At 70.6% G+C, this 55696-nt stretch carries 58 protein-coding genes and 1 tRNA gene (2 of these 59 only partly in view); 38 read left to right on the top strand and 21 right to left on the bottom strand.

Going from position 1 to position 55696, the window contains the following annotated elements; all coding sequences use genetic code 11:
• Both ACTJJP_RS10725 and ACTJJP_RS10720 read right to left on the bottom strand, forming a co-directional pair.
• On the bottom strand, positions 1-210 hold the 5' end (the start) of the coding sequence (locus ACTJJP_RS10725) for an FAD-dependent monooxygenase (protein ID WP_440775004.1). 954 nt of this gene lie to the left of the window's left edge; 210 of the gene's 1164 nt are visible here — the first part of the coding sequence; the start codon lies at positions 208-210; its stop codon lies off the left edge, out of view.
• Positions 211-408: 198 nt separating this feature from the next.
• The gene (locus ACTJJP_RS10720) at positions 409-1347 is read right to left on the bottom strand and encodes a LysR family transcriptional regulator (RefSeq protein WP_440775093.1); all 939 of its coding nucleotides are present in this window, start codon (positions 1345-1347) and stop codon (positions 409-411) included.
• Between the two features lie 225 nt (positions 1348-1572).
• Between ACTJJP_RS10720 and ACTJJP_RS10715 the strand changes: the two genes are divergently transcribed.
• From ACTJJP_RS10715 to ACTJJP_RS10650, 14 genes are all read left to right on the top strand, one after another.
• On the top strand, positions 1573-2862 hold the full coding sequence (locus ACTJJP_RS10715) for an ABC transporter substrate-binding protein (RefSeq protein WP_440775003.1): 1290 nt from the start codon (positions 1573-1575) through the stop codon (positions 2860-2862).
• Between the two features lie 68 nt (positions 2863-2930).
• Positions 2931-3905, top strand: coding sequence for a carbohydrate ABC transporter permease (locus tag ACTJJP_RS10710; RefSeq protein ID WP_440775002.1), 975 nt, complete (start codon positions 2931-2933; stop codon positions 3903-3905).
• A 1-nt stretch (position 3906) separates the two neighbouring features.
• Positions 3907-4743: a carbohydrate ABC transporter permease gene (locus ACTJJP_RS10705; RefSeq protein WP_440775001.1), complete on the top strand. Its 837-nt coding sequence runs from the start codon at positions 3907-3909 to the stop codon at positions 4741-4743.
• 114 nt (positions 4744-4857) lie between these two features.
• A complete protein-coding gene (locus ACTJJP_RS10700; protein ID WP_440775000.1) occupies positions 4858-5652 on the top strand; it encodes a TIM barrel protein in 795 nt (264 codons plus the stop codon).
• A complete protein-coding gene (locus tag ACTJJP_RS10695; protein WP_440774999.1) occupies positions 5649-7196 on the top strand; it encodes a GMC oxidoreductase in 1548 nt (515 codons plus the stop codon). Before ACTJJP_RS10700 ends, ACTJJP_RS10695 begins: the two co-directional genes overlap by 4 nt.
• Before the next feature lie 88 nt (positions 7197-7284).
• Positions 7285-7692 (top strand): C-glycoside deglycosidase beta subunit domain-containing protein, encoded by a 408-nt coding sequence (locus ACTJJP_RS10690; protein WP_440774998.1) that lies wholly within the window; start codon positions 7285-7287, stop codon positions 7690-7692.
• Positions 7689-8792, top strand: a complete 1104-nt coding sequence (locus tag ACTJJP_RS10685; RefSeq protein ID WP_440774997.1) for a sugar phosphate isomerase/epimerase family protein — start codon at positions 7689-7691, stop codon at positions 8790-8792. The genes ACTJJP_RS10690 and ACTJJP_RS10685 overlap by 4 nt, the downstream gene beginning before the upstream one ends.
• A 114-nt stretch (positions 8793-8906) precedes the next feature.
• Positions 8907-9950 carry a sugar phosphate isomerase/epimerase family protein gene (locus tag ACTJJP_RS10680; protein WP_440774996.1) on the top strand — a complete coding sequence of 348 codons (1044 nt, stop codon included), beginning with the start codon at positions 8907-8909 and terminating at the stop codon, positions 9948-9950.
• A 26-nt stretch (positions 9951-9976) separates the two neighbouring features.
• Positions 9977-10759: a nuclear transport factor 2 family protein gene (locus ACTJJP_RS10675; protein ID WP_440774995.1), complete on the top strand. Its 783-nt coding sequence runs from the start codon at positions 9977-9979 to the stop codon at positions 10757-10759.
• 8 nt (positions 10760-10767) lie between these two features.
• The gene (locus ACTJJP_RS10670; RefSeq protein WP_440774994.1) at positions 10768-11184 is read left to right on the top strand and encodes a C-glycoside deglycosidase beta subunit domain-containing protein; all 417 of its coding nucleotides are present in this window, start codon (positions 10768-10770) and stop codon (positions 11182-11184) included.
• 26 nt (positions 11185-11210) lie between these two features.
• Positions 11211-12377, top strand: coding sequence for a Gfo/Idh/MocA family protein (locus ACTJJP_RS10665; protein ID WP_440775092.1), 1167 nt, complete (start codon positions 11211-11213; stop codon positions 12375-12377).
• A gap of 14 nt (positions 12378-12391) precedes the next feature.
• Positions 12392-13396: a sugar phosphate isomerase/epimerase family protein gene (locus ACTJJP_RS10660; protein WP_440774993.1), complete on the top strand. Its 1005-nt coding sequence runs from the start codon at positions 12392-12394 to the stop codon at positions 13394-13396.
• 3 nt (positions 13397-13399) lie between these two features.
• Entirely contained in the window at positions 13400-14272 is an 873-nt protein-coding gene (locus ACTJJP_RS10655; RefSeq protein WP_440774992.1) for a ThuA domain-containing protein, read from the top strand.
• A 448-nt stretch (positions 14273-14720) separates the two neighbouring features.
• Entirely contained in the window at positions 14721-15707 is a 987-nt protein-coding gene (locus ACTJJP_RS10650) for a Gfo/Idh/MocA family protein (protein WP_440774991.1), read from the top strand.
• 167 nt (positions 15708-15874) lie between these two features.
• On the opposite strand, the gene ACTJJP_RS10645 is transcribed toward ACTJJP_RS10650, so the two are convergent.
• The 5 genes from ACTJJP_RS10645 to ACTJJP_RS10625 all read right to left on the bottom strand — a co-directional run bounded on the left by ACTJJP_RS10645 (position 15875) and on the right by ACTJJP_RS10625 (position 20659).
• Positions 15875-16864 (bottom strand): sugar phosphate isomerase/epimerase family protein, encoded by a 990-nt coding sequence (locus tag ACTJJP_RS10645; protein WP_440774990.1) that lies wholly within the window; start codon positions 16862-16864, stop codon positions 15875-15877.
• Positions 16861-17820: a sugar phosphate isomerase/epimerase family protein gene (locus ACTJJP_RS10640; RefSeq protein ID WP_440774989.1), complete on the bottom strand. Its 960-nt coding sequence runs from the start codon at positions 17818-17820 to the stop codon at positions 16861-16863. The genes ACTJJP_RS10645 and ACTJJP_RS10640 overlap by 4 nt, the downstream gene beginning before the upstream one ends.
• A gap of 86 nt (positions 17821-17906) precedes the next feature.
• On the bottom strand, positions 17907-18896 hold the full coding sequence (locus ACTJJP_RS10635) for a restriction endonuclease subunit R (RefSeq protein WP_440774988.1): 990 nt from the start codon (positions 18894-18896) through the stop codon (positions 17907-17909).
• Positions 18893-19306 carry a hypothetical protein gene (locus ACTJJP_RS10630; RefSeq protein ID WP_440774987.1) on the bottom strand — a complete coding sequence of 138 codons (414 nt, stop codon included), beginning with the start codon at positions 19304-19306 and terminating at the stop codon, positions 18893-18895. The genes ACTJJP_RS10635 and ACTJJP_RS10630 overlap by 4 nt, the downstream gene beginning before the upstream one ends.
• A gap of 84 nt (positions 19307-19390) precedes the next feature.
• Positions 19391-20659 (bottom strand): ROK family protein, encoded by a 1269-nt coding sequence (locus ACTJJP_RS10625; RefSeq protein ID WP_440774986.1) that lies wholly within the window; start codon positions 20657-20659, stop codon positions 19391-19393.
• Positions 20660-20769: 110 nt separating this feature from the next.
• Here ACTJJP_RS10625 and ACTJJP_RS10620 point away from each other — a divergent pair, with 110 nt between their 5' ends.
• From ACTJJP_RS10620 to ACTJJP_RS10570, 11 genes are all read left to right on the top strand, one after another.
• On the top strand, positions 20770-21816 hold the full coding sequence (locus tag ACTJJP_RS10620; protein ID WP_440774985.1) for a Gfo/Idh/MocA family protein: 1047 nt from the start codon (positions 20770-20772) through the stop codon (positions 21814-21816).
• On the top strand, positions 21813-22541 hold the full coding sequence (locus ACTJJP_RS10615; protein ID WP_440774984.1) for a hypothetical protein: 729 nt from the start codon (positions 21813-21815) through the stop codon (positions 22539-22541). Before ACTJJP_RS10620 ends, ACTJJP_RS10615 begins: the two co-directional genes overlap by 4 nt.
• 250 nt (positions 22542-22791) lie before the next feature.
• Positions 22792-23808, top strand: coding sequence for a VOC family protein (locus ACTJJP_RS10610; RefSeq protein WP_440774983.1), 1017 nt, complete (start codon positions 22792-22794; stop codon positions 23806-23808).
• A 34-nt stretch (positions 23809-23842) separates the two neighbouring features.
• Positions 23843-24790 carry a fumarylacetoacetate hydrolase family protein gene (locus ACTJJP_RS10605; protein WP_440774982.1) on the top strand — a complete coding sequence of 316 codons (948 nt, stop codon included), beginning with the start codon at positions 23843-23845 and terminating at the stop codon, positions 24788-24790.
• A 164-nt stretch (positions 24791-24954) separates the two neighbouring features.
• Positions 24955-25941 carry a cyclase family protein gene (locus tag ACTJJP_RS10600; protein ID WP_440775091.1) on the top strand — a complete coding sequence of 329 codons (987 nt, stop codon included), beginning with the start codon at positions 24955-24957 and terminating at the stop codon, positions 25939-25941.
• A gap of 33 nt (positions 25942-25974) precedes the next feature.
• The gene (locus tag ACTJJP_RS10595) at positions 25975-27108 is read left to right on the top strand and encodes an FAD-dependent monooxygenase (protein WP_440774981.1); all 1134 of its coding nucleotides are present in this window, start codon (positions 25975-25977) and stop codon (positions 27106-27108) included.
• Positions 27105-28130: an amidohydrolase family protein gene (locus ACTJJP_RS10590; RefSeq protein WP_440774980.1), complete on the top strand. Its 1026-nt coding sequence runs from the start codon at positions 27105-27107 to the stop codon at positions 28128-28130. Before ACTJJP_RS10595 ends, ACTJJP_RS10590 begins: the two co-directional genes overlap by 4 nt.
• Positions 28127-29092, top strand: coding sequence for a fumarylacetoacetate hydrolase family protein (locus tag ACTJJP_RS10585; protein ID WP_440774979.1), 966 nt, complete (start codon positions 28127-28129; stop codon positions 29090-29092). Before ACTJJP_RS10590 ends, ACTJJP_RS10585 begins: the two co-directional genes overlap by 4 nt.
• 516 nt (positions 29093-29608) lie before the next feature.
• Positions 29609-30973 carry a hypothetical protein gene (locus ACTJJP_RS10580; RefSeq protein WP_440774978.1) on the top strand — a complete coding sequence of 455 codons (1365 nt, stop codon included), beginning with the start codon at positions 29609-29611 and terminating at the stop codon, positions 30971-30973.
• 448 nt (positions 30974-31421) lie between these two features.
• Positions 31422-32075 (top strand): BON domain-containing protein, encoded by a 654-nt coding sequence (locus ACTJJP_RS10575; RefSeq protein WP_440774977.1) that lies wholly within the window; start codon positions 31422-31424, stop codon positions 32073-32075.
• Between the two features lie 26 nt (positions 32076-32101).
• The gene (locus tag ACTJJP_RS10570) at positions 32102-32935 is read left to right on the top strand and encodes a universal stress protein (RefSeq protein WP_440774976.1); all 834 of its coding nucleotides are present in this window, start codon (positions 32102-32104) and stop codon (positions 32933-32935) included.
• A 3-nt stretch (positions 32936-32938) separates the two neighbouring features.
• On the opposite strand, the gene ACTJJP_RS10565 is transcribed toward ACTJJP_RS10570, so the two are convergent.
• The 3 genes from ACTJJP_RS10565 to ACTJJP_RS10555 form a co-directional block, all read right to left on the bottom strand.
• The gene (locus ACTJJP_RS10565; protein ID WP_440774975.1) at positions 32939-33154 is read right to left on the bottom strand and encodes a universal stress protein; all 216 of its coding nucleotides are present in this window, start codon (positions 33152-33154) and stop codon (positions 32939-32941) included.
• Between the two features lie 10 nt (positions 33155-33164).
• On the bottom strand, positions 33165-33788 hold the full coding sequence (locus ACTJJP_RS10560; RefSeq protein ID WP_440774974.1) for a response regulator: 624 nt from the start codon (positions 33786-33788) through the stop codon (positions 33165-33167).
• 304 nt (positions 33789-34092) lie between these two features.
• Positions 34093-34632 (bottom strand): pyridoxamine 5'-phosphate oxidase family protein, encoded by a 540-nt coding sequence (locus ACTJJP_RS10555; protein ID WP_440774973.1) that lies wholly within the window; start codon positions 34630-34632, stop codon positions 34093-34095.
• A 415-nt stretch (positions 34633-35047) separates the two neighbouring features.
• On the opposite strand from ACTJJP_RS10555, the gene ACTJJP_RS10550 reads away from it, so the two are divergent.
• The 8 genes from ACTJJP_RS10550 to ACTJJP_RS10515 all read left to right on the top strand — a co-directional run bounded on the left by ACTJJP_RS10550 (position 35048) and on the right by ACTJJP_RS10515 (position 43106).
• Positions 35048-36781: a GAF domain-containing protein gene (locus ACTJJP_RS10550; protein WP_440774972.1), complete on the top strand. Its 1734-nt coding sequence runs from the start codon at positions 35048-35050 to the stop codon at positions 36779-36781.
• 282 nt (positions 36782-37063) lie between these two features.
• Positions 37064-38557 (top strand): MFS transporter, encoded by a 1494-nt coding sequence (locus ACTJJP_RS10545; RefSeq protein ID WP_440774971.1) that lies wholly within the window; start codon positions 37064-37066, stop codon positions 38555-38557.
• A gap of 20 nt (positions 38558-38577) precedes the next feature.
• Positions 38578-40173 carry a GMC oxidoreductase gene (locus ACTJJP_RS10540; protein WP_440774970.1) on the top strand — a complete coding sequence of 532 codons (1596 nt, stop codon included), beginning with the start codon at positions 38578-38580 and terminating at the stop codon, positions 40171-40173.
• 65 nt (positions 40174-40238) lie between these two features.
• Positions 40239-40628 (top strand): ester cyclase, encoded by a 390-nt coding sequence (locus ACTJJP_RS10535; protein WP_440774969.1) that lies wholly within the window; start codon positions 40239-40241, stop codon positions 40626-40628.
• A 201-nt stretch (positions 40629-40829) separates the two neighbouring features.
• The gene (locus ACTJJP_RS10530; protein WP_440774968.1) at positions 40830-41117 is read left to right on the top strand and encodes a hypothetical protein; all 288 of its coding nucleotides are present in this window, start codon (positions 40830-40832) and stop codon (positions 41115-41117) included.
• Positions 41114-41551 carry a BLUF domain-containing protein gene (locus ACTJJP_RS10525; protein WP_440774967.1) on the top strand — a complete coding sequence of 146 codons (438 nt, stop codon included), beginning with the start codon at positions 41114-41116 and terminating at the stop codon, positions 41549-41551. Before ACTJJP_RS10530 ends, ACTJJP_RS10525 begins: the two co-directional genes overlap by 4 nt.
• A gap of 23 nt (positions 41552-41574) precedes the next feature.
• The gene (locus ACTJJP_RS10520) at positions 41575-42276 is read left to right on the top strand and encodes an alpha/beta fold hydrolase (RefSeq protein WP_440774966.1); all 702 of its coding nucleotides are present in this window, start codon (positions 41575-41577) and stop codon (positions 42274-42276) included.
• 170 nt (positions 42277-42446) lie between these two features.
• On the top strand, positions 42447-43106 hold the full coding sequence (locus tag ACTJJP_RS10515; protein ID WP_440774965.1) for a Pr6Pr family membrane protein: 660 nt from the start codon (positions 42447-42449) through the stop codon (positions 43104-43106).
• A 103-nt stretch (positions 43107-43209) separates the two neighbouring features.
• Here the strand turns inward: ACTJJP_RS10515 and ACTJJP_RS10510 are convergent, their stop codons facing one another.
• Entirely contained in the window at positions 43210-43914 is a 705-nt protein-coding gene (locus ACTJJP_RS10510) for an SGNH/GDSL hydrolase family protein (protein WP_440774964.1), read from the bottom strand.
• Between the two features lie 191 nt (positions 43915-44105).
• Positions 44106-44684: a YdeI/OmpD-associated family protein gene (locus ACTJJP_RS10505; protein WP_440774963.1), complete on the bottom strand. Its 579-nt coding sequence runs from the start codon at positions 44682-44684 to the stop codon at positions 44106-44108.
• A 123-nt stretch (positions 44685-44807) separates the two neighbouring features.
• Between ACTJJP_RS10505 and ACTJJP_RS10500 the strand changes: the two genes are divergently transcribed.
• The 4 genes from ACTJJP_RS10500 to ACTJJP_RS10485 all read left to right on the top strand — a co-directional run bounded on the left by ACTJJP_RS10500 (position 44808) and on the right by ACTJJP_RS10485 (position 47485).
• Positions 44808-45170 carry a hypothetical protein gene (locus ACTJJP_RS10500; RefSeq protein ID WP_440774962.1) on the top strand — a complete coding sequence of 121 codons (363 nt, stop codon included), beginning with the start codon at positions 44808-44810 and terminating at the stop codon, positions 45168-45170.
• A 266-nt stretch (positions 45171-45436) separates the two neighbouring features.
• Positions 45437-46198 carry an SDR family NAD(P)-dependent oxidoreductase gene (locus ACTJJP_RS10495; protein ID WP_440774961.1) on the top strand — a complete coding sequence of 254 codons (762 nt, stop codon included), beginning with the start codon at positions 45437-45439 and terminating at the stop codon, positions 46196-46198.
• A gap of 56 nt (positions 46199-46254) precedes the next feature.
• Positions 46255-46803: a cysteine hydrolase family protein gene (locus tag ACTJJP_RS10490; RefSeq protein WP_440774960.1), complete on the top strand. Its 549-nt coding sequence runs from the start codon at positions 46255-46257 to the stop codon at positions 46801-46803.
• Positions 46804-47020: 217 nt separating this feature from the next.
• The gene (locus ACTJJP_RS10485) at positions 47021-47485 is read left to right on the top strand and encodes a hypothetical protein (protein WP_440774959.1); all 465 of its coding nucleotides are present in this window, start codon (positions 47021-47023) and stop codon (positions 47483-47485) included.
• 465 nt (positions 47486-47950) lie between these two features.
• Here ACTJJP_RS10485 and ACTJJP_RS10480 read toward each other — a convergent pair.
• Positions 47951-48021: transfer RNA gene (locus tag ACTJJP_RS10480), tRNA-Gly, on the bottom strand.
• 257 nt (positions 48022-48278) lie between these two features.
• Here ACTJJP_RS10480 and dcd point away from each other — a divergent pair.
• Positions 48279-48884 (top strand): dCTP deaminase, encoded by a 606-nt coding sequence (gene dcd / locus ACTJJP_RS10475; RefSeq protein WP_440774958.1) that lies wholly within the window; start codon positions 48279-48281, stop codon positions 48882-48884.
• Positions 48885-49056: 172 nt separating this feature from the next.
• Here dcd and ACTJJP_RS10470 read toward each other — a convergent pair whose 3' ends face one another.
• The 8 genes from ACTJJP_RS10470 to ACTJJP_RS10435 form a co-directional block, all read right to left on the bottom strand.
• Positions 49057-50169 carry an NAD(P)/FAD-dependent oxidoreductase gene (locus tag ACTJJP_RS10470; RefSeq protein ID WP_440774957.1) on the bottom strand — a complete coding sequence of 371 codons (1113 nt, stop codon included), beginning with the start codon at positions 50167-50169 and terminating at the stop codon, positions 49057-49059.
• Positions 50162-50485 (bottom strand): ferredoxin, encoded by a 324-nt coding sequence (gene fdxA / locus ACTJJP_RS10465; protein ID WP_440774956.1) that lies wholly within the window; start codon positions 50483-50485, stop codon positions 50162-50164. Before fdxA ends, ACTJJP_RS10470 begins: the two co-directional genes overlap by 8 nt.
• Entirely contained in the window at positions 50482-51858 is a 1377-nt protein-coding gene (locus tag ACTJJP_RS10460) for an FAD-dependent oxidoreductase (protein ID WP_440774955.1), read from the bottom strand. Before ACTJJP_RS10460 ends, fdxA begins: the two co-directional genes overlap by 4 nt.
• Positions 51855-52712 carry a uroporphyrinogen-III C-methyltransferase gene (cobA, locus tag ACTJJP_RS10455; protein WP_440774954.1) on the bottom strand — a complete coding sequence of 286 codons (858 nt, stop codon included), beginning with the start codon at positions 52710-52712 and terminating at the stop codon, positions 51855-51857. Before cobA ends, ACTJJP_RS10460 begins: the two co-directional genes overlap by 4 nt.
• Positions 52709-53599: an ABC transporter permease gene (locus ACTJJP_RS10450; RefSeq protein ID WP_440774953.1), complete on the bottom strand. Its 891-nt coding sequence runs from the start codon at positions 53597-53599 to the stop codon at positions 52709-52711. Before ACTJJP_RS10450 ends, cobA begins: the two co-directional genes overlap by 4 nt.
• On the bottom strand, positions 53589-54368 hold the full coding sequence (locus tag ACTJJP_RS10445; RefSeq protein WP_440774952.1) for an ABC transporter ATP-binding protein: 780 nt from the start codon (positions 54366-54368) through the stop codon (positions 53589-53591). The genes ACTJJP_RS10450 and ACTJJP_RS10445 overlap by 11 nt, the downstream gene beginning before the upstream one ends.
• Before the next feature lies 1 nt (position 54369).
• Positions 54370-55437 carry an ABC transporter substrate-binding protein gene (locus ACTJJP_RS10440; RefSeq protein WP_440774951.1) on the bottom strand — a complete coding sequence of 356 codons (1068 nt, stop codon included), beginning with the start codon at positions 55435-55437 and terminating at the stop codon, positions 54370-54372.
• 112 nt (positions 55438-55549) lie between these two features.
• Positions 55550-55696, bottom strand: partial view of a sulfate adenylyltransferase subunit 1 gene (locus tag ACTJJP_RS10435; protein WP_440774950.1) — the 3' end only. 1185 nt of this gene lie beyond the right edge of the window; only the last 147 of its 1332 coding nucleotides appear in the window; the start codon falls outside the window, past its right edge — the gene reads right to left on this strand; it ends in the stop codon at positions 55550-55552.

Raw genomic sequence — 55696 nt, 5'->3', positions numbered from 1 at the left:
GTGGCCGATCTCGAGGACGTCCTCCAGCATGCCGATATCGCGCACGGCCCGGAGGCCGTTGATGCGCAGCCCGAAGCCGACGCCCGCGACGCTGATCTCGGGCTTGTCGTCGATGACGTCGACCTTCGCGCCGATCCGGGCGAGTGCCGAGGCCGTGCTGAGACCCCCGATCCCGGCGCCGACGATCAGGATCCTCAACGGGTGTGCCATGGCGTGCTCCTCTCTGAGCAGACATCGGCGCGAGCGAGGCCGATTGCAGAATCAGTACGTTGGTTCTGATTTGGAATCTAGCCCTCGGGTGCCGATGCCGGCCATCGATGGGCGCGGCGGCATCCGGATGCCGTCCATCACGATCGCTGATGCCACGACCCCAGCCGGGGTCGACGTCTCGGATCCGCTCGGGCGGCGTCAGTGCGGCGCGTGCCCCGCGGCGATCCGGCGGCCGGCCTCGGCGAACAGGCCCCGCATCCATTCGTGTTCGGGATCGCGGTTGTGCGAGGGATGCCACCACAGCGCGCTCACGATCGGGGTCGCCGCGAAGGGCAGCGGCACGACGCGGATGCCGCCGATGCGCAGCAGGTGCGGCGCGAGGGCTGACTGCACGAGACCGACCCGCCGGGTGCCGCTGACGAAGTGCCCCACCGAGAGGAAGCTCTCGAGGACGACTTCGATGTGCGGCTCGACGCCCAGCTGCTGGATCTGGCGCGCCGCCGAGGTGAACGCGGAGCGGGACTGGAACGTCAGCACCCACGGCATGTCCGCCAGGTTGCGCATGGTCAGTTCCTCGCCGACCTCGTCGTTGTCGTCGGCGACGACGGCCAGCCAGTCGTCCTGCCAGAGGTCGATGTACGGCAACTCCGACACCGGGCCATGCGGGATGACCATCGCGTCGGCGGAGCGCAGGCGATTGGCGGCGTCCTCGACGATGCCGGGGTTGTGCAGCATGTACCGGAAGCGCACCCCCGGCGCCTGTTCGGCGGCGAGCTGCGAGACGACGGTGCCGACGGTGACGAAGCCGTAGTCCGAGCCGTAGATCGAGAACTCGCGCGTCGACTCGGCGGGCGACCACGATGCCTGGCTCTCGAACACGCGTCGGGCGGCCTCCAGCGCCGTGCTCGTGTGGTCGGTCAGGCGCACCGCGAACGGGGTGAGCTCGTAGGTGTTCCCGCGTCGAGCGAGGATCTGGTCGTTGAAGTGCGTGCGGAGCCGCGCGAGCGAGGCGCTGAGGGCCGGCTGGCTCAAATGCAGGCGCTCCGCGGCGCGCGTCACGCTCCGCTCGGTCAGGAGGGCGTCGAGCGCGACGAGGAGGTTGAGGTCGAGGCGTGACAGGGTCGCATGATCGGTCACCACGGCGTGATCCTTCGCTCGGATAGCTTTCCCGCACTGTATCAATGTCGTCTATTCGTCGGCTAGGGCGCATCGGCTGAGACGATGCCCAGAACGCCGAGCCGCCTTATGTGCCACATCGTGAAGACTTATGTGCTTTTTCGGCGCATCCCGCAGATACTGAATCACACAGCACTGGCGCTCCCACCGAAGGGTTCGCCGACAACGTCGTCAGAAAGGCTGGCCATGACTCAGCAACGCCGTGTCACGCGGATCGCAGGTCTTCTCGCTCTTCCCGTAACCGCCGCCCTCGTCCTCGCCGGTTGTTCCGGCTCCGGCGCGGGCGACGCGGGCGGTGACTCCAACTCGTTCACCTTCACGTTCGCCACCTCCAACAACCTCGAGAGCCCGTACGAGACGCTCGCGAAGGACTACATGGAGCAGCACTCCGGCGTCACGATCACGACGAACCCCACGCCGAACGACAAGTACGGCGAGACCATCCGCACGCAGCTGCAGGCCGGCAACGCCTCGGACGTCATCCAGACCACCCCCGGCTCCGGCGACGCGCGCGGCATCATCCCGCTCGCGGAGGCCGGCTTCCTCGAGCCGCTCGGCGACACCGCGACCGGGCTCATCATCCCCGGCAGCGAGTCGGTCTACACGATCGACGACAAGGTCTACGGTCAGCCGCTCGACTTCACGATCGGCTCGGTCGTCGCCAGCCTCGGCACCCTCAAGATGAAGGGGCTCACCGAGTTCCCCACGACCATGAGCGAGCTGAACACGGCCTGCTCGTCACTGCAGGGTCAGGGCGCGTCGCTCCTGGCGCTGGCCGGCGCCGCCGGTCCCAACGTCGGCCTGACGATCCAGGGCATCTCCGCCACCCGCGTCTACTCCGAGACGCCCGACTGGAACGAACAGCGCGCCGCGGGCGAGGTCACCTTCGCCGACAGCCAGGGATGGAAGGACGCGCTGCAGACCTTCGTCGATCTGAAGGACGCGGGCTGCTTCCAGCCCGGTGCCGAGGGCGGCGGCTTCGACGCCATCACGAACGGTCTCGCGCAGGGCACCTCGGTCGGCAGCTTCATCCCCTCGGGTGCCGCTGTCGAGATCGCCAAAGCCGCTCCGGCCGAGGCGGAGTTCGCCGTCGAGCCCTTCCCGGCGGCCACGAGCGGCCAGGAGATGATCCTGGGCAGCTCCAACTACACGCTCTCGATCAACGCGAAGGCCAAGAACAAGCAGGGCGCCGAGGACTTCCTCGCCTGGATGGCGGAGCCGGCCCAGCAGCAGCGCTACTACGAACTCTCCGGCGAACTCCCGGTCTCGGCCTTCGACTCGCTCGATCTGTCGGGCACCATCTACGAGCCGGTCGCCGACCTGCTCAAGGAGAAGAAGTACACGCCGCTGCCGAACAACGTCTGGCCCAACCCCTCGGTCTACGAGGCGCTGCAGACGGGCGGCCAGGGCCTGCTCACCGGTCAGACGAGCATCGACCAGGTGCTGCAGAGCATGGATGCGGCCTGGGGCAACTGAGTGAATCCGCCGCCCGGGCCCTGAACCGGGCGGCGGAGCCGCACCCCATCGAGGATGACGAGGACGTTATGAGCACCACATTCCGAGCCGGCGAGGTCGCCGGGACCGAGACCGAGCGCGTCGTCCTCCCCCGGCGTCGGGGCCGTCGTGCTTCGGCCCCCACTCCCCGGCGGAAGGGCCTGCTGAAGTTCGGCCACTGGTGGTGGGCCCTGCCCGGCATCGCCTTCGTCATCGGCATCCACTACGTCGCCACCGGCGTCGGCGGCTTCTTCGCCTTCACGAACTGGACCGGCATCGGTGCCTTCCAGCTCATCGGTCTCGACAACTTCGTGCGCATCTTCCAGGATCCGACGAAGCTCGGCGCCCTGTGGAACACCCTGTTCCTGGCCTTCGGTTCGGTGATCCTGAGCAACGTGCTGGGCCTCGGCATCGCCCTCGGGCTGAACCGCGGGCTCAAGTCGCGGTACATCCTGCGCACGCTCTTCTTCATGCCGGTCGTGCTCAGCCCGCTAGCCACGTCGTACATCTGGAAGTTCATCTTCGACTACAACGGTCCGCTCAATCTCATCCTGCGGGGCCTCGGGATGGACTCGGTGGCGCGAGCCTGGATCGCCGATCCCACCTGGGCCATCTGGACGATCCTCATCGTGCTCGTCTGGCAGAACATCGGCTTCGCGATGGTCATCTACATGGCGGGACTCGCGGCGGTGCCCGTGGAGATCGAGGAGGCCGCCGCCATCGACGGTGCGAACCTCTGGCAGCGCTTCTGGCACGTGACGCTCCCGTCGATCCGGCCGGCGGTGGCCATCGCCACGACGCTGGGTCTCGTGAACGGTCTTCGCGTGTTCGACCAGATCATGGCGCTCACCGGCGGCGGCCCGGCCGCCGCGACCGAGACGTTGGCGACACAGGTCTACAAGCAGTCCTTCGCCCTCGGGAACTTCGGCTACGGCGCCGCCCTCGCGCTGCTGCTGACCCTGATCATCCTGGCCTTCGCCGTCGTTCAGCAGCGCCTGACCGCCGGCCGTTCGGAGGAGAGCTGACATGTTCCGCTACACGAAACTGACAGGTCTTCGCGAGTTCCTCTTCTGGCTCGCCGCCCTGGTCTTCCTGCTGCCGTTCTACTTCCTCGTCACGACCGCCCTGAAGTCGGATCGCGAGGTCATCACGTCGTCGACCCTGGCGCCCCCGGCCGCACCGGACTTCGGCAACTTCCTCAAGGTGCTCACTGCGACGGGCAACTCCAACGTCGTGATGGGCCTGGTGAACAGTATCGTCATCACCGCCGGAAGCATCGTGCTGATGGTTCTTCTGGGCTCGTTGACGGGGTACGTGATCGCCCGCAGCACGCGCCGCTGGAGCCGAGCGGTGTACTACCTCTTCCTCGTCGCGATCGTGCTGCCGACGCAGCTCGGCACCGTGCCGCTTTACATCGGCGCCCGGTCGATCGGGCTCACCGGCTCGGCGTGGGGCATGATCATCCTCTACACCGGCATGCTGCTGCCACTCGCCATCTTCCTGTACGCCGGCTTCTTCCGCGGTCTCGGCACCGAGTACGAGGAAGCGGCAACGATCGACGGCGCCACCCGCACGCAGATCTTCTTCCGGATCGTGCTGCCGCTCATGTCGCCGGCGACGGGAACGGTGGCGATCCTGGCGGGACTCATCGTCTGGAACGACTTCTTCACCTCGCTGATCTTCCTCGGCGGCTCGGCCAATCAGACCCTGCCGGTCGCCATGTACTACTACATCGGCTCCCTGGTCTCGGCCTGGAACCAGATCTTCGCGATCGTCATCGTCTCGATGATCCCGATCCTCGCCTTCTACCTCTTCGCCCAGAAGCGCTTCATCCAGGGCTTCGCGGGCGGCTTGAAGGGGTAGGGCCTCCCCCCAGACGCCGGAACACCGGCCTCACGGGCTGAGCCTGCCCAGATGGATGCCGCGGAGCGCGGCATCCGTCGATCGTCGTGCCCCCGTCCCTCGAAAGGACCCCTCATGTACCAGCTCGCCCCCAACATCGAACTCCTCTTCACCGAGGCCGGGGACTACCACGACCGCGTGCGCGCGGCGGCGGCGGCGGGATTCGACGCCGTCGAGATGTGGGGTCCCACCGGCGTCGATGCCCCCGCCACGCCGAAGGACCTGCCCGCGCTCAAGGCGGCGCTCGAGGAGACCGGCGTGCAGCTCACGGCGCAGCTCGCCGAGCCGCGCACGCAGTTCATGATCCCGCCGTGGGACCACTCGGAGTTCTTCCGCAAGCTCGACGAGGGCGTCTCGATCGCTCACGACCTCGGCTGCCCCCGCATCGTCGTCGGCAGCGGTACGGGCTTCGGCGGCTGGAAGCGGCAGGTGCAGCTCGACAAGCTCGTCGAGATCTATCAGAAGGCGATCGCGCAGATCGACGGGTCGGGCGTCGGCCTGGTGCTCGAGCCGGTCAACGTCCGCGTCGACCACCCGGGCTCGCTCCTCGATCGCACCGCCGAGGCCGTGTACGTCGCTCGCGGCGTCGCGTCGGCGCAGTTCGGGGTGCTCTACGACATCTACCACTCGGCCGTCGAGGGCGAGGACATGGAAGCGGAGCTGGCGAACGCCGGCGATCTCATCCACTACGTGCAGCTCGCCGACGCGCCCGGCCGCGGCGAGCCCGGAACCGGGAACCTCGACTGGACCGAGCGCTTCCGGCTGCTGCGCGACGGCGGCTACGACGGGCCCGTGGGTCTGGAGTACTACCCGACCACCGCCTCGGCGGCATCGGTCGCCCATGTCGTCGAGATCGCGCGCGCCGCATGAACGCCCGGCGCTACCCCGCAGCGGTCGACGTCGTCATCGTCGGCAGCGGCCCGACCGGGTCGGCCTACGCGCGCATCCTCTCGGAGCGGGCGCCGGGCACCACGATCGCGATGTTCGAGGTGGGCCCGACCGTGTCGGACCCGCCCGGCGCGCACGTGAAGAACATCGCCGATCCGGCCGAACGCGCCCGCGCCCAGGTGGCGTCGGAGGGGCCGGGGGAGCGCGGCGAGAAGGTCGCCAGTCCGGGAGCTGCGAGGGCCGGAGTGCGCGGAGCGCGACCGGGGACCTTCCTGCTCGAGGAGGGGTACGCCTTCGACGGCGAGGACGGCATGCCCGTGGCGGCGATGTCGAGCAACGTGGGCGGGATGGCCGCACACTGGACGGGCGCCTGCCCGCGTCCCAACGACAGCGAGCGCATCGCGTTCGTCGACGACCTGGACGAGCTGCTCGACGAGGCCGATCGTCTGCTGGGCGTCACCACCGACGCGTTCGATGCGGCGCCGTTCGGTGCGATCGTGCGCGAGCGACTCTCGGCCGCGGTCGACGCCGGTCGCGTCGAACGGACCAAGGTGCAGCGGATGCCGCTCGCGGTGCACCGCCGCGAAGACGGACGCCTCGTGTGGTCGGGCTCGGACATCGTGCTCGGCGAGGTCACGCGGAGCAATCCGGCATTCTCGCTGTTCGACGAGTCGCTCGCCGTGCGGGTGATCCTCGAGGGCGGGCGTGCGGCCGGGGTCGTCGTGCGCGACCTGCGCTCGGGTGCGGAGCACGAGGTCCGCGCGCGGTACGTCGTGGTCGCCGCCGACGCCCTGCGAACTCCGCAGCTGCTGTGGGCGTCGGGCGTGCGGCCGGAGGCCCTCGGGCGCTACCTCAACGACCAGGCGCAGGTCGTCTACGCCGCGCGTCTGCGCGACACCCCGCCGCTCGTCGAGGACGCGCCGACCACGGGTCTCGCCGAGTACAGCGGGGTGAGCTGGGTGCCGTTCACCGACGACATGCCCTTCCACGGCCAGATCATGCAGCTGGACGCGTCTCCGATCCCGCTCGCCGAGGACGACCCGGTCGTTCCCGGGTCGATCGTCGGGCTCGGGCTGTTCTGCGCGAAGGATCTGCGGGCCGATGATCGCGTCGCCTTCGACGACGAGCACGTCGACGGGTACGGGATGCCGGCTCCTCGCATCCACTACCGCCTCACCGACCGCGATCAGGAGGTCGTGGAGCGCGCCCGCCGCGAGATCACGCGGCTTGCCGAGGCGGTCGGCGACCCGGTCGGCGACCGGCCCTTCACGCTGCCGCTCGGCTCGTCGCTGCACTATCAGGGCTCGACCCGGATGGGACTCATGGACGACGGCACGAGCGTGTGCGACGTCGACAGCGAGGTCTGGGGCGTGCCCGACCTGTTCGTCGCGGGCAACGGCGTCATCCCGACCGCGACCGCGTGCAACCCGACGGTGACCTCCGTCGCCTTGGCCGTGCGCGGGGCGCGCAAGATCGCGTCCCTGCTCGCGCGGGAGCGGTCCGCCGCCGTCTCGGCATCCGCCTGATCCTTGCTTATGCAGTAATCAGACATTAGAGTGTAGAAATCAAGACAAAGTGGTCTGCGGCCCCGGCCGCACCGACGAGGAGGTCCCGGTGATTCCGGATCGCATCATCGAACAGGGCACGCTGCGTGCCCGTGACGGGCGGGTCGCCGTCGAGGTCCGGCTGCCCTGGTACCGGGCCCTTCCGGCATCCTGCATCTCCGGCGCCACGCTGACCGTCGACGGCGCCGAGGCGCCCGCCGCGTCACTGCGGTGGGAGCTGAACGGCGTCGAGTCCACCTTCGACGAGATGAAGACGAACACGAGGTCGTGGTGGTTCCCCACCGACTCCGCCGTGCTCTCGGGAGACCTCGCGGTGGATGCCGGGGAGCACGAGGTGCGCGTCGACCTCGAGCTGTACATCCCGTACATCATCATCGCCGACGACCAGGTGCTGCACATCGAGGAGCACGACACCAAGACGATGACCGTCCGCCAGAACGAGGAGGTCGACGCATGACCGCGCAGAAGGGGACGCCTATCCAGGGCGTCACGCTCTACAGCTTCACCAGGGCCTTCCACGGCCGCGAGTACGACCTCGACCAGCTCATCCGCAAGACCGCAGCCGAGGGTTTCGGCCCGGGGCTGGAGATCATCGGGTTCTCGAGCTTCCGCGGCTTCCCCGAGATCGACGACCACTTCGCCGGCCGGTTCTCCGACCTCATCGACGAGGTGGGGCTCGTCCGCACCTCGCTCGCGGTGAACGCCGACATCGGCCTGCGCCCCGACGCGCTCATGAACCAGGACGAGCTCCTCGCCTACATGCGCAAGCAGATCGCGGCGGCGGCGAAGCTCGGCTTCCCCATCGCCCGCGTACAGATCTCGATCACGCCCGAGTCGATGGAGGCCCTCGCCCCCATCGCCGAGGAATACGGTGTCACGCTCGCCCTCGAGGTGCACGCCGACCAGTACGCCTCGCACCCGCGCATCCTGGCGCTGCGCGACCGCTACGAGAAGGTCGGCTCGCCTTTCCTCGCCTTCACGATGGACTGGGGCGCCACCGTCACCGGCTTCGCGCCATCGCTCATCGAGGCGTATCGCCGACGCGGCGCGTCGGAGGAGCTGCTCGCCGCGGTCGTCGCCCTGTGGGACGAGTACTACGAGCAGGGTCCGCCCGCCGACCAGGCCGACCACGGCCAGCGTTTCGGCCGGTTCATCGGCCTCGCGCACCAGCACGGTCGGCCCGACCTGGGCATCGACTTCGGCATCAACGGTACGGGGCTGTTCGGTCCGGCTCGGGTGGACGACTGGCTCGAGATCATGCCCTGGGTGCGCCACGTGCACGGGAAGTTCTTCGGCATCGACGAGAACGGGAACGAGCCCTCGGTGCCCGTCGCCGACCTGATCACCCTGCTGGTGGACAACGGCTACAGCGGCGCCGTGTCCAGCGAGTACGAGGGCTGGCACTGGAACCACTGGCAGAGCCCGTTCGAGATCATCCGCGGCGAGCAGGCGATCCAGCGCACCGCCGCCGAGGCCGCAGGGTCTCGCATGATCACGGATGTCGCCGAGGCCCGCCGCGTCCTCGACACCCACCTCGCGCACGCCGTGCGCGCCTGACCCTTCGACGAGCTCACGGACCACCCTTCGACAGGCTCAGGGACCGCCGTCCGAGGTGGCTGAGCCCGTCGAAGCCACCGGCACCACCCTCCTACACGACACCCGAGGACCGAAATGACGCACGACGCCAACGGCATCGCCGGAACCGGCATCCAGCTCGGCACGACGCTCTACTCGATGACGAGCGAGTTCGCCGCCGGCTTGTACACCCCCGAGACCCTCATCGAAGAGGTGCACGACCAGGGAATCGGCCCGGGGGTCGAGTTCAACTTCGCGCAACTGCTGCGCTCGTACCCCGACGTCGACGCCGACTTCGTGAAGCTGTGGTTCGACTCGCTCGAGAAATACGGGCTCGAGGCCAGTGCCGTGGGCACGAACCTCGACATGGGTCGGCGCAAGGACCGCGACATGACGCCCGACGAGGAGCACGACTTCTTCGCCCGTCAGCTGAAATCGGCGCACACGCTCGGCTTCAAGAGGGTCGTCATCCGCTCCGCCGGTAAAGAGCTGCTGCGGAGCCTGTTGCCCCTCGCCGAGAAGTACGACCAGAAGCTCGGCTACGAGATCCACGCCCCCTCGGGTCCCAACGACCCCAAGGTGCTCGAGATCCGCGAGGTCTACGAGGAGCTCGGCAGCGACCGTCTCGGGTTCACCGCCGACTTCTCCTCGACCATGCACGCGCTCTCGCCGACGCTGCTGCGCACGCTCGGGCAGATGGGCATGGACGAGAAGCACTTCCCCGTCATGGAGGAGATCTGGCACGAGCCCACCCCGATGCACGTGCGCAACCAGAAATTCGAGGACTACCTCTCGAGCGAAGGCGTCGATCCGCTCCGCTTCGGGCCGTTCACCCGGCTGGCGTTCAACATGCACGGCCTCGTCGCGCCGGAGGAGTGGCTCGACATCATGCCGCAGATCTTCCACGTGCACGCGAAGTTCTACGACATCGGCCCGGACGGCCAGGAACCCGCGATGGACATCCCGCGCATCGTGAAGCAGTTCGTCGAGGGCGGATACCGGGGCTACCTCTCCAGCGAGTGGGAGGGGCACGCCTTCAGCGACCTCGGCGAGAGCGACCCCATCGACCTCGTCAAGAAGCAGCACGCGCTCATGCGCACGGCCATCGAAGACACCGTCGCGGCGCGTCAGCCCGCGTGAATCCCAACCATCACGAAGGAGTGACAATGTCGAACGCCACCGCCGAAGCATCCGTCTCCGAGCTCGTCGCCGAGGTCGCGCGTCTGCGCGAGAAGGTCGAGGCCGCCCACGCCCTCGCGCAGCGCGCCGAGGACCGCGGGCAGGTCGAGAACCTCTTCAACCGCTACATGTATCTGCACAACGCCTTCGAGGACGAGCAGATCATCCCGATGTGGGTGAAGGAGGGCACCGAGGGCATCCGCGCGCGCTACACCAACGCCGGTCAGTACACGACCTGGCAGAGCGTGACCGACTACCACCGCGGCCGCCCGCACCCCGAGGGCAAACTCATCCTCCACGCCACGAACACCCCCGTGATCGAGGTCGCCGCCGACGGCGAGACCGCCAAGGGCGTGTGGATGATGGCGGGCACCGAGTCGGGCCTGACCGATCCGCAGGTCGCCGAGGCGTTCCCCGACATGTACTCACCCGAGGAAGTGCTCGGCAAGAAGGTCTGGGCGCACTGGGTGTGGTGCAAGTACGCCATCGACTTCCTCAAGCAGGACGGTGAGTGGAAGTTCTGGAAGTTCCGCTGCTACGAGCTCGCCCGCGCGCCCTTCGAGGAGAACTGGGTGGCGTTCGGCCTGAAGAACCAGGGCGCGTTCGATCTCGACCTCATGTACTTCGGCGACGACGGCAAGCCCGTCTTCATGCCCCCGGCCGACGAGCCGGTGCCCTCGAAGAACCACCCGTACAGCCCCGAGACCACGCAGAAGCTCGAGCCCGTGCCGCCGGTGGCGCACGACCGCTTCACCGACACGTTCGCCTAGGAGTCCCCATGGCCACCCACAACTCGCTGTTCGCCGAGAAGGACGTCCGCCGCACCGATGACGGCCTCGCCGTCTCGGTGCAGCTGCCCTGGTACCGCAGCCTCTGGCTGTCGGCCGTCGACGACGTCGCCGTGACGGTGAACGGCGTCGCCGTGCCGAAGGACGACCTGCGCTTCTCGCTCGATGGTCGCGCCTACCGCCTGGAGGAACTGCCCGAGCAGTCCGAGACGCTGTGGTTCGTGGCCGACCGCCCCGACGTGCTCATCCACCTCGACACCCCGCCCGCCGCGGGCGAGAAGGTCACGGTCGAGGTCGTGCTGACCATGCGCCTGCTCTACATGCAGATCATGCCGGGCGCCGACGGCGGCCCCGGGCGCTACGTCACCAACCGGGTTCCGGTCGACCGCGAGCTGGTGCTGTCGTGACCTCGGCTCGGCCCCTGCGCGTCGCCATGATCGGCTACGGCTTCATGGGCGCCGCGCACTCCGTGGGCTGGCGTCAGGCGCCGCGCATGTTCGACCTGCCGCGCGTTGTCGAGATGGCGGTCGTCGTCGGCCGGAACGCGGATGCCGTGGCATCCGCCGCCGCGAAATGGGGCTGGGCCGAGTCGGCCACCGACTGGCGCGAGGTCGTCGCGCGCGACGACATCGACATCGTCGACATCGTCACCCCCGGCGATTCGCACGCCGAGATCGCGATCGCGGCGCTCGAAGCCGGAAAGCACGTGCTGTGCGAGAAGCCGTTGGCCAACACCGTGGCGGAGGCCGAGGCGATGGCCGAGGCGGCCGGACGCGCCCGCGCGCGCGGCATCCGGTCGATGGTGGGGTTCACCTATCGCCGCGTGCCGGCCGTCACGCTGCTGCGCGACATGATCGCCGAGGGTGCCGTCGGCACCGTGCAGCAGGTGCGCGCAGCGTATCGACAGGACTGGCTCGTCGACCCCGAGATGCCGCTCATGTGGCGCCTGCAGAAGGAGCACGCCGGTTCCGGTGCGCTCGGCGACATCGGCGCGCACATCGTCGACATGACGCAGTTCGTCACCGGCCTCGGCGTCGAGCGGGTGTCGGGCACGCTCGGCACGATCGTCGCGGAGCGTCCGCTGCCCCGCGACGGGTCGATGGGCCTGGCCGCGACCGCCGGTGCCGTCGAGAGAGGTGCCGTCACGGTCGACGACGTCGCCATCTTCACCGGCCGCCTCGCGAACGGCGCTCTCGCGTCGTTCGAGGCGACGCGCTTCGCGACCGGACGCAAGAACGCCCTCACCATCGAAGTGTCGGGGGATCGCGGGGCCCTCGCGTTCGACCTCGAAGACCTCAACAGCCTGCGTTTCTACGACCGCACCGCCCCCGAGGGGCGCCAGGGCTTCACCCAGGTTCTCGTCACCGAGCCGCAGCATCCGTACGTCTCGGCGTGGTGGCCGGCCGGACACGTGCTCGGCTACGAGCACGGCTTCACCCACCAGGTCGTCGACCTCGTCGGCGCGATCGACGCCGGCATCGACCCGTACCCCTCGTTCGACGAGGGCCTTCGCGTCCAGCGGGTGCTGGACGCCGTCGAACGCAGCAGTGCCGCCGAGTCCGCGTGGACCCGCGTGGGCACCCCTGTTCCCGCACTCTGAAAAGGATTCCCTCCATGGCTCGTCCCGTCACCCTGTTCACCGGCCAGTGGGCCGATCTGCCGTTCGAGGAGGTCGCTCGCCTCGCCGGGGAGTGGGGCTACGACGGTCTCGAGATCGCCTGCTGGGGCGACCACATCGACGTCTCGCGCTGGGACGACGCCGACTACGTGCGCTCGCGCCTCGACATCCTGGAGAAGAACGGCCTGAAGGTCTGGACGATCTCCAACCACCTCGTCGGCCAGGCCGTGTGCGACGACCCCATCGACGAGCGGCATCACGACATCGTCCCCTCGCGGGTGTGGGGAGACGGGGACGCCGAGGGCGTCCGGCAGCGCGCGGCGGAGGAGCTGAAGAACACGGCGCGCTTCGCCGCGAAGCTCGGGGTGAAGACCGTCACGGGCTTCACCGGGTCGAGCATCTGGAAGTACGTGGCGATGTTCCCGCCCGCCTCCGACGCCATGATCGATCGCGGCTACGCGGACTTCGCCGAGCGGTGGCATCCGATCCTCGACGTGTTCGAGGAGGTCGGGGTGCGCTTCGCGCTCGAGGTGCACCCCTCCGAGATCGCCTACGACTACTGGACGGCGAAGAAGACGCTCGAAGCCATCGGGCACCGCGAGAGCTTCGGCTTCAACTTCGATCCCTCGCACTTCGTGTGGCAGCAGCTGGACTCGGTGGCCTTCGTGCTCGACTTCGCCGATCACATCTTCCACGTGCACTGCAAGGAGTCGACGACCAACCTCGACGGCCGCAACGGCGTGCTCGGGTCGCACCTGTCGTGGGACAACCCGCGCCGCGGGTGGACCTTCGTCTCGACCGGTCACGGCGACGTACCGTGGGAGCCGCTCTTTCGCGCACTGAACGCCATCGGCTACGACGGACCCACGAGCGTGGAGTGGGAGGACGCCGGCATGGACCGCCTCGTCGGCGGCCCCGAGGCCCTCGCCTTCGTGCGCACGCTCGGCGGGATCACGCCGCCGCACCAGCTGTTCGACGCCGCGTTCTCTCAGAAGGGCTGACCCATGAGCGACGTTCTGAACGTGCTGATCCTCTCAGGGCACATGACTATCGAGCACGACAACGCCCACCGCAGCTTCCGGCTGCACAACCAATGGATCACGACGCTGCTGGAGGACACCGGTCGATTCAAGGTGCGCGTCGTGGAAGACCCGCGGGGCCTGCCCGCGAGCGTGATCGACAAGTACGACGTGCTCATCGTCATCTTCGAGGGCCGCGACGGTTACCACGACATGGCGACCGGCTTCGGCGCGGAGACGGATGCCGCCATCCTGCGTTTCGTGCACGACGAGGGGAAGGGCATCGTCTGGTTCCACGGCTCCGCAGCGCAAGAGGACCGCTGGGGCTACCCCGAGGAATACAACGTCATGCGCGGAGCCAAGCTCAGCGCGTGGGAGACGGGGTTGCGCCCGCGTCCGTGGGGCGAGGCGCAGCTGCACACGGCCGAGCCGCGGCATCCGATCACCGAGGGCATCAACGCCGCCTGGACGGTGACCGGCGACGACATCCTCGTCGGCGTGCAGATGTACGAGGGCGCTCAGGTGCTGCTGACGACGTTCGACGACCTCGAGGCGTACGAGAACGCGCCGGTATGGCCGATGTCGCACTACCCCGTCGACATCCCCGAGGGCGGAATCGCGGCGTTGCCGGGGATCAACACCGAGCAGCCGCTGGCCTGGATCAACGAGTATGGGGCGGGGCGCTCGTTCACGATCACGATCGGCCACGACATCGACACGTTCCGGCGCATCGAGTTCATCCGCATGTTCCCGCGCGGGGTGGAGTGGGCGGCGACCGGCGGGGTCGCGCTCACGGGCCCCGACCGTCGCGGAGACCGCCGTATCAACCCCTGGCCGTACTACAACGGCGAGGGGTGATGGCGCGCGTGCGCTGCGGCGCTGCGGCGCGCCGGGGGCGCGAGAAACGCGATCCACGGCGAGAAACGCCGCAACGCGTTGTGTCTCGCCGCGGATGGCGTTTGTCGGTGAGGGGGCGGGGCGCGGCGTGCGACCGCGCGGTGCCCGACCGGGGGTGCGCAATGACGCGCAGAAACGCGATCGGCGGCGAGAAACGCCGCGCCGCGTTGTGTCTCGCTGCCGATGGCGTTTGTCGGTGAGGGGGCGGGCCGCCGCTTACGGCCGCGCGGTGCCCGACCGGGACGCGGCGTGCGGCCGCGCGGTGCCCGACCGGGGCCGCGGTGTACGGCCGCGGGGCGCCCGGCCGGGGGTGCGCAAATGACGGGCAGAAACGCGATCGGCGGCGAGAAACGCCGCGCCGCGCTGTTTCTCGCCGTCGATCGCGTTTGTCGATGAAGGGACAGCGAGCATGATCGGGATCGGGATCCTCGGGGCGGGCGGCATCGCGGAGCGCGCGATGGTGGAGCCCGCGCGGACGGTCGACGGCGTCGAGGTCGTCGCCATCGGCGCGCGCGACCCCGAGCGGGCGCGGGCGTTCGCCGACCGCCTCGACCTGCCGGTGTGGGGCGATTACGACGCGGTGCTCGCCGACCCGCGGGTCGATCTCGTGTACCTCGCGCTGCCGCCGATCGTCCACGCCGAGTGGGCGACCCGCGCGCTCGCGGCGGGCAAGCACGTGCTGTGCGAGAAGCCCCTCTCGGCGAACGGCGCGACAGCGCAGCAGATCGCGGATGCCGCGGATGCCGCGGCGCGGCGGGCCTTCGTCGGGTTCCACTTCCGCCTGCACGGCTTCATCCGCGACCTGCTCGACACGATCGCGTCGGGGGTGCTGGGCGAGGTGAAGCTGGTCGAGATCGACTTCAGCATCCCGCACTTCGTCGTGCAGCCGGGCAACATCCGTCTCGACGGTGACCTCGCGGGCGGCGCGGTGATGGACGTCGGCTGCTACGCCGTCGACCTGCTCCGTGCCGCCTTCGGCGAGCCCGAGGTCGTCTCGGCGAGGGCTCAGACGGACGACGCCGACCCCCGCATCGACCTGCAGACCGACGCCGCGCTGCGCCTGCCCGGTGGCATCCCGGCCCTGTTGCGGGCCTCGTTCCTCGGCGACGACACGGGCGCCATGTGGGTGCGGGTCGACGGCAGCGAGGCGTCGCTGCTCGCGACGAGCGTGATCGTGCCGCAGTGGGGCGCGACGCTGACGGTGACGTCGCCCGACGGTGAGGTGCTGCGCGAGGTCGCGGCCGACCCGACCGAGAACAGCTACGTCCGCCAGCTCGAGCACCTGCGCGACGTGCTCGCCGACGGATCGGAGAGCGTCCTCGACGCCCGCCGCGGCGTCGGCACGATGAGGGTGGTCGACGCGATCTACCGCGCGGCAGGGTTGCTGCCGCGCTGAGCCGGCGGCGTGCCCACCCCACGAGGACAGGGGATCACGCCGAAACAGGCCGCCTCGGCGCGGGGTCGTCCTGTTCTCGCGGAATCCCCTGTCAGGGAACGCGGTCGGGGTCGGATCCCGTCGCCGGCGGATTTCTGCAGCGACGGCATCCGACCCCTCGCGTCGAATCAGGCCGAGACCCGCGCCCCCTCGAGGAGCGGCTGCAGCACCTTCTGCACGTACCAGCCCGCGACCATCGTGCTCTCGGCCGGGTGCGGGCTCTGGTCCGACTCGACGACGATCCAGCCGCGGTAGCGGTGCTCCGCGAGGGCACCGACGAAGCCCTCGAAGTCGACGAGCGCGCGCTCGTCGCTCGGCTCGAAGAACCAGCGCAGGATCCTGCGCGCCCCGCCCTCGGTGCGGATGAACTGCTCGGCGTGCGGCGTCGATGCTTCCGCGTCGTCCACGGTCTCGCGCGCGTCCTTGAGCTGCACGTGGACCACCCGATCCGCGTACCGGCGATACAGCGCGACGGGGTCGATGCCCGCGATCGCGTACTCGGCGGTGTCGATCGCGAGACCGACCTTCGCCGGGTCCGTGGCGGCGAGCAGACGATGGATGCCATCGCCCAGGCGCAGCGCGGAGAGGAAGTCGACGTGCAGGCCCAGGGCGATGCCGTCGTTCGCGATGGCGGCGCCGACGGTGTTCCACAGGTCGGCGAGGACGCCGATCTGCTCGTCGGACAGGGCCCCCGTCTGCCATGCCGACGGCGCCGCGCGCACGACCAGGACGCTCCCGCCGAGGCGGCGGAGGGCGTCCGCGAACCAGCGGGCGGTGCGTACGATCTGCTCGACCGAGGAGGGATCGAGCGGGTCGGGCCCCCGGCCCATCTCGACCTCGAACCCGACGGAGGGGTCGTAGACGTAGCTGCTCACGGCGTCCAGCGCGCACGCCGACAGCACGTCGCGGAACCCCTCGAGCGAGCCGTACAGGTCGGCCAGCTGCTGCGGGGTGCCGAGCGGCTCCCACGCGCCGAAGCTCACGGCGGTGAGCTCCACTCCCGAGAACCCGCTGATGGATGCCGTCTTGAACGCCCGCTCGTGCTCGCGCTTGCGCACGAACGAGTCGATGTTGGTGTCCCACTGGTTGATGGCGTAGGCCCAGCGCACGTCGCTCATCGCGTCGCCTCCTCGGTGTAGATGCCGTCCAGCACGTTCTTGGCGTACCACCGCGAGATCGCGGTGCTCTCGGCGTAGTCGCCGCCGAGCTTGTCGGCCTTGTCGTGCTCGACGCTGATCCAGCCGGTGTACCCGTTGTCGCGGACCGCGCGCATCATCGCCTCGAAGTCGACGAGCCCCTCATCGGTGCCCATCTCGTAGAACCACTTCTCCGTCGTCTTCGCCGAGACCTCGGCATCCGGGAACATCCGGTAGTCGTCGTTCACGTCCTTGTGCCGGGTGTCCTTGAAGTGGAAGCCGGTCACGCGCTCGTGGTGCGCCGCGTACACGTCGACGGGGTCGACGTCGGCGATGCAGTGCTGCGCGGTGTCGACGAAGAACTTCACGTACCGCGGGTCGGCGTAGGAGTAGAACCGGTCGATCTGATCTCGCGTGCGGATGCCGGCGTAGAACTCGTGGTGGCAGGTGAGGTTCACGCCGTACTGCTGCGTGAGCTCGCCGACCTTCCCCCAGATGTCGGCGGCGTGCTTGAGGCCGTCATCCGGCACCCCGGCTTCGTCGAAGTACCGGGAGCCGGGCATGACGATGATGTTGTCGAGCTGGATGCCCGACCACATGTCCATCGTCCGCTGGAAGTCCTCGAGGATCGTCGCGTGCGTCGCCGCGACCTCCGGGGCGTAGCGGTCGGGGGAGTAGTACACGCCGTGGAAGGTGTTCACGATGCGCTCGAGGCCCTGCTCCTGCACGAACTCCTGGTAGTTCGCGACGGATCCGTACTGCTCGAAGATCTGCCAGATGCGGAAGTCGAAGGTGTCGATCGCGTCGAAGCCGACGGCGACGACCTGCTGAAGGAAGCGCTTCATCGCGAGCTTGGACTGCCACTGGTCGTAGGGACCGGCGGGGCCGTTGGCCCGCCAGTGGTCCATGTAGCTCCATTTGATGGGTCGGTCGGTCATCACGTGCTCCTTCTTTCGATGCGCGAGCGCGTGAGGTGCCAATATGTGTCGCTTCGAGCGTGCTTCAGGCGACACATTCTGGCGACTCACGCGGGAGGGGTCGAGCGGTCGGAGAGGGCGCCGGCGGCCAACGACAGATGACGCGAGGTCATCTCCCACGGGTCGTCGTCGAGCCACTCCTGGCCGCCCCACTCGCTGCAGAGCGTGCCGGTGAAGCCCGTCGCGTCGAGGGCGATGCCCACGTCGCGAAGGGGGTCGGAAAGTCGGTCGTCGGAATCGTCGAGATCCCAGAACTTCAAATGCGTCGCCCCGACCAGCGGAAGGACGGATGCCAGATCGGCGACGTGCGAGCGGCCGAAACGCACGAGCAGGTTCATGTACAGCGTGTGCACCGGGCCGGGGACCCCTCCGGCGCGCAGCAGGTCGATCACGGCGTCGTGCGTCGCGGGGTCGCGCCACTCGTCGCGCAGGCGTCGTACGAGGGCGGTGGGGATGCCGCCGCGGTCCAGCTGCTCGAGGTAGGTCACCGGCAGGGCGGGCATGAGCATGCTGATGTCGAGCAGCAGCCGCACGTGCGGGGTGTCGAGCTCGGCGATGCGGGCGTAGGCCTCCGGGCGCGCGGCGGGGGTCTCGTGGCCCTGCGCCTCCTCGAACAGCACGAGGTCGAGCTCCTCGAGCAGGGGGACGAGGTCGTCGAGCAGCGCCCCGGCCTGGCCGATCGGAAGACGCACGCCCGTGGCGCCGACCGCGGCCGCAGCGCGGAGCTGCGGCTCGAGGAAGGCCCGACGCTCGGCATCCGTCCGGCGTCGACCGCGGTCGAACTCGTCGATGCTCACCCCGACGATGCTCACGCGTCCGCCCGCCGCGGCGAGCCGACCGCGGAAGTGTTCGGCATCCGCCTCGGCGGGGGAGGGGAATCCGCGCCACATCTGCCCGAGCTCGATCTCGATCGCGGACGCGATGCCGCGCTCGACGAGGGAGAGGGCCAGGTCGTCGGCCGTGCGCTCGGCGCGGATGACCTCCGGGGTGAGGTTGAAGGCGCTCGCGGACAGGGTCCACCCCGTGGCAAGGCTCATGCCGCTTCCCCCACGTCGAGCGAGACGCCTCCCGCGGGGGTCGTGGTGCGCAGCGCGCGGGTGAAGGCGAACGGCAGCCGCAGGGGCGCATCGGGCCCGCCGGGCAGGTACGGGATCTCGAGGCGGAACGAGACGGAGACGTCGTGGATGCCGGGGGTCGCGGCATCCGGGATCTGCAGGACCACGCGGTCCTGCAGGTACCACCAGCCGTCCTCACTCGCGAGATCGGCGGCGATGACCTGGCGTCCCGCGAGGGAGATCGTGGGCTCGTGGCTCCGCCCGTCGATCTCGACGACGGGGTCGACCAGGCTCGCCAGGGGGAGGGAGCGGATCCACGGCAACGACAGGCGCACCTCGGTGTGCGCGCCGCGCACCCGCAGCGCGTCGTCACGCAGGGCCGAAAGGGTCATGGCGGGCACGTCCTCGTGTCACGGCGCACCGGACGGTACGCTTCCGCTTGTAACCTACCGACTAATGTCGTAAAAGGGAAGAAGTCAGCCGCTCAGCCCGTGCACCGCCGCCACCGTCGGACGCCCCTCCGCGAACCAGCGCGGCAGGGTCACCTCGAACAGCTGCTCCTGCGCGAGATCCACCCCGCCGCGCACCGGTTCGCGCGTGTCGTTCTCGCTGGTCTTGATCAGCAGATCGCGCGTGGCGAGCGGGAGCGAGAGCTCGTACACGCGGTGGCGCACCTCGGCGAGGAACAGTTCCCCCGTGGATGCCACGGCTCCGCCGACCACGATCACGCTCGGATTGAACATGTTCACCAGGGCGGCCACGGCCTCGCCGACCTGGCGCGCAGACGCCTGCACGAGCGAGATGGCGAGGGCGTCGCCCCGCGCCGCGGCGAGCGTGATGTTCTCCAGCGTCAGGTCGTTCCCGGCGGACACGGTGTCGGCGAGGGCTCCCGTGGCACCGCCGTCGATCGCGGCCTGCGCGTCGCGCACGAGTGCCCAGCCTCCGGCGACGGCCTCGAGGCAGCCGACCTTGCCGCAGCGGCAGACCTGCTCGGCCCCCGGCACGCGCACGTGTCCCATGTCGCCCGCCGCGCCGTTGGCGCCGCGGTGCAGGCGTCCGTGCGAGACGAGCCCCGCGCCGATGCCCGTGCCGACCTTGCAGTAGATGAGGTCGACGCCCTCGTCGCGGCGTCGCGCGCGCTCGCCGGCGGCGAGCAGATTGACGTCGTTGTCGACCCAGACGGGGGCGTCGTAACGCTGTTCGAACGTGGTGCGCACGTCGTAGCCGTTCCAGCCCGGCATGATGGGCGGGGCCACCGGGCGGCCCGTCTCGAAGTCGACGGGGCCGGGGAGCCCGACCACGACCGCCCACACGGGTGTCCCGTCTCCGGCGCCGAGCAGGTCGTCGACCATCGCTGTCGCCGTCGCGAGGGTCTCTTCGGGGCCGCTCGCGATGTCCCAGGAACGATGGGCCTCGTGGAGGATCTCGCCGTCCAGATCGGTCACGCCGACATGGATGTGCTGGCCGCCCAGGGCGCAGACGACGAGGCGACCCCGCTCGGCGCGGAAGCGCAGGGTGCGGGGGGCGCGTCCCCCGGAGGAGGGGGCGAACTCGGCGTCTTCGAGGAACCCCATCTCGACCGCGCGATCGACGCGCTGGGCGACGACTCCTCGGCCGAGGCCGGTGACGCGACCGATCTCGGGCCGGGTGACGGCCTCGCCGATGCGGACCATGTTGACGATGCGCAGCAGGCTCGTGACCTCGTCTGTCTGCGCGCCGAAGCGGAGGGTGGACACGTTCGCCATGCGTTGATCTTCACACAGGAGCGCTCGACCTCTGCCGAAATGGGAGCATCTATGGTTCATTAGTCCCTGACTTCCGCATTTTTCACGCTGAAGTGGGCAAGGGGGCCAGGATGACGTGGGGCGTGGGCATCATCGGGTCGGGGCCGGGCGTCGCGGCCCTGCACGCTCCGACCCTGGCTCGAACGGGCGACGACTTCCGGCTCGTGCACGTCAGCGACGCGGGAAGCGGGCGGGCGGCGTTGATCGCGGATCGCTTCGGCGCACGGTCGTCCACCGGCCTCGACGCCCTGCTCGCCGACCCGGATGTCGACGTCGTGGCCGTCTGCAGCCCACCCGCTCTCCACGCTGAGCACGCGCGGGCGACCCTGGCCGCGGGACGCCGGGCGATCTTCTGTGAGAAGCCGCTCGCCGACACCGCGGAGGAGGCCGACCGTCTCATCGCCGAGTGCGCGGCCGTCGGGGCGCTGCTCGTGGTCGGCACCAACCACCTCTTCGACCCCGCGTGGGCGCGGGCGACCCATCACCTCAGCGCCCTCGACGGGCGGATCTCGGCCGTGACGGTGACGCTGTGCCTGTCGCCCAACGACCGGTACCACGCGCTGACCATGGGTGAGCCCCTGCCGGCGGGTCCGCCGGTGCGACGCCCGCCCCTCGACCCCGACGACAGGGAGCTGAGCGCGGCGATCGTGCGGCAGCTGGTCGCGGGCCTCGGTGTGCACGACCTGCCCCTCGTGCGCGACCTCGTGTCGGCCCCCGCCGAGCTGGTGTGGGCGCGGCCGGTGGCGCCGGTGGGCTTCGACCTCGCCCTGCGGGCGAGTGGTGCGCTGGTGCGGTTCACGACCGTGATGCTCCCCGAGGGCGCCGATTCGCTGTGGCGCGTCAACGTCGTCACCGGGGGCGCGTGGGTCGAGGTGGACTTCCCCCCGCCCTTCGTGCACGTCGGAGGAGCCCGCACGACGGTCCGCGACGCCCGGGGCGTGCTGACCGTCTACCCGATCGACCGTCGCGACGGTTACGAGGCCGAGTGGCGGGCTCTCGCGGCACTGCTGCGCGGGGAGGCGGCGATGGAGTACGACGAACTCCGGGCCGACGCGGCGTTCGTGACGGCCATCGCCGACGCCGCGGCCGCGGCCGTGCGAGGGGGAGTGGCGCCGTGAGAGACGTACGGACCGACCTCGCCGCCTACCGCGTGGCGGTGGCCGAACTCGCTCCGCGCGTCCGGCTCGGCGGCGGTGGCGACGCGATCCGCGTGGTCGATGGTCGCGGCGCATGGTGGGAGGGATTCACGGGCGCGGCGGGGTTCGTGATCGACGAGCCCGAGCCGGCGCCCCCGGCCGTCCACGAGAGACTCGCGCTGCTCGCCGCTCCGGTCGTCGTCATGCGCCGACGCCTGCGTTCCGACGTCATCGCCGACGCCTCGGTCGGCTTCGTCGTCCCGCGGCACGTCGTCGTCGACGCGTGGGGTGGCCGGACGGATGCCGCCTCTCTCCTCCGCGATGCGGTCGGGTGGGCGCGCGTGCTCTCCGGTGGAGCGCTGTCGATCGTCGCCCGCGCCGACACGTCGGCCGCCACGACGATGGCCCTTCGCGGCCCGGACGCCGTCGGCGTGAGCGTCACGCGCGTGATCGGCGGTGGGGTGGGAGGCGCCCTGGCCGCCGCCGCTCTCGGCACGACGCGCGTCGAGGTGCGCGTGGACTCGGCATCCCCCCGGTGCGAGGTGGCGTTCGACGACGAGGGCGGTCGGCGCTCGGCGCCGGTTCGCCGGGAGTCGCCGGAGCGTCTCGCGCTGCGCCGGATCGTGGATGCCGTCGACTCGGGCGCTGCGCTGAACGACCTGGCGCAGCTCGCCGCGGACGACGCCGTCATCACGCATCGTTCCTGATGCCATCCGTCCTGAAGCCATCCTTCGCGCGGTATGTCCCACTTTCGGTCGGCTGGAGGCCTCCACAGCAACCCTTTTCGGGACGTGCACCGTAATAACAGGGACGCGGGGGGTCGAGTGGGAGGCCCGGAACGTCGAGGTATAAGACAGGCGGATACTCGGCATCCACAGGATCGGCTTCCCTGATACCGACTTCGGTCGGATAGTGGAGGAAGAGTCGGAACGAGCCGATTCACCGAAAGGATCGAAGATGATCAAGCTTCTCTCTCATCTGTCGTTCGTCGCGATCACGACTCCTGATGTCGAGGCGTCGGTGGACTTCTACGTCAACCAGGTGGGGCTGACCGAGGTCGCTCGCGAAGACGGCCGCGTGTACCTTCGCTGCTGGGGCGACTACTACGCGTACTCCGTCGTCGTGGCGCACGGCGACGAGCCGGCGCTCGAGACCATGGCCTGGCGCACCTCGTCGGCCGAGGCGCTCGAGGAGGCCGCCAAGCGCGTGCAGGCCGCCGGCATCGAGGGCGAGTGGGTCGAGGGTCGCGGCATCGGCCGCGCCTTCCGCTTCACCGGTCCGCAGGGGCACAACATGACCCTGCACTGGGACGTCGAGCGTCACCGCGCCGAGCCGCACACCGCGTCGATCTACCCCGACCGCCCCGAGAAGCGCAGCGGCGTCGCCGGCGCCCCGCGTCAGCTCGACCACGTCACGGTCGCCGCCAAGGACGTCGACGCCTTCGTGCAGTGGTACGTCGACACGCTCGGCTTCCGCTTCATGGCGCGCACCGTGCTGGACGAGGCGCCCATCTCGGTGTTCTCCGTGCTCACGACCAACGAGAAGTCGCACGACCTCGGCGTCGTGCTCGACGGGTCGAGCCGGGCCGGCCGCATCAACCACTACGCCTTCTGGGTCGACACCCGCGAAGAGCTGCTCATCGCCGCTGACACCCTCATGGAGAACGGCGTGCCGATCGAGTACGGTCCCAACATCCACGGCATCGGCGAGCAGACCTTCCTCTACTACCGCGAACCGTCGAGCCTGCGTATCGAGCTGAACACCGGCGGGTACCGCAACTACGTGCCCGACTGGGAGGCCAACACCTGGAAGCCCTCCCTCGGCTCGAACAACATGTACCGCAACGGCGCCATGCCGATGTCGATGACCGAGTCGTTCCCGCCCGCCGACGGCCCCAGCGCCACGGAAGAGGGCGTGCCCGACGAGATCAAGGACGCCCTGCTCAACCCGTACGCCGTCCAGGGCCGGGGCTGAGCGTCGATCCCGGTCGGGCGAGAGTGAGCACCACATGACGACCGCACCCTTCGCGCTCGCGCGCTACCGAGACGGGGATGCCGTGCGCATCGGCCTCGTGGCCGGCGACCGCATCCGCGCGCTCTCCGCCGACGAGCTGGGCGGGGGTCTGAACGCGTTCCTCGCCGATCCCGACTGGGATCGCCTCGCCGCACTCGTCGATGCGCCGGGGGAGTGGCATCCGGTCTCGGATGTCACCCTCACGGCGCCCGTCGAACCGCGCCAGGTGCTGCAGACCGGCGCCAACTACCGCGAGCACGTCATCGAGCTGGTCGCCGCGGGCCTGACGCAGAACACCGACCGCACGCCCGAAGAGGCGCGCGCGTTCGCCGCCGACATGATGGACGAGCGCGCCCGCAGCGGAGAGCCGTACTTCTTCATCGGCCTCACCGCGTGCGTGGTCGGCGACGACGTGCCGCTGGTGCTCCCCGCGTACAGCGAGGTGCACGACTGGGAGCTCGAGTTGGCCGTGGTCATCGGCCGCGAGGCGTTCCGCGTGTCGCGCGACGATGCCCTCGACCACGTCGCCGGATACACGATCGTCAACGACGTCACCACCCGCGACCTCGTGTTCCGTAAGGACATGAAGGAGATCGGCACCGACTGGTACCGGGCCAAGAACGCGCCCGGCTTCCTGCCGACCGGTCCCCTCCTCGTGCCCGCGCGCTTCGTCGACCCCGCCGACACGCCGGTGCGGCTCGAGCTCAACGGTCAGGTGATGCAGGATGCCAACACCTCCGACCTCCTGTTCGACGTTCCGGCGCTCGTCTCGGCGGCGTCGCAGACCCACCCCCTGCTCCCCGGCGACCTGCTGCTCACCGGCAGCCCCGCCGGCAACGGGCAGCACTGGAAGAGGTTCCTGCGCGACGGCGACGTGATGACGGGGACCATCGGGGCGCTCGGCACGCAGGTCGTGCGGTGCGTGGGGGAGGCGGTGTCGTGACCCTTCGACAGGCTCAGGGTCCCGACGCTGCGGCTCAGGAACCCGACGCTGCGGCGCAAGGTCCCGGCGCTGCGGCGCAAGGACCCGACGCTGCGGCGCAGGGACCCGACGCTGCGGGACAGGGATCCCTTCGCCAGGCTCAGGGTCCCGACGCGCGCGGACCCCTGCCCTCCGAGGACCCGGCCGACCTCGACCGGCAGAACCCCGAGGCCGAGATCGCCGCGCGCGCCGAGGCCTACCGCAATTGGGGGCGGTGGGGCGAAGACGACGTCCTGGGCACCCTCAACTTCATCGACGACGACATCCGCCGCTCCGCCGCCACCCTCGTGCGCGAAGGGCGGTCGATCTCGCTCTCGCAACCGTTCGACACCGACGGCCCCCAGAAGGGCTGGCGTCGACGCACCAACCCGGTGCACACGATGACCGACACGGGAACGGATGCCGAGAGAGGCAACCAGGGCTTCCCGCACGGCATCGGCGGGGCCGACGACGTCATCGCCATGCCCCTGCAGTGCTCGACGCAGTGGGACGGCCTCGGGCACATCTTCGACCACGGGTACGCCTGGAACGGCCGGCGCGCGGGCGACGTCGTCACCAGCGACGGCGACCTCGTCACCGGCATCGAGCACGCGGCATCCGTCATCGTCTCGCGCGGCGTCCTGCTCGACGTCGGCCGCCACCTCGCGCCCGACACCGGCGAGCTCGCCGACGGTCACGCGATCACCGTCGCCGACCTCGAGGCCTGCGCCGCCGCCGAGGGCGTCGAGGTGCGCCGCGGCGACATCGTGCTCGTGCGCACCGGTCATTACACGCGCGCTCGTCGCGAGGGCTGGGGCGACTACGCCGGCGGCCCCGCGCCGGGGCTCTCGCTCACCACCGCCGGGTGGCTGCACCGCACCGAGATCGCGGCCATCGCCACCGACACCTGGGGCTTCGAGGTGCGGCCGAACGAGTTCGACGTTCCGGCGTTCCAGCCGCTGCACCAGGTCGTCATCCCCAACATGGGTCTGACGATCGGCGAGATGTGGGATCTCGATGCGCTCGCCGAGGCGTGCGCGGCTGCGCGACGCTGGGAGTTCCTGCTCTCGGCCCCGCCCCTGCCCATCACCGGGGCCGTCGGTTCGCCCGTGAATCCCCTCGCCCTCCTCTAACCCCCACCCGTTCCAGAACAGAGAGGTTCTGACATGACCGCCGTTCAGAAAGTCGCGATCGCCGGAGCCGGCGTCGCGGGCCTGGCCACCGCCATCTTCCTCGCGAAGGCCGGGGTCGAGGTCGATCTCTACGACGCGCAGCCCGCCCTGAGCACGCGCGGCTCGGGCATCACGCTGCAGGGCAACGCCCTGCGCGTCTTCGACGACCTGGGCGTGTGGGACGAGGTCGCCGCCGCCGGCAAGTCGTTCGAGGGATTGAACCTGCGCGCTCCCGGACCCGGCGCCCCGGTCGTCGCGGCCCTGCCCGACCTGAAGACCGGCGGGCCCGACTACCCCTCGACGATGGGGATGTCGCGCCCCGACCTGGCGCGTATCCTGCTGGCCGCGGCCGAGCTTCACGGCGCCCGTGTGCACTTCGGCACGCGCGTGACCGGGGTGACGCAGACCGACGGCGGGGTCGAGGTCGAGGTCGACGGCGAGTCCGCCGGCGCGTTCGACCTGCTCGTCGGCGCCGACGGCCTGCACTCCGCGGTGCGCGAGCTGATCGGCATCCACGTCTCGCCCGAGCAGACCGGCATGGGCATCTGGCGCACCTTCGTGTCGCTGCCGCCCGACGTCGACCGCAGCGAGCTGTACTACGGCGGTCCGATGTACATCGCCGGCTACACGCCCACGGGCGACGACACGATGTACGCCTTCCTCGTCGAAGCGGCTCAGGACCGCTCGCACGTCTCGCCCGAGGAGGCGCGACGGATCATGGTCGAGCAGTCCCGCGCGTACGACGGCCCGTGGAACCACATCCGCGCCGACATCGAGGCCGGGGCCGACGCGAACTACACGTGGTTCACGCGCCACCTCGTCGAGGTTCCCTGGAACCGCGGCCGGGCCGTGGTCATCGGCGACGCCGCGCACAGCTGCCCCCCGACGATCGCCCAGGGCGCCGCCCAGGGCCTCGAAGACGCGGCGGTGCTCAGCGAGCTGCTGGTGGGGAGGGATGCCGTCGACCAGGCGCTGTGGGATGCGTTCCACGAGCGCCGGGTGGCGCGGGCGAGAGCGATCGTCGACGCCTCGGTGCAGCTCGGCCAGTGGCAGCTCGACGGCGTCCGCGACGCCGACATGGGCGGCCTGATGTTCGGCGTCGCGCAGCTCACGGCGGCCCGCGCGTGAGCGCCGTCGCGGGGCACGGCGTCACCGACGTCCACGCCCACCTGCTGATGCCGGGGCTGCACGCCGAGGTCGAACGCCGGGTGCCCGAAGACGTGCAGGCCGCGGCCGACCTCGAGCTGCGTCGCAACGGCCTGGCGAGCCTCCAGGCCTCGGGTCGCATGATCGGCGAGCGCTTCCCGCGCCTGACCTCGGTCGAGGCCCGCCTGGCCGCGATGGACGCCCAGGGCGTCGACACGCAGTGGGTCAGCCCCTCTCCGAACCACTTCTACCCGTGGGCGGGCGAGGGCCTGGCGACCTGGACGACCGGGGAGGCCAATCGTCTCGTCGCCGAGCACGTCGCCCAGGCGCCCGATCGACTGGTCGGCCTCGGTACCGTGCCGCTGCAGCACCCGCACCTCGTGGTCGACGCCCTCGACCACGCCGTGCTCGGGCGCGGGCTCGCGGGCGTGGAGATCTCCTCCTTCGCCGGCGACGTCGAACTCAGCGACGAGCGGCTCGAGGCGTTCTGGGCGCGGGCGGCGGAGCTGCGCGCCGTGGTGTTCCTGCACCCCTTCGGCTGCTCGCTCGACGAGCGGCTCGACCGCTTCTACCTCTCGAACACGGTGGGCCAGCCCACCGAGAACGCCGTCGCGCTGTCGCACCTCATCTTCTCGGGCGTGCTGGATCGGCATCCGGGGCTCCGTCTCGTCGCGGCGCACGGCGGGGGATACCTGCCGACGGCGATCGGCCGCTCCGACCGCGCGTGGAAGGTGCGCCCGGAAGCGCACGGCTGCACGCACGCGCCGTCGACGTACCTGTCGAAGCTGTGGTTCGACACCGTGGTGCACGACGAGCGGGCCCTGCGTTGGCTGGTCGAGGCGGCGGGGGCCGACCGCGTGCTGCTCGGCAGCGACTTCCCCTTCGACATGGGCCTCGACGACCCCGTCGGCTTCGTCCGCGGCGCGGGTCTCGCCGAGGCCGAGGTCGGCGGCATCCTGGGCGCGAACGCCGCCGAGCTGCTGCGCACGCGGGTGCACGCGTGAGGATCGCGCGCTGGGCCGACGGTGCCGACGTGGGCGAAGGGTTCGTCGACGGCGACGACGTGGTGCCCTTCCCCGACGGCCTGCGAGTCGCCGAGGTGCTCGCGCAGGGCCTCGACGCGGCGCACGCGCTCTTCGCGCGCCGTGACGCCGACGCGGCGCGGCCGCTGGCCGAGGTGCGCCTGCTCGCCCCGCTCGTACCCGCGTCGATCCGCGATTTCGTCGCCTTCGAGGAGCACGTCGAGGGCGTCAGCGCCTCGGTCGATGGCAAGAGCGAGGTCGTGCCCGAGTGGTACGAGGCCCCGACGTTCTACTTCACCAACCCGCACACCGTGCGCGCGACCGGTGACGTCGTGGCGATCCCCGAGACGCAGCGGCTCGACGTCGAGCTCGAGCTCGCGGTCGTGATCGGGGCGGTGCCCGGCTCCGACGGCGAGAACCTGGATGCCGAGACCGCGGCATCCCACATCTTCGGCTACACCGTCATGAACGACTGGTCGGCGCGCGATCTGCAGGCGCGCGAGATGAAGGTGCGCCTGGGGCCCGCGAAGGGCAAGGACTTCGCGATGACCCTCGGGCCGTGGATCGTCACGACCGACGAGCTCGAGCCGTACCTCGACGCCGACGGTTTCCTCGCCGTGCGGGCGGAGCTGCACGTCAACGGCGAGCTGATCGGTCACGACCTGGTGTCGAACATGGGCTGGCCCTTCCCCGAGCTCGTCGCGTACGCCGCGCGCAACTCCGTCGTGGTCCCGGGTGACGTACTCGGCTCGGGCACCGTCGGCAACGGCGGCTGCCTCGGCGAACTGTGGGGCCGTCGCGGCGCCCTCGACCCCCGTCCACTCGAACCCGGTGACGAGGTGCGCCTGGTCATCGAGGGTGTCGGCGAGATCGTCAACGTCGTCGGCTCGCGCGTGGCGGCCCCGCCCGTCGCTCGGGCGCGCACGCGGTCACGCGCGAGGTGAGCACCGGTGGTCTCCGCAGGGGCCACATCGACCCGCCGGCGCCGCGGGCCGCCAGGTGAGGCTCCGCGGCCGGTCTGCTCACGCGATGCGGCGGGCCGGGATGGCACCCGCCCCGCGCCGTCCGCCGCCGCTGCCACCAGGCCGTGCCCGCGCCCGTTCGCGACGGCCGTGAAGAGAGCGCAAAGGTTCGCCCATTTTTTCGTGAGCATCGTGACAAGGGTCCTCCGTCGCCGCCCCGACCCCTTGTCGCGGTGCCTAGGCTCCTTGAGCCGTGAAACGAAAACCCGTCGTCAGCTGCGGCACGGATGAAGCGCGCCTCGGTGCCGCTTCGTTCCGTTGACGCCGTCTCGAGCGGCGCCCGGGCTGTTTCGTTATACGGCCAGGGCGCGCTGCGCGGGAGCGGAACCGGGCAGTGGACGGAGGAGCAGGCGTGGAGCATTTCGGATCGGTGGTCGAGCGGCGCGGGGTGAGCCGCATCGCGAGCGCGATGCGTGGAGAACCTCGCGGGGGACGCTCATGAGCGAGCTGCGCAACCTCGGGTACGACGACCTCCTCAACTGCTTCATGGTCGGGCCCATCGTCGCCCTGACCCCCGAGCGGACCGTCACGGCGCTGGAGGACGTGCTGCGTTCTCCCCGCGGTGCGGTCCTGCATCGCCTGCGCACCCGTGGGGGAAGGTGGCGGCGCGTCGATCAGCGCGCCGCTGTCGCCGCCGCCGGACGCTCCGTCGAGCCGGTGGAGCCGGCCCTCGATCGCTCGGCGCTGGCCACCCGCGTCCTGGAGAGGCAGTTCCGACCCGGTGAGCTACCCGTGCGGCTGTTCGTCGCCGACGGGATGCTCGCGATGGAGTTCACGCACAGCCTGTTCGACGGCACCGGTGCGACGGCCATCGTGAATCTCGTCCTGGAGAAACTCGCCGCCCCCGGAGCGGATGCCGTTCCGGCCCTGCCGTGGGCGGAGAAGCCCCTGCGCACGGTGATGAAGAAGTTCGGGCTGAAGGGGATCGGCGGCATCCGGTCCGCTCGGGATGCGTTCCGCGCGCTGAACGCACAGACCGAGACCGGGTATCAGTTGCCCCTCACGCTGACCAAGGCCGAGTCGGTCGAGCGGACGCGGTTGGTGTCGATGATGCTGCCCGCCGACGTGGTGCAGGCGATCGCGCTCACGCCCGAGAGGGCCGATGACGGACGACGACCGGCGCGCCCGCCGCTGTCGGTGAAAGCCGCGAGCCTGGTCCTGCGGGGCCTGCGCGACAGCCTCCGGGAGGAGACTGACTTCCGCGTGGTGGTCCCCGTCGACGCCCGCCGCTGGGTGGCGAAGGGGTTCGCCGTCGAGGGGAACTTCGCGCCGTCCCTGCCCATGGGGCGCCTGCTGGCCGACGATTGGAGTGCGACGGCCCTGTCCGAGCGCATCTCGGCGACGACGAAGGCGGGGACCCCCGTCGCCTGGTTGCTCGCCACCGCGCTGAGCACGCTGAAGAACACCGTGCGTCACCCCGGCGCCGCCCGGCGCTCGCGGGGCGAGACGCCGCGGGTGCCCCTCGAGATCCACATCTCGCTGACGACGACCGAGGTCGCCCTCGCCGAGACGCTGATGCCGCGCGTGGATGACGACACCTTCGTCGGGGGGATGGCGGCGCACCTGCGCCTGCCCCTGGGTGTGTGGGCGGAGATCGCCCCCGTGCGGGACTGCCTGCACGTCGTCATCCGCGACGAGACGGGGCTCTTCGACCTCGACGGGTTCGAACATCGACTGCGCGGCACGATCGCTTCCGCCTCGGAGGGGAACCACCGTCCCGTTCCCCGCGTCGACCACTCTCCTCGGGGAGTGCGCCACGTCGGATCGCCCGTCCGGTCGACGGTCCGGTCGCCGGGGAGGTAGCCGGACCGGACGACGCAGCGGAGGGGCGCGGGGAGGTCGCGCCCGCGCCGGCATCGCCGGCGATCTCGGCGAGTCGTCGACATCGCAGGCGTGCGCTGGCTGCGCCTCCTGACGCACGCGCTGTCGCGGCACCGGGCGAGGTGAGACGGTCGGTCGAGCCCGGGGTCACTCCTTCGCGTGGACGATGAGGACGGGGCAGGATGCGGCTGCGGACCGAGAGGTGGGAGGGCGACGCGCACCCCCCAGTGCCGTCGCCCTCCCGCATCCCACGGATGCCGATGTACCGAACCCGAATCGTTGACACGGCTGGTGGGGTGCGTCGTGCTCACGTTAGGCACGACGCGCCGCGTCGTTCGGGACCTTCGTCCCCTCGAAGCACCCCGGGGGGACCTTGGTCCCCCCGGGGTGAGCTCGTCGGTCGCAATGTGGTGGCGAAGAGGGAGTCGCCATGATGTCGGATGGGTTCGTCAAGCAGGAAGTCGAAGAAGAGCTGCAGTGGGATCCGCAGGTGGATGACGCGGGGATAGGCGTGGCCGTCGAGGACGCGACGGTGCGTCTCAGCGGCGAGGTCGACAGCGAGTCGGAGAAGGAGGCGGTCCTCGCGTCGGCGTTGCGGGTTCGAGGAGTCAGGGCGGTGATCGATGAGATCGTCATCCGCCGCTCTCCCGGACACAGGGTGTCTCCGGCCGACGTGGCTCGAGAGGTCGATGCAACGCTGCGCTCCACGTCCGTCGTCCCCCGAACGGTGAAATCGAGGATCGAGGGCCACGATGTCGTGCTCACGGGGGAGGTGGACTGGGAGTTCCAGCGCCGGGCCGCTCGGCGAGCGGTGCAGCGAGTGCGCGGGGTACGCCGGGTCGTGAGCGAGCTCCGTCTCACCCCACGCGTCGTGGCGGATGACACGCAGACCCGGATCCGAGACGCCTTCCACCGTCACGCCGACATCGACGCGTCCGAGGTGCATGTCGACGTCGACGGCTCCCGCGTCATCTTGACCGGAACGGTGCGTTCCTGGGCGGAGAAGTGGGCGGCTGCGAATGCGGCGTGGGCGTCCCCGCATGTCAGCGAGGTCGACAACCGTCTCCTGGTCCAGTTGTCCTGACCGGTGAACGCCGGAAAGGTCTCATGATGGATCGCGTAGTGATCGGTGTCGACGGTTCCGCGGGTTCTTCCTCCGCGGCAGAGTGGCTCGTGGATCGTCTGGGCCGCACCCCCACCCTGATCGATCTGGTCTCCCTCCACCCGTGGGTATCGCGGGTCGCGGCCGATCGCGCGATTCAGGCCGACCTCGAGCACATCGAGCGAATGCTCGTCGGGGGCAGCGACACGTACTCCGTCGCCGTCCATCTCTCCAGCGAACGGCCGGCGAGGGTTCTCGCGGAGTTCGCCCGGGGGGCGGATCTCCTCGTCATCGGAGTCGACCCTCGACGTCCGATCCGCGCCGCCTTACGCGGATGGTTGCCCGTGCGTGTGTGCGCGAGGTCGCCCGTTCCGGTGTGCGTGATCCCCGCGGGATGGCAGCCGAGTGGCGACCCGATCACCGTGGGTGTGGACGTGGACGGATCGTCGGGAGCTGCCGTGCGGTGGGCGGTCCGCGAAGCGGAAGCCACGGCCCGCCGGCTCCGCCTGCTTCATGCGTGGCACCTGCCGGAGCCGGTGGATGCCGGGGCCGTGGCCCTGCTCGCCGACCCGGCCGCGATCCTCTCCGAACATCGCACCGCATTGGAGGCCGTGCGCCGTGGTGTGGTGGACGAGCATCCGCGAGTGCGGCTCGAAACCGATCTGGTACGCGCAGCGGCGCCCGCTGCTTTGTTGAGCTACGCCCCCTCGTCATCGCTCATCGTGCTGGGTTCGCACCGGCTCGGTGTCCTCCAGGGGGGCCTCATGGGCGGAACCGCCGCGGATCTCTTCTGGCGGGCGCGCTGCCCGATCGCCGTCATCCCTCCGGACGACGACGAATGATTCTCACGGCACGATGACCACGGGAGCACGAAGATCCAGGGCCACATCACGGGCAGTGGATCCGAAGAACCCGGCGGCGATGACACCTCGACGGTGACTGCCGATCACGGTGACGCACGCGTGGGTGCTTGCGACGGCGAGAGTGCTGACGGGGTTGTCGTGCACCATGGTGAGTTCGAGGGGGAGCCCCGGCCGGTAGCTGCGAACACGCGCAGCCACGGCGCCCAGGTCAGAGGCCGTGATCGCGTTGGTAGAGGGCTGCCTGCGTTCGTGATGTCATGCCCAGCTTGGTCAGCAGAGACGAGACGTAGTTCTTCACCGTCTTCTCCGCCAAGCCCAGCTGGGATCCGATCTGCCGGTTGGTCAAGCCGTCGGCGATCCCGGCCAGGACCTGCCGTTCGCGCAGCCCGAGGGCGCCGTAGCGTGCGTCGTCGGTGTCGCGCGCTCGAGCCCGATGGGAGTGCGTGAGGCGTGAGGCATGCAGGAGTTGTCGTCCGGCCGCGACAGCGGTGATGTCGTGCAGGAGTTGGCCCCCCGTCGCCGCTTTCAAGGTGTACGCCCCGGCACCGGCGAGGATGGCGGCGTCGACGGCGTGATCGTCGTCGAAGGCGGTCAGGATGATGCACGGGATCGCGGTTCGCGAGCGTATCTCGCGGCAAAGTTCGATGCCGTTCCCGTCGGGGAGCTGCAGATCCAGCACGACGACGTCCGGGCGGCAGGCTTCCACGCGTCCGAGCGTCTGGTGGGCCGTGGCCGCTTCGCCGACGACCTCCATACCCGGGGTGCGGTCGATGAGATCCACCAGTCCGCGGCGCACCAGTTCGTGATCATCTACGACGAAGACGCCGATCATGTTGTTCCTCTCTTGCGGTCGGTCACCCGTGGGATCCGCCGACGGATGAGGCGTGCGGGACGAGACCGCTCCGAGGCTGTTCGGTTTCCCGGCGGGGAGTGGACGCCGTTCTGAGTGCCCAGAGGATGGTCGCGAGATCGACGACTTCTTGCAGCCACGCGCCCGAGAGAGTCGGCAACATCCCTCCGGCCGCGATACGCATCAATATGACGCTCAATGAGATGCCGAGCAAGATGCTCTGCCGCGCGATACGCACCGTGCGGAGCGCGTGGGTACGCGCGCGGGGGATGTCGGCCCGGCACCTTCATGAGCGAGGGGGCTGGTGAGGTATCGGTCGGGGACGGGAGGATGCCATCTCTTCCGCGAGTATCGTCGTGCGATGCTTCTCCCGCGCGCGTTGGGATCGCACGGTGCCCGCATCGCCGAAGCGACGGCCCGTCACCGCGTTGACGTCCACGCGAATGACGTACAACTTGGGGGCGGGGCTTGCCGAGAGGGGCATGTCGAGTCGTGCCCGGCGACGTTCCGCGTCCACCGTCACCTGGTGCGCACGTCCGAGCGCGACGACACTCCACCACTCCTCACCGTCTCGGGCGTCGGTCTCGAAAGCGACCCGCGGGTCCGTGGCGATCAGGCGGAGCTTGGCATCCGATGCGGTTTTGATGAACAGCCCCGGGCCCGAGACGGAGTAGTTGACCGGGAAGATCGCGGGATGACCGTCGTCTCCGTTGACGGCGAGACGCCCCAGCGACTGTCGGCGGAGCAAGCCCCAGCACACGCCGGGGGAAAGGTGCTCGACGGCGTGCTCGCCGGCGTGATGCTCGTTCTCTCCATCGGGTTCCATGCCTCCAGCACACCCCCACCCACCCTCGTCCCGCGGGACTTTGGTCCGGTGCCTAGCCGACCGCGGCGTCGAGCGGACGGGGGCGTACAGGTGCGAACCGACGACGACCAGGTCGGCGGTGCGGTCGCCTTCGAGCAGCGCCTCCGGTCATCCTCCTCGATGCGGCGCCGACAGATCGACCGCCGTAGCCCGGTGAGGGAGGCGGCGGGGCGGCCCCCGTGCGCAACCCGACGATCATGCCGGTGAAGCGGTCAGTTCCCCTGCGTGAGGGACAGCTGCACGGGGGCGACCCGTGAAGGCGACGCTAAGCGAAGTCCGCTGGGCGCTGACGTGACATTCGTCCCGTCGGCCGAACGCGAGACATCGCGACGCCGGCGGGGTAGCCTCGGAGCCACCCTCGAGAAGGGGAATGGCGATGAGCAACGATGAGGATCTCGTCGAGAACCCGGTGCAGGCATTCGAGGATGTGCTCGCGCAGCTGAACATCCACGCCGAGCGGATCCACGTGGTCGAAGAGCGTCTCCGTGCTCTGCTCGAGTCCACTCGGCTCGTGACCGCTCAACTCGACCTCCCCGTGGTTCTTCGTGAGGTCGTCGCCGCAGCCACGCGTCTGGTGGGAGTCCCGTACGGGGCGCTCGGAGTCATCGGTCCCGACGGATCATTGGTCGAGTTCATTCATGTCGGGGTGTCCGAGCAGACGGCGAGCGAGATCGGGCACCTCCCCAGAGGCCTCGGCCTTCTGGGAGCGGTGGTCCGAGGCGCTCACACGATCCGCCTGCCCGATCTGTCGCTGGACGATCGATCCGTGGGTTTTCCCGCTCACCACCCGCCGATGCGCGCTTTTCTCGGCGTTCCCGTCCGCACCCGCACAGAGGTCTACGGAAATCTGTATCTCACGAAGCCCGAGGCGGGAACGTTCTCGTCGGAGGACGAACGCATCATCGAGGCCCTCGCCTCCACAGCCGGCGTTGCCATCGAGAACGCCCGGCTGTACGAGCGTGCGCGTCGCCAGCGCCAGCTCAGTCTCGCGCTCTCACGCGTGACGACCGCGCTCCTCGACCCCGAGGAAGCCGACGCCTTGGAGATCGTCGCCGAGCAATGTGCGGCTGTCATCCCCTCCGTGGCCGTGACCATCGTGGTCCCCGATTCCGATCCCGACCTGATGAGGGTGCGAGTGGCCTGCGGTCCGCTCTCCGCGTCGCTGCGAGACATCACCTTTCCCCGATCGGATTCCCTGGCCGCTCGGGCGATGGCGCTGGGTGAGGTCGTCGCCGACGACGCGCCCGTCCGCGAGTTCGCCGATGGGGAACTCCAGCTCGGCCCGACCGCCGCGGTCACCCTGGTTGCGAACGGTGAGACCATCGGAGCGCTCTGCGTGTCCAAGGAGACGCATCGGCCACCGTTCACGGGTGAAGAGATCGACATCGTCGGAGACTTCGCGGCGCAAGCGGGTCTCGCCATCTCACTTGCCTGGGCGCGTGAGGATCAGGAACGGCTTCACCTGATCGAGGACCGCGCTCGCATCGCCCGCGACCTGCACGACAATGTCATCCAACGCCTGTTCGCAACGGGCCTCGCCCTCGAGCACGCCGCGGAGACCTCGACGGATCAGCGTGCGATCCTGCACGAGCACGTCGAGAACATCGATGCCGCGATCTCCGACATCCGCGCCGCCATCTCTGCGATGGGCCCGCCCCCGCACCCGGGGTACGAGCCGCTGCGCGATCGGATCTTCCGACTCGCGAACGAGATGACGCCGGCGTTGCGCACCCGTCCACTCGTCCACTTCGAGGGGCCCGTGGACAGCTACATCGTCGACCGGGTGCTGGACGATGTGATCGCGGTCTGCCGCGAGGGACTGAGCAACGTCGCTCGTCACGCCCGCGCCTCCCGGTGCGACCTCACCATCAGCGCGGACTCCTCCATGGTCCGAATCGTCATCGAGGACGACGGTGACGGGCTGAGCGGCTCAGCGGGACACTACGGCGGCATCGTCAACCTGCGAGCCCGCGCCCGCATGCGAGGGGGGTCGAGTGAGTTGTCCCCGAACTCGCGCGGCGGACTCACTCTGCGGTGGCAGATCCCGACGCCCTCGATCATGACCGCATCCCCGCAGGCGACGTCCGAACGGTCCGGCGACGGGACCTGAGGCCCGATCGCCTCAGGCGACCACCTGACGGGAACCGTCGGGTCGTGCGCCGAGAGGTTCGCGACGGAGGATGCCGCGACCGCGCAGGCCCGCGGGCTTCGTGCGGCCCCGGAGAGGTTTCTCCGCGCACCCGCCGATCCCGCGGCATCCGTAATGTTGAAAACCGACATAAGTCGGGTATGATCAAACCGACGTCGGGGCCCATCGGGTCCGTTCGCCCGGTGAGAGCCGGAGCGGCACACACGGTCGCGTCGATCGCCCGGTCGTACGGGCGCCCCACGCATGACTCTCTCTTCCGCACGTGTACGCGTGCTCGTCGCCGCCCTCCTCGCGGTGTCCTTCCTCGGTGCCCTCGACCACACCGTCGTCTCGACCTCGCTCGCCACCATCGCCGGTGACCTCGGCGCGCTCGAGCACATGAGCTGGATCATGGTCGGCTACACGCTCGCCGCGACCGTGATGCTCCCCGTGCTCGGCAAGCTCGGCGACGTCGTCGGACCGCGTCGGGTCTTCGTCGTCTCGCTCGTGCTGTTCCTCGTGGCCTCGCTCGCATGCGGGTTCGCGCCCGACCTGGGCTGGCTCATCGCCGCGCGCGTGCTGCAGGGACTCGGCTCGGCCGGCCTGCAGCTGATGTCCCAGACGATCGTCGCCCGCGTCACCAGCCCCCGCCAGCGTCCGCGCTACATGGCCGTCATCGGGGCGGCCTTCCCGGTCGCCATCGTGGTGGGCCCCGTGGTCGGCGGACTCATCACCGACTACTGGAGCTGGCCGTGGGTGTTCTGGATCAACCTCCCGGTCGGTCTCGTCGCCCTGGTGCTCGTGCTCGCGGCCGTCCCGCGGCTGCCGGGTGGCGCGCACCCGCGCTTCGACGTGCCGGGCTCGGTCGTGTTCACCGTCTCCCTCCTCGGGCTCATCCTCGCCGTGACGTGGATCGGCGACGACGCCCTGCGTCCCGCGGCGATCGCGTGCGCGGTCGTGGCCGTCGTCGGCATCCTGGTCCTGGTCGTCATCGAGCGTCGCGCCGCGGCGCCCATCCTGCCGCCCCGGATCCTGCGCGACCGCACGATCCTCGTCTGCCTCGGCCTCTCGCTCGTCGTCGGAGCGGGTCTGTTCTCGGTGGTCGCCTACGTGCCGACCTACGTGCAGATGGCGTACCGCACGACCGCGACGGTCTCGGGGCTCGTGCCCATCGCGACCGTGCTCGGCATGCTCGTGAGCAGCCTGCTGACCGGGTGGCTCGTCAGCCGGTCGGGGCGCTACCGGCTCTACCCGGTGGCCGGTACGGCGCTCGCGGCACTCGGCCTCACCGCGATGGCCCTCCTGCCCGCGGGGATGCCGTTGTGGGTGCCCATGGTGGTCATGGCGACGGTCGGGATCGGGACCGGGGCCTTCACCAACCTCATCTTCGCCGTCGTGCAGAGCGCCGCGTCGCGCGACGACCTCGGCGCGGTCACCGCGACGACGAACCTCGTGCGGCAGATCGGCGCCGCCGTCGGCACCGCGGTGGTGGGCGGCGTCGTCGGGCTCGCGGTGGCGGCGGGTCTTCCGGCGGGATTGGATGCCGCGACCCTCACGCCCGCGGCGGTCCGCTCGCTGCCCCTCGTGGTGCAGGAGGGGGTCGGGCAGGTCTATCACGACGTGTTCGCCCCCGTCTTCCTCGGGCTCGCGCTCGTCTACGCGTGCGGGGTCGTGATCGCGCTGCTGCTGCCGTCGGCACGGTTGTCCGACGAGGCGCCCGCGCCCACGCCCCCCGTTCCCGACCGTCAGCCCGTCTGAACGACCTCGAAGGAGAGACCATGACCGCCACCCCCACCATCGCCGTCGTCGGCAGCGGGCCCATCGGCTCGACCTACGCGCGACTCCTGCTCGAGACGCTGCCCGACGCGCGCGTGATCATGTTCGAGGCGGGTCCGCAGGTGACTCCGCGCCCGGGCGAGAGCGTGCGCAACATCGTCGACCCCGACGAGAAGGCGCGCGCCCGCGAGATGTCGCAGGGCCCGCAGTCGGGGCAGTACCGGGACTCCCTCGGCATCCTCGCGGGGGCGGTCGTGGAGGGGATGTTCACGGCGCGTCAGGGGACTCACCTGCTCGACTTCGGCGGGGAGGGGTCCGCGCACGCGTCGGCGTTCCCCGCCGCGGCCGCCGCGACCAATGTCGGCGGACAGGGCGCGCACTGGACCTGCGCCATCCCGCGCCCGGCGTTCAGCGAGAAGCTCGACTTCATCGCCGACGACGAGTGGGAGGACCTCATCTCCACCGCGGAAGATCTGCTGCACAAGCAGAGCGCGGCGTTCTCGGACTCGCCCGTGGGCGCCGCCATCCGCACCCTCCTCGACCGCGAGTTCGCCGCTGAACTGCCCGAGGGGTACGGCGTGAGCACCCTGCCGATCGCGGGCGACCCGCAGCCCGACGGCACGATGCGCTGGGCCGGCGCCGACACCGTGCTCGGGCCGCTCATCGAGCAGGGCACCGACGCCGCCGCGCGCTTCGAGCTGCGCGACCTCACTCTCGTGCGCCGCATCGAGCACGACGGCGTCCGCGTCCGCGGAGTGGTCGTCGAAGACCTCCGCACCCGCGAGGAGTCGTTCGTCGAGGCGGATGCCGTGGTGGTGGCCGCCGACGCATTCCGCTCCCCGCAGCTGCTCTGGGCCTCCGGCATCCGTCCCGCCCCCCTCGGCCGCTACCTGACCGAGCATCACGTCGTGATCAGCACAGTCGCCCTCGACGCGGAGCGCATGAGCGCGCTGGTCTCCGACGAGGAGCTCGAGGCGGAACTCGCCCGACGCGCCACGAACCCCGCCGACCCCGTGGCCGCGGTCAACCGCATCCCGTTCTCCGAGCCCGAGCATCCGTACTCGGCGCAGATCATGTACGCCGAGACCCCGCCGTTCCCGCTGCCCGTCGATCACCCCGCGGCCCGGAATCGGTGGGGGTACGTCAACATGGGCTTCGGCACACGCAAATTCCCCCGTGTCGAAGACGGCGTCATCTTCAGCGACGACGAGCTCGACTACCGCGGCCTGCCGAACTTCACGATCGAGTACTCCCTCACCGATCGGGAGGATGCCGAGATCGCCGAGGCCACCGCGCGTCTGCGCCGGGCCGGGGAGGCCCTCGGCACGTTCATCGCCGAGCCGCGCCTGCTCCCGAACGGCTCGAGCCTCCACTTCATGGGCACGATGCGCGCCGGCACTGATCCGGCGATCTCGGTCGTCGACCCCTTCTCGCGCGTGTGGGGCTTCGAGAACCTGGTCGTCGGCGGCAACGCCCTCATCCCCACCGCGAACACGATGAACCCGACGCTCACGAGCGTCGCGATCGCCGTGCGCGGGGCGCGGCACCTGGCCCAGGAGCTGCGGACCGCGGACCGTGAGGATGCGCGCGTGGGCTGACCCGTCGGCCCTCGAGCGCCGTGCACCCGCGCCGGTGCCACGGCATCCGCCTCGATAATGGAGGCGTGGAAGCCTGGGAGACGCGCGAGTGGTTCGCGGACTTCCTCGAGGCGTACAACCGTCACGACGTCGAGGCCGTGCGGGAGTTCCTGCACCCGGCCGTGCGCCGTGCGCATCTTCCGGCCGGAGCCGAGGCCTGGATCGCCGACTACGCCGAGCTGCTGCACGGGTTCCCCGACTGGCAGGCCAAGCGCATCCAGCTGATCGTCGAGGACGACCGCCTCGCGGTGCACCTTCGCGCCGGCGGCACGCACACCGGCACGTTTGCGCTCCTGCCCGCCACGCGTCGGCGCGTCAACATCGCCTCGTTCGCGATGTACCGAGTGGAGCGCGGCCGGATCGTCGAGGCGACCGGAACCGACGACGCCGCGCAGATCCGCGCGGCGATCGGCTGAGCACACGCGTGCGCGCGAGCGCGCAGCACCCGTGCGACGGCGTCTCGCTTGCGGGCCGCGGGTGCTTCGCCCGCGCGCGTCCGCCTGCGCCGGGGTCAGCGCAGCGCCGCACTGCGCGATCTGTCAAGGGCGGCTCGATGTCGGAGGCCCCCGGTACGTTCGCTCCTGCCCGGTTCCATCGCGGGTGTAAGGAGGGCGGCCATGGGGTCACCCGATCAGTCCGGGGCGGGAGTCGTCTGGGCTCGCGTCGAAGAGGGCTTCCACGTCGGCAGTCGCACCGGCGTCTTCCTCGGCTACATCGACCGACAGCCCGACGGCGCCTTCCTGGCGCACGACGGCACCTCTCGCGTCGTCGGCCGGTTCGAGGCGTTGACCGAGGCGATGGCCGCGGTCACCAACGGTCAGCCCCCGCTCGACGGGCCGATCACCCTCGCGCAGGTACGCGTTCCCGCGCCCCGGGCGTCCGACGACGGGAGCGCGGTCGCGTGAACTCACCCCTGACCTCCGTCTCGTACGTGAGCACGGCAGCCGACTCGTTCGACGACGCCGCGCTCGCCGACCTGCTCGCGCAGAGCCGGACATCCAATCACGACCACGACCTCACCGGCATGCTGCTGTACCGGCGAGGTCGCTTCTTCCAGGTGCTGGAAGGACCTCAGGATGCCGTCGACGAGCTCATGACGAAGATCCGGCGCGACCCGCGGCACACCGATGTGCGGGTGCTGCTGACCGAGCGGCTCGACGAGCGACGGTTCTCGGAATGGACGATGGGCTACGAACCGATCGGCATTCCCTCCGGTCCCGCCCCCGACGGCTTCCGCGACACGTTCGACGACCTCGAGGCCGACGACGAAGACGAGAGCATCCGCGCGATCCGCGAGCTGACGGTGTGGTTCCGCGCCCGCACCGCGGTCGACGCCTGAGACCTTCACACCCGAGGAGCACCATGTCCACGATCGTTCTCATCCCCGGCGCGATGCACGGCGCCTGGGTCTTCGAGCCGCTCATCGCCGCGCTCGCCGCTCGCGGGCTGTCGGCCACCGCCCTCGACCTGCCGAGCAGTTCCGCAGACACCGCCGAGATCGGTTCGCTGACCGACGACGTCGAGGCCCTTCGTTCGGCTGTCGCCGAACTCGACGGCCCGGTGGTGCTCGCGGCGCACTCCTACGGCGGCGTCCCGGCCCGTGCGGCAGCCGCAGCGGTCGACTCCGTGCGCGGACTGGTGATGATCGCCGCGTTCTCGCTTCCCGTCGGCGCGTCGCTCCTCGACGCGCAGGGCGGCGAGTTCCCACCCGGCTACGAGCGCTCCACCGACGGCAAGGCCGTGAAGATCGGCGACATCGCCGAGACCATCTACTCGGGTGTCGATCCGGCCGTCGTCCAGACCGCGCTGGGGCGCGTGGGGTGGCAGAGCGTCGCATCGTTCACGCAGCCCGCCCCGGCCGAGCCCGGGCCCGACGTGACGGTGACCTACGTCGTCGCCACCGAAGACAAGGCGCTCCCGCCCGAGCAGCAGCGGCAGTGGGCCGACGCCGCCGACGCGCAGGTGTCGGTGGCATCCGGCCACTCCCCCCACGTGTCGCACCCCGACGCGGTGGCGGATGCCATCGCCGAGACGGTGCGGCGCATCGACTCCGCGGCGTCCTGACGCGACCCCGCGGCAGCCCGACCCCGGATGCCGCTGAGCGCTCGAACACGGGAGGGGCCTGGAGCGAGCGACGGAGCCGGGCTGGTCGAGGCGCCCGGGAATCTCCCCCTTTCGCCCGGTCGTCGCCGCCGAACGCGCGTTCGTCGAGCCGCGCACGGTAGCGTCACCCGGTGCCCTTCGCGTCCGCTGCCGTCCCCGCGCCATCCCGCTCGACAGGTCGCATCCGCCCGCTCGTGCGCGTCGTCGCGGGCTCCGCTGTCCTGCTCGTCGTGCTGTACACCTACGTCCTGCGGATCGCCGTGGGAGACGTGAACCCGTTCGACTTCTTCGGGTACTTCACGAATCAGACGAGCACGATGACCGCGCTCGTGCTCATCGCCGTGGGCGTGCTCGCCCTCCGGGGCCGTCGTCCTCCGACGTGGCTGTCGGTGGCGTGGGGCGTGGGCGCGGCGTGCCTCATCGTCGTCGCCGTGGTCTACAACGCTCTCGTGCCCGGCACGGGTTCCGCCCCGGCGTGGGTCAGCGTCGTGCTGCACGTCGTCTTCCCGGTGCTGGTGCTGATCGACATCGCCTTCTCCCCCGACCGGCCACGGCTCGCGTGGAAGCGGGTGTGGTGGGTGCTTCCGTACCCCCTCGTGTGGATAACGGTCGTGCTGCTGCGGGGTGTCACCGACGGGTGGGTCCCCTACGGCTTCCTCTTACCCGAGCGCGGCCTGCCGTCGCTCGTGCTGCACGTCGTCGGCATCCTGATGCTGTTGATGGTGGCGGCGGCGGGGGTCTGGGCGCTCAGCCTGCGGACGTCGCGGCGGTCGGCCGCACATACTCGGTGATCGTGACGGCGGGCGATTCTCCGGTCGTTGACCGTTGACCGTTGACCGTTGACCGTTGACTTGCACGCGACGGGCGGGCTCTGGACGACTCCCCGCCGCGCGGTCACAGGGGCGGGTCGAGGGCGCGGAGCGCGGCATCCATCCGCTTCGCCATGTCGGCGTAGCCCGTGTCGTTCGGGTGCAGGCCGTCGGAGGCCATCCAGCTGTCGGACGCGTCGGCGTCGTGCCCGTCGAGCCAGTGGCTTGCGCCGCCTATGTGGTCCGCGTCGATGCGCTCGGCGGCGGCCTCGACCCACCCGGCGATGACGTCGACCGAGGCCGGCCGGTCATCGGTGTACCAGAACGGTTCGACGACGACGATGCGCGCATCCGGCAGCCCGTCCCGCAGCCGTCGCAGGTCGCTGTCGATGGCGGCCCGGATGTCGTCGGCGGCTCGGTCGTAGCTGAAGTTGTCGTTCAGGCCCATCGTGACGAAGACGATGTCGGGGTCGTCGTCGATCACGAGGGCGGGGATGTCATCGAGCCCCGGCCCCATCGAGGCGCGGCGGTTGACGAACCCGAGCCCGTTCTCGGAGCGGTTGATCTCGCGCCAGCCGCGCTCCGCCGACACGATCGTCGACCAGCGCTTGTCGGGTGAGCTCGCCCCCGTCCCGCGTGTGTAGGAGTCGCCGTAGAACGCCACGACCGGCGCGTTCGCATCGAGCACGGGCGCCGACGGGATGACCTCGGGCGACGGGGAGGAACACGCGGCGAGGCTCAGGACGAGGGATGCCGCGGCTCCCAGGCTCAGCATCCGTCGCGCGCGCATGTCTCCATTCTCTCGGTCCCACGACCCCCGCGGGCGGATGCGTGCGGACCCCCGGACCGGTGGCCTGCGGCCTCCCGACGGGCGGATGCGCGAGCACCCCCGGAACCGGTCGCCGGCGGCCTCCCGACGGGCGGATGTGCGAGGACCCCCGGACCGGTCGCCGGCGGCCCCCGACGGGCGCGGACGGCGCGTCAGGTCTTCTCCTCCCCCTCGAGCGCTTCGAGACGCGCGATGTGGCGCGCGATGCGCGCCGCGCGGACGGTTTCCGTCGTGGCCGTGACCACGGGGTGCAGAAACGAGTACCGCTGCGTCTTGTTCAGAGCCCCGAACGCGCGCGCGGCGGCGGGCGCGGCGTCCAGTGCCGCCTGGAGGTCGGGCGGCACCTCGATCGTCGCGGGACCGGCGTACGCCCGGTCCCACCTCCCGTCGGCCCGGGCCCTCGCGATCTCGTCGGCTCCGCGCGGACGCATCCGCCCCTCTTCGCTCAGGCGCGCCACGATGTCGACGTTGCGCGTCGACCACAGTGACCGCGCGCGGCGGGGAGTGAAGTGCTGCCAGAAGGTCGTGGCATCCCGTGACTGCCGGCGACCGTCGATCCACCCGCTGCAGAGCGCTTCGTCGAGAGCCTCGGCGTAGCTGAGGGTGGTGGGGGTGGTGGTGCCCTTCTTCGCGAGCACGAGGCGCACGCCGTCGCTCTCGCTCTCGTTGTCATCGAGCCACGCCCGCCACCGCCCGACGTCGGCGACGATGAGCTCGGGAATGTCTGCCATGGAACCTGCTCCTCACCTCGTGTCCGAGAACCTAGCGCCGCCCTCCGACATCCGCCCTACCGGAGCGGTGGCCCGCAGGGCAAGCGGCCCCCGTAGTGACGTCGCCGCCCCCACGATGGGGGAATGCGATCTGTGACGTATGCCGGTGAGACCGTGACCACGACGGACGACGTCGCCGAGGCGCTCGTGCAGTTGACGGCGTCGATCGCCGCCGACGGCCAGTCCGAGGCGGTCAGCATCCCGATCGTCACCGCCGCGGGTGAGACCGAGCAGGCCGAGCTCGTCATCGGCGTCGGCAACGACGTACTGAGTGCGCCCGCCCGCGAGTGGTCCGGCGACGAGCCCGACTTCGCGTGGGCCGCTGAGGAGCTCCGCCAGCACAAGCGCTTTCCGCAGGCGCCCGCGGTCGCGCACGAGCAGACGGTCGACTCCGACAACCCGGATGCCTTCTGGGACCCCGACCTCGACGGCTTCACCCGCGCCTGACCCCCGGTCGTCGGTTCGGGGCGGGCTCCGCCCGTCGGAGCCGACGACTCGCGCCCCGACGAGCGGAAGTCGCCCTGAACGACACCCCCCCGCATCCGCCGGGGGAGCTCGTCAAGCGGGCCTTCGTCGGAGCGCGTCGTCGTAACGTGAGTGCTCCACGACGGACGTGACCGGTCATCACCCCGGCGTGTGAGCCCCGGACAGTCCGGGTGGCGCCGCCGTTTCGCGTCGCCGCCCGGACGCTCGGGGTGAGCGAGGATGAGACGATGCTGCACTCCCTCGTCACCGGCGCTTCCCGCGGTATCGGCCGGGCCATCGCCGTCGCCCTCAGCGCGCGCGGGGACCGCGTCGCCGTCCATTACGGCCACGATCAGGATGCCGCCGACGAGACACATGCGCTCCTGCATGGCGAGGGGCATCTCGTGGTCGGCGGTGACCTCTCCGACCCGGCGACGGCGGAGCGCGTCGTGACCGACGTCCTCGAGGCGTTCGGACGGATCGACGTGCTCGTCAACAACGCCGCGATCGCGCCGAACGCGGCGACCTCGCATCCGATCTCCACCGTCGACTACGCCACCTGGCACCGCATCTGGGAGCAGATGGTCGACGTCGACCTGCGCGCACCCGCGAACATGACCTTCCTCGTCGCGCGGTCCCTCGTCGAACGGGGACTCCCCGGGTCGATCGTGAATGTCGGCTCGCGCGGGGCGTTCCGCGGAGAGCCGGAGTTCCCCGCCTACGGCGCCGCGAAGGCGGGCCTGCACGCGATGGGCCAGTCCCTCGCGGTCGCGCTCGCCCCGCACGGCATCGCGGTGACCAGCGTCGCGCCCGGCTTCGTGGGCACCGACCGGCAGCAGGAGAAGCTCTCCGGCGCGGCGGGCGACGACATCCGGGACCAGAGTCCGTTCGGCCGCGTCGCGACCCCGGAAGAAGTGGCGGATGCCGTGGTCTACCTCAGCTCGCCCCGCTCGCAGTGGGCGTCGGGAGCCATCCTCGACCTGAACGGCGCCTCGCACCTGCGCAGCTGACCGATCGGTGGGGAGAGATCGGCCCCGCATCACTCTCGTGGTGAGAGGGTGTTCCCATGCTCCCCGCCCTCCTCATCATCGACATCCAGCGCGACTACTTCCCGGGCGGGCGTCACCCCCTCGTCGGACCCGATGCGGCAGCGGACGCGGCCGCGCGGGTGCTGGCATGGCACCGAGAGAGGGGCGGACCTGTCATCCACGTGCGTCATGCGAGTCCGGCCGGCGGCGGGTTCCTGGAGGTCGGCACCGACGGCGCCGAGATCGACCCTCGCGTCGCTCCGACCGCGGATGAGTCCGTGATCGTCAAGCATGCGCCGAACTCCTTCCTCGGCACCGACCTGCAGGAACGCCTGCGCGCCCTCGGCGACCGGCCGTTGCTCGTCGTCGGCATGATGACGAGCATGTGCGTGGATGCCACCGTCCGCGCCGCCCTCGACCTCGGTCACGACGTCACCGTCGTCGGCGATGCGTGCGCCGCGCCCGACCTCGCTCACGATGGCGTGGAGGTGGAGGGGCGTGCCGTGCACGCGGCATTCCTCGCGGCGCTCGGCGGCGCCGGTGCGACCATCGAGACGAGCGCGACCGTGGTCGGCGCGACCGCCTGAGCGCGCGGGCTCGCGCGATCCAGCGACTCGGCGTGGGGGCGTCCTCGACCTGAACGGCGCGTCGCGCCCGCGCAACTGAACGGCGGGCCGATGAGGTCGGAGCGCGGTATCGGCGACCGCGCGGCCGGAGACCTGCGCGTATTCGACCTCCTCCGTCCGGAGGGGGCCGGCGATACGCTCGGACCATGCACGTCCCCACGTCCCGCGCGATCCATCGGTGACCGATGAGGATGCCGCGTTCTCGCGGCGGAAGTGGCGCGAGAAGCACAAGCCGGTCGTGCGTCGTCAGGGTGCCGTGTTCGCACTCGCTGAGATTGCGGTACCTGCGCTCGCTGTCGGCATGTTCGCGGTCAGCGGGGGCGGCAAATTCGGAGACCCGCTCCCCCCGGATGACTCCGCGTGGTGGATCGTCGGCTGTTCCGCGCTGATGGCGGTCGCGCTGGTGATCATCGTGACGCAACTCTTCGTCGAGCGCCATCACGCCCCGCTCTCGGTGAGTGGGACCGTTGTCATCGCGGCCATCGGTGGGTTGTCGATGCTCGTCGTGCTCGCACGCAACGGCGGGGTCGTCTCGACGCCCATCGTCGTCATGTTCTTCAGCAACCTCGCGTGCCTCGCGGTCGGCTGCGTCGCCGTCGCCGTGGCAGCCAGGCGCAGGCCGCTCGCGGAGGACGCGGACTGACGTCGAAGCCTTCCCCGGCTGACGAGCATCGTCCCCACCGCCCCTCCACGCGTCGCTGTGCGACGTGCGGAGCCTCCGGCGGCGTGGGCCCACCCGAGGGTTCGCTTCACGACAACACGAAAGCCCTCCCGGGCGGCCGATGGCCACCCGTGAGGGCTTTGAGGGGCTGACCGGAATCGTCCCCACCGCCCCTCCTCGCGTCGCTGCGCGACGCGCGGAGCCTCCGGCGGCGTGGGCCCACCCGCTGCGGGATCGGTTCCTACGGCACCCACGCGAAAGGCCCGCCACACCGGCTGCGCCGGCATGTCGGACCTTTGAGGGGCTGACGGGAATCGTCCCTACCGCCCCTCCACGCGCCGCTGCGCGACGCGCGGAGCCTCCGGCGGCAGGGGCCCACCCAAGGGTTCGCTTCACGACAACACGAAAGCCCTCCCGGGCGGCCGATGGCCACCCGTGAGGGCTTTGAGGGGCTGACGGGAATCGAACCCGCGCTATCTGCTTGGGAAGCAGAAGTTCTGCCATTGAACTACAGCCCCGGATGCCTTGCGGCAACCCGGCCAGCATAACAGCGTCCGGCCCGCATCCCGTGGCATCCGGAAACCGTTGTCGAGACTGCATCCGTTCGCCGAGGCCGCATGCGATCGCCGTCAGACCCGTGCGGTTTCGGCAAACGGATGCGATCTCGCGGAGGGCGTGCCTGTCGGGCGTGCCCGGCGGGCGCCCCGGAGCCGACCACTGGTCACCCGCCGAAACGCGGCGGCGCCGCGACCGACACCGCCCCTAGGCTGGGGCCGTGCTGCTCTCCGATCGCGACATCCGGGCCGAACTCGACGCGAAGCGCCTCGGCATCGATCCCTACGACCCCGCCATGGTGCAGCCCTCGAGCATCGACGTGCGGCTCGAGCGCTACTTCCGTCTCTTCGACAACCACAAGTACCCCTTCATCGACCCCGCCGAGGATCAGCCCGAGCTCACCCGCCTGATCGAGGTCGCGCCCGACGAGCCGTTCATCCTTCACCCGGGTGAATTCGCCCTCGGATCGACGTACGAGCGGGTCAGCCTCCCCGACGACGTCGCCGCGCGGCTCGAGGGCAAGTCGTCGCTCGGTCGACTCGGCCTTCTGACCCACTCGACAGCCGGGTTCATCGACCCGGGCTTCTCGGGACACGTCACTCTCGAGCTCTCGAACGTCGCCACCCTGCCCATCAAGCTCTGGCCGGGCATGAAGATCGGGCAGGTCTGCTACTTCCGTCTCACCTCACCCGCCGAGAACCCCTACGGCTCCGGCCCGTACGGCAACCGCTACCAGGGCCAGCGGGGCCCGACTGCTTCGCGTTCGGCGCTCAACTTCCACCGCACCGACGTCGGCTCCACCGACGCGGGCGCGCTCGGCGGCTGACCGGCGTCGCCCATCGACGCGGCGCCATCCCGCGTCGAGATCACACCTCTTCGTCGAGGTCACACGTGTTTGCGCGCAAACGCGTGTCGTCTCGCGAAACGGGTGTGATCTCGCGGACGAGACCGGTGGATGCCGCCGCCCCGGGCCACGCCACCGACCTCACCCGCCCACGTCAGTGCGCCGTACGCACGCCCAGCAGGTCCTGCACCAGCACCGCCGCCACCCGCGCGCCCTGGCCGGCCGCGACGATGAGCTGCTGGGGACCGGGAGCCGCGGCATCCCCCGCCGCGTACAAACCGGGTACCGACGTGCGCCCGGAGCGGTCCGTGACGAGGTGCCCGTCGGCATCCTGGTCGGGGGCGAGCGGATCGAGGAAGTCGTGCGCGGCGTGCCACGTCGGCCGCACGAAGCCGCCCGCGACCGCGAGCGAGGAACCGTCGGTGAACCGCACGGCGGCGACCTGCCCGCGCTCGCCCTCGAGGTCGGCGATCGTGCGCCTCTCGACGCGAATCCCGGATGCCACCAGCTCGGCCTCATCGGCCGGATCGATGACCGCGGCGCCGTTGGTGCACACCGTGAGCTGCGACGTCCAGCGCGTCAGCAGCCGCGCGCGGTCGGCGAGGTCGGGCGTCTCGCCGATGAGGGCCACCGGTCGGTCCTGCAGCTCCCACCCGTCGCACGCGGCGCAGCTGAAGACCGACATGCCGTAGAACGACCGCAGGTTCGGCACGTCGGGCAGTGTTTCGCCGAGCCCCGTCGCCACCACGACCGTGCGCGCGGTCAGAACGGGGGATGCCGCAGCGGCCCGACCAGAGAGCGTTACGACGAAGCCGTCGGCATCCGTCTCGATACGCGCTACGGCGGATCGGTCGAGGATGCGCACCCCGTCGTACGCGCGCAGTTCCGCGCGGGCGAGCTTGCGCAGCTCGATCGGTGAGACGCCGTCGCGGGTGAGGAAACCGTGCGAGCGCAGCGTCGCGGCGTTGCGGGGCCGGCCGGTGTCGACCACGACGACCGAGGCGCGGGCGCGGGCCAGGTTCAGCGCGGCCGACAGCCCCGCCGGACCCCCGCCGACGATGAGGACGTCGGCGGACGCGACCTCGGCGGGAAGCCCGGGGGAGGACGCCGCGGCCGCGGAGCCAGCGCCGCCCGACAGAGCCCCGCGCACGCGGGGCCCACCGGCCGGCACGCCATCGGACGGCACGCCATTCAACGGCACCCCACCGGACAGCGCCCCACCGGAGAGCGCCCCACCGGACAGCGCCCCACCCGCGGCGTCAGTCATGCGCCTGCGGCGGCAACTCCGCGACGACCGGGTGATCCTTCGCGATCACACCGACCTTCGCGGCTCCGCCGGGCGAGCCGATGTCGTCGAAGAACTCCACGTTCGCCGTGTAGTAGTCGGACCACTCGTCGGGCAGGTCGTCTTCGTAGTAGATCGCCTCGACGGGGCACACGGGCTCGCAGGCGCCGCAGTCCACGCACTCGTCGGGGTGGATGTACAGCGAGCGCTCACCCTCGTAGATGCAGTCGACGGGGCATTCGTCGATGCAGGCGCGGTCTTTCACGTCCACGCAGGGGAGGGCGATCACGTACGTCACGGGACGAGCGCTCCCGACCGCGAGACGGCGACCTGCTCCTCGCGCGACACGACCTTGACCCGCTCGCGCGTGTGCTCGTGCGCGGCGCCGAGCGCGCGCTCGTGGGCGTCGAGGGTGCGCCAGCCCTCCCACGTCGTGAACTCCACGCCGCGCTCGGACAGGGCGTCCAGAACGTCGCCGTCGACCGTGGGGGCCGACAGGGCGCCGGCCTCGATGTCGGAGACGAGGTGGGCGATGGTCTCCATGGCATCCGACTTCGTGTGCCCGATCAAGCCCACGGGTCCGCGCTTGATCCAGCCGGTCGCGTACAGCCCCGAGACCACGGCGTCGTTCTCGACGACGCGACCCTCGACGTTGGGCACGACGCCGCGCACGGCGTCGAACGGGGCCCCGAGCACGGGGCTCGAGAAGTAGCCGACCGCGCGGTAGACCTGTTGCACGGCGATCTCGCGGATCTCGCCCGTGCCGCGCACGGTGCCGTCGCCGACGGGCTCGGTCCGCTCGAAGCGCAGCCCCTCGACCCGGTCCTCGCCGAGCACGGCGAGGGGCGAGTGGTAGAAGTGCAGGTGCAGGCGACGGCTCGCCCCGGTCGACTCACGGCCCCGCCAGCTGTTCAGCACCCGCAGCATGACCTTGAGCTGGTTGTTGGAGGCCTGGGCGGGGTCGGCATCCGCGAAGTCCTCGTCGTGCACGACGATGTCGACGTTCGGCACCTCGCCGAGCTCGCGCAGCTCGATGGGCGTGAACTTGATGTCGGCGGGCCCGCGGCGGCCGAACACGTGCACGTCGGTGACGGCGGAGGCCTCGAGGCCGTGCAGCACGTTGTCGGCGATCTCGGTCGAACGCAGGTCGACGGCGTGCTTGGCGAGCACGCGGGCCACGTCGAGGGCGACGTTGCCGTTGCCGATGACGGCGACCTCGCTCTGATCGAGCGGCCACTCGCGGGAGACGTCGGGGTGGCCGTCGTACCAGGCGACGAAGTCGGCCGCGCCGTACGAGCCGGGCAGGTCGATGCCGGGGATGTCCAGCGGTGCATCGCGCAGCGCTCCCGTGGCGAGGATCACCGCGTCGTAGCGCGCGTGAAGCTCCTCGACCGCGATGTCGCGGCCCACCTCGACGTTGCCGATGAAGCGGGTCGAGCCCGCGTCGAGCATTTCGTGCAGCGAGTCGACGATGCCCTTGATGCGCGGGTGGTCGGGGGCGACGCCGTAGCGGATGAGGCCGTAGGGCGCGGGCAGCGAGTCGAAGAGGTCGATCGCGACCGTACCGCCGGCGTCGGTCACCGCGCGCGTGAGGATGTTGCCCGCGTAGATGCCGGCGGGGCCGGCGCCGACGATCGCGACACGGAGCGAGGTGAGAGAAGACGAGGTCACAGCGAGGAGGCCTTTCGGGGAACGGCGAGCGGGTCGAAGGTGAGATCGAGGGATGCCAGGGCGGTCGGCGCGTACGGGCTCAAGCGCACCACGTCGCCGACGACCACGACGGCGGGGGAGCGCACCCCGCGCTCCGCGGCCTGCGCGGCGATCGTGGCGAGGGTTCCGACGGTGACGCGCTGGCGCGCGCCGAAGCCGTCTTCGACGATCGCGACCGGGCAGTCCGCGCCGCGCTCGCCGCGGGCGAGGACGACGGCCGAGTGCGCGAGGGTACCCACGCCCATGAGCAGCACGACCGTGTGGTCGCGCCCGCCGCCGAGCGAGACGATCTGGTCGTGGGCGGTCGCGACGGTGAAGCTCGTCGCCACGCCGCGGTGGGTGAGCGGGATGCCGGCGAGGGCGGGCACCGAGACCGCGCTCGTGACGCCGGAGACCACGCGCACGTCGATGCCGGCGTCCTGGCACGCGAACAGCTCCTCGCCGCCGCGGCCGAACACGTACGGGTCGCCGCCCTTGAGCCGCACGACGGTGCGTCCGGCCCGGGCCTCGCGCACGAGCAGGGCGTTGATGGCATCCTGCGGGACGGCGTGATGGCCGGGGAGCTTGCCGACGTCGATCACCTCGGCGGTCAGGTGGACGCCCTCTGCCGCGAGGCCGTCGAGCACTCCCCGCGCGCCGAGCCGGTCGGCGACGATGACGTCGGCGGATTCGAGGGCGCGCAGTCCCCGAAGGGTCAGCAGGCCCGCATCGCCGGGTCCGGCGCCGACGAGCCAGACGGTTCCGGATGCCGGCGCCTCGGCGGTCTGCGCAGTGCGGAGCCCGGTGGCATCCGTCCCCTCCGTGGTCCCGCTCATCGTGCTCCTCCCGACACCAGCAGACCGCGACCGCGCAGGATGCGTCGCTCGATGGGGCCGAAGAAGGCGAGTTCGATCAGGATGCCGATTCCGAGGATGACGACGATCGTGGCGAGCACGCCGGCGAGGTCGGCGAGATCGCGCGTCTGCTGCAGCATCGTGCCGAGGCCGAAGCCGATCGTGCCGCCCGAGGTGATGATCTCGGCCGCCATCAGCGAGCGCCACGAGAACGCCCAGCCCTGCTTGAGCCCGGCGAAGTAGCCGGGGAGGGCGGCGGGGAGGATCACCGAGGTCGCGAGCTGCCACCGCGAGGCGCCCAGCACGGTGCCGACGCGCCGCAGTTGCGGCGGCACCTGGTCGACGCCGGCGATGAGGCCGTTGATGATCGAGGGGATGGCGCCCATCAGGATGACGAAGTAGGCCGTGGCATCCGTCAAGCCGAACCAGATGATCGCGGCGGGCACCCACGCCACCGACGGCAGCACCTGCAGTCCCGAGATGATCGGGCCCACCGCGCGACGGATGGGGCGCACCTCGGCCAGCAGCAGCCCGATGGGGGTGCCGACGACGATGGCGATGAGGAACCCGAGGACGCCGCGTTCGAGGCTCGTCAGCACGGCCTCCTGCAGCCGGCCGGTGTCCCAGGCGTAGCTCAGCGCGCCGAGGACGTCGGCGGGGCTCGGGGCCTTGTCGGGGCGCGGGTCGGCGATGACGACGTAGAGCTGCCACGCGGCGATCAGCAGCACGACGAAGATGATCGGCGGGAGCACGCTCGACCAGAACGTGCGCCAGCGGCCGGCAGCGGCATCGGTCGTGGTCTGCAGGTTGTCGAGGCCCGCCTCGAGGCTGCGCAGGTCGTCGGGGGAGGCGGTGGTGTCAGCGCGCATTGCGGCGGATCTCCTTGCGCAGTTCGTCGGTGATCTCGACCGACAGGGCGGCGACCTCGGGCGACTCGATGCGGCGGCCCTCGGTGCGCTCGATGCGCCACTCGTTGACAACGCGGCCCGGGCGGCTGCCCAGCAGCACGACGCGCTCGCCGAGGCGGGCGGCCTCGCGCACGTTGTGGGTGACGAAGACGATGGTGCGACCGTTCGCGCGCCACACCCGCTCGAGCTCCTCGTGGAGCAGGTCCCGGGTGATGGCGTCGAGGGCGGCGAAGGGCTCGTCCATGAGCAGCACGGGCCGGTCCTGCGCGAGGGCGCGGGCGAGGGCCACACGCTGGCGCATGCCGCCCGAGAGCTCGTGCGGGCGCTTGTCGGCGGCATCCGCGAGGTTGACGGTGTCGAGCAGCGCGAGCGCCTCGTCGCGCCGACGGGCGCGCGGCACTCCGCGCAGGCGCAGGGCCAGCTCGACGTTGCGGCGCGCGCTCAGCCAGGGCATGAGCGCCGACTCCTGGAACATCACCGCCGAGCCCTCGGGGGGCGTCTCGATGCGTCCCGCGGTGGGACGGTCGAGACCCGCGATGAGGTTCAGCAGGGTCGACTTTCCGCAGCCCGAGGCGCCGAGCAGGCACACGAACTCGCCCGGGGCGAAGTCGAGGGAGATGTCATCGAGGACGACCGGGCCCGCACCGAAGCGCTTCGAGACGCCGTCGATGCGCACCGCGGGAGCGGTGGTGAGGTCGGGTGCCGGGGCGTCGATGCGGGCCGTGGTCATGTCATTCCTCCCCGAGTCCGGCGGCCGAGACCTTCGCCTCGCCGCTGGTCGCGAGTTGCGCGTTGAGCAGTCGCAGGTCGAAGAGGCCCTCGATCGAGCCCTCTTTCTGGGTGCCGGCGGCGACACCGTTCTCGACCAGCGTCTGGAAGGTGTCGGCGTGCGGATCCACCGAGTACGTCACGTGCTCCAGCGCCCGCGCGATCACGGCGTCGGCGAGCGGCTTGCCCGTATCGGCGGCGATCTGCGCGTTGATGACCGACGCCGCTGTACCGGCGTTGTCGGCGATCCACCTCACGGACGCCTCATGTCCGGCGAGCAGCTTCGACACGGTCTCCGGGTGCTGGTCGAGGAAGTCCTTGCGCACCAGCAGCACAGTGGTGGGGAACTGTCCGTCGGGCCACTCGTCGGCCTCGTCGACGAGCACCTTCGCACCCGCGTCGATCACCAGCCGCGACACCCACGGCTCGGGGAGCCACGCGCCGTCGAGCTGGCCGTCCTTGAACAGCTGGAAGGTCTGCGCGTTCTCGGTCGGGGTGATGGTGACGTCACCGCCGCCCGAGGTGTCGGTCTCGAAGCCCTGCTTCTTCAGCCATCCGCGCAGCGCCACGTCCTGCGTGTTTCCGAGCTGCGGGGTGGCGAGGGTCTTGCCCTTCAGGTCCGCCGGGTCGTCGATGCCGTCGCGCACGACGAGGGCCGCCCCGCCGGTCGCCGCGCCGGCGACGATGCGCGCCGACTCGCCGCGGGACTGGATGAACGTGTTGATCGACGGGTTGGGCCCGATGTAGGTCGCGTCGATGGCCCCGGCCGACAGGGCCTCGATGGCGGCGGGCCCGGCGTTGAACACCTCGGTCGACAGCTTCGTGTCACCGAGGGCGTCCTGCAGCAGGCCCTCCTGGAGCCCCACGAGCGCGGGAGCGTGGGTGACGTTGGCGAAGTAGCCGAGGCGGAGTTCGGCGGCGGGGCCCTGGTCGGCACTCTCGGCGGAGGCGGGCCCGGTGGCGCAGCCGGCCATCATCGCCGCAATCAGTCCCAGGGTTGTGATCGCGGTCGCGGTGCGCAGTGTCTTCACGGTTCGCCTCCTTCGTAGGCAGTAGGTCGTGCGCCGGTCGGCGCGGTGGGGCCCGCCGGAAGGCGGGCGGGTCGGGCGCGCCGTGCGGGCGCGCGGATGGGATCGGCGCCGGTCAGCGCACGATTCCGGCGGCGAGGGTCGCGCCGTCGGACGGATGGATGACGAGGAACGAGCCCTCGTGTCGACTGTCGCGGTAGGGCTCCAGCGGCAGGTCGGCGGCCAGGCGCAGGCGTGCGCGGCCGATGTCGTTCGTCTCGAG

The sequence above is a fragment of the Microbacterium sp. 22296 genome (assembly GCF_052045385.1).
Classification (GTDB): domain Bacteria; phylum Actinomycetota; class Actinomycetes; order Actinomycetales; family Microbacteriaceae; genus Microbacterium.
The sequence above is the reverse complement of the archived record's forward strand: the minus strand, read 5'-3'. Positions and strand labels throughout refer to the sequence as shown.

Bases quoted from the DNA above. Each gene is read 5' to 3' on its own strand.
- ACTJJP_RS10575 (WP_440774977.1), top strand. From the start codon at position 31,422: ATGATGTCGGATGGGTTCGTCAAGCAGGAAGTCGAAGAAGAGCTGCAG.
- ACTJJP_RS10595 (WP_440774981.1), top strand. From the start codon at position 25,975: ATGACCGCCGTTCAGAAAGTCGCGATCGCCGGAGCCGGCGTCGCGGGC.
- cobA (WP_440774954.1), bottom strand. From the start codon at position 52,712: ATGAGCGGGACCACGGAGGGGACGGATGCCACCGGGCTCCGCACTGCG.
- ACTJJP_RS10495 (WP_440774961.1), top strand. From the start codon at position 45,437: ATGCTGCACTCCCTCGTCACCGGCGCTTCCCGCGGTATCGGCCGGGCC.
- ACTJJP_RS10610 (WP_440774983.1), top strand. From the start codon at position 22,792: ATGATCAAGCTTCTCTCTCATCTGTCGTTCGTCGCGATCACGACTCCT.
- ACTJJP_RS10705 (WP_440775001.1), top strand. From the start codon at position 3,907: ATGTTCCGCTACACGAAACTGACAGGTCTTCGCGAGTTCCTCTTCTGG.
- ACTJJP_RS10680 (WP_440774996.1), top strand. From the start codon at position 8,907: ATGACGCACGACGCCAACGGCATCGCCGGAACCGGCATCCAGCTCGGC.
- ACTJJP_RS10550 (WP_440774972.1), top strand. From the start codon at position 35,048: ATGAGCAACGATGAGGATCTCGTCGAGAACCCGGTGCAGGCATTCGAG.
- ACTJJP_RS10620 (WP_440774985.1), top strand. From the start codon at position 20,770: ATGACGTGGGGCGTGGGCATCATCGGGTCGGGGCCGGGCGTCGCGGCC.
- ACTJJP_RS10580 (WP_440774978.1), top strand. From the start codon at position 29,609: ATGAGCGAGCTGCGCAACCTCGGGTACGACGACCTCCTCAACTGCTTC.
- ACTJJP_RS10560 (WP_440774974.1), bottom strand. From the start codon at position 33,788: ATGATCGGCGTCTTCGTCGTAGATGATCACGAACTGGTGCGCCGCGGA.
- ACTJJP_RS10635 (WP_440774988.1), bottom strand. From the start codon at position 18,896: ATGAGCCTTGCCACGGGGTGGACCCTGTCCGCGAGCGCCTTCAACCTC.
- ACTJJP_RS10640 (WP_440774989.1), bottom strand. From the start codon at position 17,820: ATGACCGACCGACCCATCAAATGGAGCTACATGGACCACTGGCGGGCC.
- ACTJJP_RS10715 (WP_440775003.1), top strand. From the start codon at position 1,573: ATGACTCAGCAACGCCGTGTCACGCGGATCGCAGGTCTTCTCGCTCTT.
- ACTJJP_RS10700 (WP_440775000.1), top strand. From the start codon at position 4,858: ATGTACCAGCTCGCCCCCAACATCGAACTCCTCTTCACCGAGGCCGGG.
- ACTJJP_RS10540 (WP_440774970.1), top strand. From the start codon at position 38,578: ATGACCGCCACCCCCACCATCGCCGTCGTCGGCAGCGGGCCCATCGGC.
- ACTJJP_RS10505 (WP_440774963.1), bottom strand. From the start codon at position 44,684: ATGGCAGACATTCCCGAGCTCATCGTCGCCGACGTCGGGCGGTGGCGG.
- ACTJJP_RS10555 (WP_440774973.1), bottom strand. From the start codon at position 34,632: ATGGAACCCGATGGAGAGAACGAGCATCACGCCGGCGAGCACGCCGTC.
- ACTJJP_RS10650 (WP_440774991.1), top strand. From the start codon at position 14,721: ATGATCGGGATCGGGATCCTCGGGGCGGGCGGCATCGCGGAGCGCGCG.
- ACTJJP_RS10630 (WP_440774987.1), bottom strand. From the start codon at position 19,306: ATGACCCTTTCGGCCCTGCGTGACGACGCGCTGCGGGTGCGCGGCGCG.
- ACTJJP_RS10500 (WP_440774962.1), top strand. From the start codon at position 44,808: ATGCGATCTGTGACGTATGCCGGTGAGACCGTGACCACGACGGACGAC.
- ACTJJP_RS10530 (WP_440774968.1), top strand. From the start codon at position 40,830: ATGGGGTCACCCGATCAGTCCGGGGCGGGAGTCGTCTGGGCTCGCGTC.
- ACTJJP_RS10655 (WP_440774992.1), top strand. From the start codon at position 13,400: ATGAGCGACGTTCTGAACGTGCTGATCCTCTCAGGGCACATGACTATC.
- ACTJJP_RS10665 (WP_440775092.1), top strand. From the start codon at position 11,211: ATGATCGGCTACGGCTTCATGGGCGCCGCGCACTCCGTGGGCTGGCGT.
- ACTJJP_RS10605 (WP_440774982.1), top strand. From the start codon at position 23,843: ATGACGACCGCACCCTTCGCGCTCGCGCGCTACCGAGACGGGGATGCC.
- ACTJJP_RS10685 (WP_440774997.1), top strand. From the start codon at position 7,689: ATGACCGCGCAGAAGGGGACGCCTATCCAGGGCGTCACGCTCTACAGC.
- ACTJJP_RS10470 (WP_440774957.1), bottom strand. From the start codon at position 50,169: ATGACTGACGCCGCGGGTGGGGCGCTGTCCGGTGGGGCGCTCTCCGGT.
- ACTJJP_RS10445 (WP_440774952.1), bottom strand. From the start codon at position 54,368: ATGACCACGGCCCGCATCGACGCCCCGGCACCCGACCTCACCACCGCT.
- ACTJJP_RS10645 (WP_440774990.1), bottom strand. From the start codon at position 16,864: ATGAGCGACGTGCGCTGGGCCTACGCCATCAACCAGTGGGACACCAAC.
- ACTJJP_RS10545 (WP_440774971.1), top strand. From the start codon at position 37,064: ATGACTCTCTCTTCCGCACGTGTACGCGTGCTCGTCGCCGCCCTCCTC.
- ACTJJP_RS10710 (WP_440775002.1), top strand. From the start codon at position 2,931: ATGAGCACCACATTCCGAGCCGGCGAGGTCGCCGGGACCGAGACCGAG.
- ACTJJP_RS10695 (WP_440774999.1), top strand. From the start codon at position 5,649: ATGAACGCCCGGCGCTACCCCGCAGCGGTCGACGTCGTCATCGTCGGC.
- ACTJJP_RS10670 (WP_440774994.1), top strand. From the start codon at position 10,768: ATGGCCACCCACAACTCGCTGTTCGCCGAGAAGGACGTCCGCCGCACC.
- ACTJJP_RS10520 (WP_440774966.1), top strand. From the start codon at position 41,575: ATGTCCACGATCGTTCTCATCCCCGGCGCGATGCACGGCGCCTGGGTC.
- ACTJJP_RS10490 (WP_440774960.1), top strand. From the start codon at position 46,255: ATGCTCCCCGCCCTCCTCATCATCGACATCCAGCGCGACTACTTCCCG.
- ACTJJP_RS10570 (WP_440774976.1), top strand. From the start codon at position 32,102: ATGGATCGCGTAGTGATCGGTGTCGACGGTTCCGCGGGTTCTTCCTCC.
- ACTJJP_RS10450 (WP_440774953.1), bottom strand. From the start codon at position 53,599: ATGCGCGCTGACACCACCGCCTCCCCCGACGACCTGCGCAGCCTCGAG.
- ACTJJP_RS10510 (WP_440774964.1), bottom strand. From the start codon at position 43,914: ATGCGCGCGCGACGGATGCTGAGCCTGGGAGCCGCGGCATCCCTCGTC.
- ACTJJP_RS10660 (WP_440774993.1), top strand. From the start codon at position 12,392: ATGGCTCGTCCCGTCACCCTGTTCACCGGCCAGTGGGCCGATCTGCCG.
- ACTJJP_RS10625 (WP_440774986.1), bottom strand. From the start codon at position 20,659: ATGGCGAACGTGTCCACCCTCCGCTTCGGCGCGCAGACAGACGAGGTC.
- ACTJJP_RS10675 (WP_440774995.1), top strand. From the start codon at position 9,977: ATGTCGAACGCCACCGCCGAAGCATCCGTCTCCGAGCTCGTCGCCGAG.